The following is a 57,671-nucleotide window of genomic DNA, read 5'->3' on the forward strand; positions in this document are numbered from 1 at the left end:
GACTGTTCCACGGCCACCACCGGCGGCCGCCACACCAGGCCCCGTTGCTTTTCCCGAACCGTCGGTGGCTCGACCGGCAGACGCGGCGGGGGCTGGACCGGGATCACTTCCGGCCGCTCCGGCCGCTCCGGCCCGATGATCGGAGACGGCGGGGGATCCCAGTTGAGCTCCACCGGTTGGTGGGGAGGCCCGGACTGTTCCACGGCCACCACCGGCGGCCGCCACACCAGGCCCCGTTGCTTTTCCCGAACCGTCGGTGGCTCGACCGGCAGACGCGGCGGGGGCTGGGTCGGGATCACTTCCGGTTGCAGGGTGAGGACCGGCTGCAACTGTCCGGCCAGAGCCTCGCGGCCACCGGGACGGAACCGGACGTCCGCCGCCCGGATGGCCGAGACGTACCGGCCGGAACGCTCGACGGTGAACGAGCCGGGCTCGAGGTGGTTCGCCTCCAGGACCGCCAGTACATCGGTCTCGACGACCCGGTGCACCGGTGCCACCACCCGGTACCGGACGTCCGGCTGGTGGCGCTGGGCCCGATAGATCGTGGGCAGGGCCGAGTCGATGGTCGCGGTGTCCAGTTCCGGCGGCGGACCCTGCGGGTCGAACGACCACGCCGACAGCTCTCGCTGCCACGCCTCGTACTTCGCCGCCCGTCGCACGGTCTTCTGGGGGTGGTGGGTGCCGTTGGAGTCCAGGGCGAACGTGTAAGGCATGAGCTGGTTGGCCCGCTCGACCACGCGCAGATCATCCTCGAGCAGCGTCTTGGCCGTCTTCCGGCCGCCGCCGTAGCCCATCAGGGCCTGGACCACGAACCGCAGCGTCAGCCGCGGCTCCGGACCCACTTGACCGCCGGCCCGCCACGCCGCATGCAGGACCTGCCACTGCTGGTAGGACGTGGGGAGCACACCCGCGGCCAACGCGGCCGCCGGATCCGGCAGGCCGGGATCCTGGATCGTCTCCGGCGCCGGACCGCCCACCCCCGCCGGGCGAAACCGGACGTCACCCGCCTCGACGACGTAGCGGTTCTCCGACCGCCGGCCCCGATAGGAATCCGGTTCGAGGTTGTTCGCGACCAAGAGCGCTCGCAGATCCGATCCCGACACGGAGTTCAACGCCTTGTCCGGCCGAGCGACCCAGAACTCGGCCGCTCCCATCCGCTCCTGAAGCCGGTGCAGAACCGGCAGAGCCGACCTGATGACAGCGGAGTCCAGCACCGGCGGCGGACCCTGACCAGTACGCGCCCACTCCCCCAGCTCCCGCTGCCACTCCTCGTACCGCGCGGTCCACCGCACCACGTCGGTCGGAGATTTTCCCGGTTCGCGCAGCAGATCATAGGTGTACGACCCGATCCCCAGGTCGAGCTCGAGCTCGCGAAGGTCGTCGTCGCTGAGATCGGTTCGCTGCGGCGCCGTCAGGCCCCGCGCCGCGGCCAGCCTGCTTCTCAGATCGATCACGATGTCGGGTGTCGGCCGCGGCTCCGGCAGCATGTCGGGCGACCGGCGCCATGCCGCGTACCGGGTCTTGAACTCGTCGTACGGCCCCGGCTCAGGAGGGCGGCGATCCAACACGCGGAGGGCGAGTTCGACCGGCGCCTTACGCTTCGTCCCCCGTGCCGGTGGCTGCTCGCCGGACCGGGCCGCGTCCGTGACCCGACGCTCGGGTCGCAGCTGCGCCGCCAGCGCCTCACGCCCGTCCGGCCGGAACCGAACATCACCGGTCCGGATCACCGGCAGATTCAGCCCCTGCGAATCAGCCACATACGACCCCGGCTCGAGATGATTCGCCTCGACCACAGCCAGCACATCACTCACGCTCACCCGATGATCCGGAGCCAGAACCCGGTACACCGCCGACGACCCATGACGCTGAGCCTCATAAACAGTCGGCAGAGCCGACCTCACGATCGCCACGTCCAACTCCGGCGCAGCCCCCCGCGGATCCAACGACCACGCCGACAACGCCCGCTGCCACGCCTCATACCTCGCCGCCCACCGCACCACCGTCCGCTGAGAAGTCCCGCCGGCCGATTCGAACGTGAACGTGAACGGCATGAGCCGGTTGGCCCGCTCGATGACCCGCAGGTCGTGGTCGGAGAGCACCGCACCCATGCCGTAGGCCGACCGTGCCTGGCTCACCATGTGAAGAGTCAGCCGCGGCTCCGGATGTACCTCTCCGCCGGCCCGCCAGGCCGCATGCAGAACCTGCCACTGCCGGTACGACTTCGGCACCACGCCGGCGGCCACCGCGGCCGGCGGATCGGGCAGGCCGGAATCCTCGATCACCTCCTGTGCCGGGCCACCCACCCCGGCCGGGCGGAAGCGAACGTCATCCGCCTCGATCACAAGCTGGTTCACCGGTCGCCGGCCCCGATAGGAATCCGGCTCGAGGTCGTTCGCCACCAGGAACGCCCGCAGATCCAGCTCCGACACGGCATGCAGGGCCTTGTCCGGCCGGGCGACCCAGAACTCGGCCGCCCCGGTCTGTCCCTGAAGCCGGTACAGAGCCGGTAGGGCCGACCTGACCACGGCGGCGTCCAGCATCGGCGGCGGACCCTGACGAGTACGCGCCCACTCCCTCAGTTCCCGCTGCCAGATCAGGTACCTCTCGTCCCACTTCACCACGCCGGTCGGACGGGACCCGGGCCTCCGCCGGAAGTCGTAGGTGAACGGATCGACGCCCAGGTCGAGCTCGAGTTCACGCAGGTCGTCCTCGGTGGGCTCGGCGCGCTGCGGCAACGTCACGCCGCGCGCCCGGGCGAGCCCGCGTTTCAGGTCCATCAAGGCATCGAGCGCCGGCCACGGCTCTGGCACCGTGCCGGGAGACCGCTCCCAGGCCACGTACCGGGTTTTGAACTCGTCGTACCACTTCGGCTCGGCCGGGCGGGCGGGCCGATCGACCGGCGCCTTGTCCGTCGCCCGGCGCCGCGGTGGCTGCTCGCCGGACCGGGCCGCGTCCGTGACCCGACGCTCGGGTCGCAGCTGCGCCGCCAGCGCCTCACGCCCGTCCGGCCGGAACCGAACATCACCGGTCCGGATCACCGGCAGATTCAGCCCCTGCGAATCAGCCACATACGACCCCGGCTCGAGATGATTCGCCTCGACCACAGCCAGCACATCACTCACGCTCACCCGATGATCCGGAGCCAGAACCCGGTACACCGCCGACGACCCATGACGCTGAGCCTCATAAACAGTCGGCAGAGCCGACCTCACGATCGCCACGTCCAACTCCGGCGCAGCCCCCCGCGGATCCAACGACCACGCCGACAACGCCCGCTGCCACGCCTCGTACCTCGCCGTCCACCGCACCACCGTCCGCGGCGAATCCTTGTCCCCTGGCTCGAAGGCGAAGGTGAACGGCGTGAGCCGGTTGACGCGTTCGACGATGCGCAGGTCGTGGTCGGTCAGCAAGGAATCGCTGGTCGGCGTACCGCCGTGGGCCGTCCGCGCCTGAACCACCAGATGCGAAGTGAGACGCGGCTCCGGATGAGCCTCGCCACTCGCGCGCCACGCGGCATGCAACACCCGCCACTGCTGGTACGAACTGGGGGGCACCGCGGCGGCCACGGCGGCCATCGGATCCGGCAACGCGGGATCCTCGACGGGCTCCCGCGCCGGACCGCCCACCCCCGCCGGGCGGAACCGGACGTCACCCGCCTCGACGATAAGCTGGTTGCTCGGTCGCCGGCCCCGATAGGAATCCGGCTCGAGGCCGTTCGCCACCAGCAACGCCCGCAGATCCCCCTCCAACACGGTGTGCAGGGCCTTGTCCGGCCGGGCGACCCAGAACTCGGCCGCACCCACCGACTCCTGAATCCGGTACAGGGCAGGCAGAGCCGACCTGAGGACAGCGACATCGATCACCGGCGGCGGACCCTGCCGGGTGCGCGCCCAATCGGCCAGATCGCGCTGCCACGCCTCGTACCGCGCGGTCCACTTCACCACGTTCGTCGGGTGGTATCCGACGCCGCGCTGGAAGTCGTACGTGAACGGCTCGGCACCGATGTCGAGCTCGATCTCTCGCAGAACGTCGTCGGTGGTGCGTTTCGGGCTGGACCGCGCACTGGGATCCTTCGGGCGCTCGAACAGCCACTTCGCCTGGTTGACGAGCGCAAGGGTGAGCCGCGGTTCGGACGCCTGTCCGGGGTCCTCCCGCCACGCGGCATGCTCTCTCCTGAACGCCCCGTACGTCACGGGTTCCGTCCGCTCCGCCGGCTCGGGCGACGGTTCCCTCCGGTGGTCCGGCCGGCGGCGCGGCGGGGCGGGGGCGGCCGGGCGAGCGGGGGCGGCGGGCGCGGCAGAGGCGGCGGGCGCAGCAGAGGCGTCCGGCGCAGCAGAGGCGGCGGGCCGGCCGGTCCGGTGGACACGGACGTTCGCGCGCTCGATGGTGATCCACGTGCCGGGTCGGCCTCGGATCATCGCGTACGAGTCGAGCTCGAGACCGTTGGCTTCCAGCAGAGCACGCACATCGTTCTCGGAGACGTTGTGCGGCGCCAGCTTCACCGGTTGCTTGATCGGAAAACGGGTGGGACGCCCCCTGTGCTCCGCGGCGATCACCGTCAGCCCGGATCGGACGATGGCCGCGTCCAGGTCCGGAGCGGTCGCCCGGAGCCCGAGCTTCCAGTCGATCAGCTCCTCCCGGAAGGCGAGGTACTTGGCTTCCCGCCTGACGACATCCCTGATCTGCTTCCCGCTCCGGTCGAACTCGAAGGTGAACGCGGCGAACCCGCTGTGTTTCTCGATGGCCCGGAGGACCCGGTCGGGCAGATAGGACGGCGCCTCGCTGATGCCGTCGAGTTCTTCCCTCAACGTCGCTTTCGCCTGAACGACGTGGGCCAGGGTGAGCCGGGGTTCCGGCCCGGCGGCGGGGTCGCGTCGCCAGGCGGCGTGCAGGACCCGCCAATCCTCGTAATGCTCCGGGACGACGCCGTTACGTACCTCCCGGAACGGATCCCGCGTCGGGTCGCTCAGAGCCGACTCGTGCAGTGGATCGATCGCGGGCTCGGTGTTGCCCAGGCGATAGGGGGCCGGCGCCATGCCCGAGATCTGGGCCACCAGTTGCCGTTCGTACTCGTGCGAGTCGTTCATCGCTTCGGTGAGCGACACCAGCCGAGCGTGCAGCCCGGCGACGGTCCGGGCCCGCTCCGCCCACGCGTCGGTGTCGTCGTGGCTCAGGGTCCGAGCCGCGCGTTCCAGGCGTTCCAGGTGCGACAACACCTGGGTCTGGGTGTCTGGCTCAGTGATCTCCTTGTCGGCGAGCGGCCGGCCGTCCTCGTCGCGCCCGCTGATCCATTCGGGGTACCAGTGCCGCGTCCGGATGTCGTCGAGGTCCTGCAGGGATGAGACGGCCCGCTGGAACGCGACCTCGTCGAGCGGCCAGGTCGGGTCGAGGGCGGCCTTGTTCCGCTGCAGTTCCCGGGTGAACCTCAACGGCTCCGACGGGTCGTCGGTGAGGTCGAAGAGGTCATCGAGCTCGCTCAGGATCTCTTCCCGCTGCTCGGACAGCGTCCGCCGGTCCAGATAAAGGTCGCGTACCGTGCCCGAGCCTCGCGCCCATTCATCGGACGGCCGCGCCGGGACCGTGGGCGATGCTTCGGTGGGCTCCGACTCCGACTCCGACTCCGGTCCCGGCTCGGGCTCGGGCTCGGGCTCGGGCTCGGGTTCGGGCTCGGGTTCGGCGAGGACGTCCGTCATGGTCACGTCGCCCGGCTCGTCGACCGATTCCACGACCGGCTCGGGGACCGGTTCGTGGTCGCTCAGGCCGAGGTCCTGATCCGGCATCTCGAAGGACGGGCCGGTGGGCGAGTCCGCGACCTCCGAGTCCTCATCCGTTCCGGGGTCCGGCACCGGGTCCCGGGGCGGTTCCTCCTCGTGGGGCGGACTCGGCATGGCCTGCCGCAGCAACTCGTCGAAATCGAACTCCGGTTCGCTGACCTGCGGCCACAGCTCGTCGTCGAATTGCGGCGCCTGTTCCAGCTGCCGCATCCATGCGATCTCCTCCGGCGACGGGGTGTCCGCCATCAGGTAGTCCGGCAGCTGCGAGAACTCGTTCGAGAAGAAATCCATCGGGTCGGGGGCCCCGGCCTCGTTCGTCGCATCGAGTTCGTCCGCCATGCCGGGGTCGCCGAACCGCATCGACGCGACGATGATCTCGTTGTGGATCGGCACCGGTGGCAGCATGGTGTGGTCCGGCCGGTCGAACCGGCTCGTGATGTCGGCTGTCGACATCGGAAGGCCCGGGTCCGTCCGGCCGATCAGCCCGGCCAGCGTCGTCGGCGTACCGTCCGCGTCCACCGCGGTGACCCGGGTCGACGGCTCGGCCAGCACGCCGGACAGCCAGGTCCGGGGTTCGGATCCGGGGGCCAGGTCCTCGATCGCCGGCACCGGCGTGGTGCCGCCCTGGTCGGGTGCGCGGTACATCCAGACGGAGCCCGCGGCATGCTCGCGGGTCCGGGCGAACACCACCAGCACCCCCGAGCCCGGGGCGGCCGCCAACGCCTGATCGACCTGGTCCGGGGACGCGGGTTCGAGGGTGGCACCCGCGACCTCGAGCAGTTCGTCCATCGTGGCCGGGGTCGTGGCCGGCAGCGGGTCTCCGGGCCGGCCGTAACGAGCCAGATAGGCACCGTAGGCATAGGCCACCGTGCCGCCCGTGCGCCCACCCGATCCGACCGGCACCACCCGGTGTTCGTCCCTGATCGCGACTTCCCGGGCCGCCCAGTCGTCGAGACGGCGCATCGAGGGCGGCTCGCCCGAGGTCACCGCCCGCCACGCCTCGACGACCGCCTCGCGGGCCGCGGCCTGCGCCCGGGTCAGCAGCCGCACCGACGTGGCGTCGGCCCACCCGGTCTCCCGGCCCAGCTTGTCGATCGGCATCGCCCGCCCCGACGTCGACAGTTCCGGCCGCACCGGCAGCAGCAACGACACGTCGTAGAGGTCGCCGAGATCCTCCAGCGCCGCCGGGTCCGAGGGTCCGTCCAGCACGTTCGGCGGAGGTTTCACCGCGACGTGCGCGCCCACCCGGGCCGGGAGACCGCCCAGGAAGCGCAGCACGATCGACGCACGTTCCGCGCCCGGTGCCGGGTGCACCACCACGACACCGGGAACCGGCTCCGTCACCAGCGCCGCCGCCAGCGGCATCAACTCGATCGGCTCGGTCACCGGCCGGTTGTGCACGTACACGCCGCTGGGCACCGGGATGATCCGGCCGTCGTGACAGATGACGAATTCACGGGCGGAACTCACAGCGCGACTCCCCTGTTCGGACAGGGCTTCACGTGATCCCCGCCATACGAACGGACTAGTCCGCCACGCGGTTCATGGCGTGAGACCGGGGAGTCGCACCCCGCCTCAGCGGTAGCCGTACAGGCTGATCAGGCCGTTGAAGTCACCCAGAGCCAGGGTGCGGAAGTTGGTGCTGCAGTTGTAGACGGCCGCCGCCATGGTTTCCTCGTCGTGCCCCGACGGCGGGTGGTTCAGCCCGAAGGTGTGCCCGCGCTCATGGGTGGTGACCGACTCCAGGTCGAACGACCAGCCGTTGTTCGGGCACGCGCCCCGGCCGTTCCACCAGACATAGTTGTAGTTGGCCAGCATGTCCGAGGTCTGGACGATGCCGCGCGATCCGTTGGGCTGATACCAGGTGCAGGTGACGGCCAGCACCCCGTCGCCGTAGCTGCCCCACCCGGTGATGCTCCAGGCGTCCGACTGCCCGCACCCGCTGCCGGTGATGTTCGGCCCGACACCGACCCGCCCGCCGTAGGTCTGGTTGACGTTGGGCTGCCCACCCAGACCACAGTCGTTGTACCCGGCGACGATGGCCCGCGTGGCGTTCACGACCGCGGCCTCGGCGTCGGCCGACGACAGCCCGCTGCGCGAGTCGTCAGCCGGCGCGTAATACCAGTAGTAGCTCCCGCCGACCCCGTAATACCAGGGGAACAGGACGTAGGTGTTGTCACTGCACGCCGCCGGCGCGGCCGCCGCTGTGGCCCGTCCACCGGCGTCCTTCGAGGTCCGAATCGTGACCGTGCCGTCCGCGGCGGTGCTGACGTCGAGCGTCTCCTCACCGCCGACCAGCAACGCGGTGGCGACAACCCCGTGCCCCGGGGCAGGCACGGTCGCCGCGGCCTTCACCCCTCGGACGGTACGGCCCGGAGCGACGCAGCCGCCCGGAGCGTTGCGTTGCGGCAAGGCGGAGGCGCTGAGTTCGCCGCTGGGACAGGCGGCGGCCTGAGCAGGCGAAACAGCGGGCAGGGAGACGGCGGATCCGGCGATGAGCGTGAGGACGGCGAGCAACGCCCGCCTGACGGGGATTCTCATACATTCAAGATTGCCAATGTCTCAGGCAAAGTCCAGACATTGACCACCATCTCTACATCCGCAACCTTTGGCCCGCCCGTAAAACCTGACCCTCTCACTATTTGGCCTCAAGCCTCTTGAGAGTCGGAGCATGGTCGAGGAGCGCCCGGCTCCTCGGCGGGGCGGCCACCGCGGGCGATCAGATACGGAACCGGCTTGCTCATCCCGAGATCTTGACCTCGCACCGCGGGAGGGACCGGCGGCCGCCCGGGCCACATGGCTCCGGGCGGCCGCCGGCCGGTTACGCCGGGACGGGCTGGCGGCGGCTGCGACGCGACCGGCGCTGGTTCACCTCGTCCTCCAGACGCTCCACCTCGAGCTGGATCTCGGGCGGCGTGGGCGGCGTGGGAGTGCCGGGCGCGGGCGGTTCGGGATCGTCGTCCCCGCCGCCGTCGGGCTCGCTCGGCTTCGACTCCCCGGTCTCGGAGACCGCCCCCGCCTCCGAGACCGCCCCGGCCTCGTTGACCTCCTTGGCTTCGCTGACCTCCTTGTCGAAAGGCTCGGGGCCACCGCCGGCCAGGAGCGCGGCCGCCACCACGGGGTCGAGGGCCAACGGCTGCTCGACGAAGCGTGGCTCCTCGGTGTCGATGGGCAGCCCGTCGCCGTAGGTCACCGGACGGCCGTTGACCGCCTCGGCCGCCTCGCCGCGGACCACGCCGTCGGACTCGGGGCTGTCGGCGGTGGTCACGCCGGCCGGGCGGGTGCGGAACAGCTTGGTGCGTCCGCGGGACAGGTCGTGGCCAATCGCCATGGCCTCCATCTCGTACGAGGTCCGCGGGTTGTTCTCCGAGTCGACCCAATCGCGGGTGTAGAACCGGCCGAACACCATGATCGGATCGCCGACGGCCACCGAGGCACCGACGTTCTCGGCCAGGCGGCGCCAGCAGTTGACGCGTACTCGCAGGCTGTCGCCGTCGACCCAGCGGTTGTTGTCCTTGTCGAAGCGACGGGAGGTGGAGGCCACCCGGAAGTTGGCGACCAGCGTGTTGCTCTTGGCCGTGCGCCGCCACTCGGGTGCGGTCAGCACGTTGCCGACGATCGAGATCGGGGTGTCGTACATGATGAGTTGTCCTTTTCTCTCGAACTGCTGTGGCGGCAACTGAACCGGAGGCGTCCAAGATCAGGTTCGAGCCTGTGGACAACCGGGGACTGTGGATAACCTGGTGCCGTGGAGACCGACGTCCTGGGGCCGCCGTACGAGCGGCACACCATCGATCTGGGCACCGACGACGAGGGCAAGGTCGTGGCGACGCTGGTCCGCCGCCGCGGTGACCAGCCCAGCCGCCGCGCGGTGCTGTACGTCCACGGCTTCGTGGACTATTTCTTCCAGACCCATCTGGCTGACTTCTTCGTCGAGCGGGGCTGGGACTTCTACGCCCTCGACCTGCGCAAATACGGCCGCAGCCTGCTCTCGCACCAGACCCCGAACTTCTGCCGCAGCCTCACCGACTACTTCCCCGAGCTGGACGAGTCGGCACGCATCATCCGATCGGTCGACGGCCACGACCAGCTGCTCGTGGTGGCGCACTCCACCGGCGGGCTGACCACGTCACTGTGGGCCCACGCGCGGCAGGGTCAGGGCCTGATCGACGGCCTGTTCCTGAACAGCCCGTTCTTCGAGTTCAACAACCCGTGGCTGGTCCGCGGCCCGCTGATGTCCCTGATCACGGCGACCAGCGCGAAGCGCACCCCGTACCGGATCATTCCGGTCAAAGCGCTCGGCCTCTACGGCCAGAGCCTGCACGCGACCGAGCGCGGCGAGTGGACCTACGACCTGAACTGGAAACCGGTCCTCGGCTTCCCGATCACGGCGGGCTGGCTGCAGGCCATCCGGCGCGGTCAGTCGCGGCTGCGCCGCGGACTGCAGATCGACGCGCCGGTCCTGGTGGCGTGCTCGACGCGGACCTTCCGGGGCAAGGACTGGGATGACGATGTACGCCTGACCGACGCGGTTCTCGATGTCGAACACATCGCCCGCTGGGCGCCGCGCCTCGGCCCGCACGTGACACTGACTCGCTTCGACGGCGGCATGCACGACCTCACGCTCTCCGGCAAGCAGGTCCGGGCCGAGGTGTTCCGCGAGCTGGCCCGCTGGACCGACGCGTTCCTGCCCGCGCCCGGCACACCGGAGGTCGAGGTCCCGCCCGCCCCTGAGGATGTCACCACCTGACGGGTAGTGCCTGCCATACCAAAGTTGTGCAGTGCGCTTCATGGTCGTCCAGCCGCGCCGAAAATAGCGTTTCACCCATGCCAAACGACGACGCAGTACGGGTGGAACAACTAGTACGCACCTACCGCTCCGGACCCGACACCGTCACCGCCCTCGCCGGCGTCGACGCGGCCTTCGTCCGTGGCACCTTCACCGCTGTCATGGGCCCGTCCGGCTCCGGCAAGAGCACGCTGCTGCAGACCGCCGCCGGGCTCGACCGCCCGACCTCGGGCCGGGTCTGGATCGGTGACACCGAGCTGTCGCGGCTCTCCGAGACCAAGCTGACCATGCTGCGCCGCAACCGGATCGGGTTCGTCTTCCAGAGCTACAACCTGATCGGCGCGCTGACCGTGCGCGAGAACATCGAGCTGCCGCTGCGCCTGGCCGGCACCCGGCCCGACCGCGGCTGGCTCGACGAGGTGGTCGCCCGGGTCGGGCTCGGCCCGCGGCTGCGGCACCGGCCGGCCGAGCTGTCCGGCGGCCAGCAACAGCGGGTCGCGATCGCCCGGGCGCTGGCCACCCGGCCCGACGTGATCTTCTCGGACGAGCCGACCGGCGCGCTCGACTCGCAGACCGCGGCCGAGGTGCTCGGCCTGCTGCGGTCGGTCGTCGACGGGTACGGGCAGACGGTCATCATGGTCACCCACGATCGCGGGGCCGCTTCGTACGCGGACCGGGTCCTGCACATGAGTGACGGCAGCATCGTCCGCGCCGAGGCCATGCACAGCGTGCTGGCGCAGGTGGGCTGACCCATGACCAAGCTCGCCGTACGCCTGCTGCGCCACCGCCCCGGCAGCGCCACCGCCACCCTCATCGCCCTGACCTTCGGCGTCATGATCCTGATGGCGATGGGCTCGCTGGTCGACGCCGGCCTCCGCCACACCCCCACACCGCAGCGTTACGCCGCCGCCGACATCGTCGTCGCCCGCACCGAGATGACGTTCACGACCAAGGAGTTCGGAGACACCACGACCACACGAGTACGTCTGCCCGAGGCCGGCACCGTGCCCGCGGCGCTCGCCGACCAGGTCCGTGCCGTGCGCGGCGTGACGTCGGCGACCACTGTCCCGTCCACCCGCCCGGGCCAGGTCACGGCCATCCTCATCAAGGCCGGCCCCGACGCCGACCGCGCCGCTCTGTCCCGGCTCGCCGCCACCGCCGGCGCCGCCACCTTCACCGGCTCCGACCGCGGCACCGCCGAGGGCACCGCCGAGACCGCCGCCACGGACCTCCTCGTGCAGGTCGGCGCCTCGTTCGGCGGCTACGTGGTAATGCTGGTCATCTTCGTCGTCGCCGGCCTGGTCGGCCTGTCCGTCCGCCACCGGCGGCGCGACCTGGCCCTGCTGCGGGCCATCGCCGCCACCCCCGGCCAGGTCCGCCGCATGCTGGTCGCCGAGGCCGCCCTGCTCAGCGGGGTCGGCGCCGTGCTCGGCCTGCCCCTGGGCGTGCTCGCCACCTCGTGGGTGAGCGGCGAACTGGTCCACCGCGGCTTCGTCCCCGCGTCCGTGCCGCTCGGTCCCAGCCCGCTCGCCGCCGTGGCCGCCGCCGCCGTCATCGCCCTGGTGGCCATGCTCGCCGCCGTGGTCGCGGCCCGGCGCGCCACCGCGATCCGCCCGACCGAGGCCCTCGGCGAGTCGGCCGTCGAACCGTCCGGCCCCGGCCCCGTCCGTGCCGTCTTCGGCGTGCTCACGCTGAGCGGCGCCTTCTCCGCGGGCGGTTTCGCCGCCGGCACCGGTGGCATCACGGCCATCTCCGGCGCGGTCGGCATGCTCTACCTCTTCGTCACCGCGGTCGCCCTGCTCGCACCGTGGATCAACCGGGGCGCGGCGCGGTTGCTCGAGCCGGTGCTGCGGCTGTTCGCGGGTACGAGCGGCTACCTGGCCGCGGCCAACCTGCGGGCCAACGCCCGGGGTACGGCCACGGTGCTCACCGCGCTGGTGCTGTCGGTCGGGTTCGGTGGCTCGGTGTGGTTCCTGCAGGACAACATGCAGCGGGCGACGGTCACGCAGACCCACGACGGCATGCTGGCCCAGCAGGCGGTGGTCGACCCGGCGCGGTTCGACCAGGCCGGCCGGCTGCCCGGGGTCACGGCTGTGACGCCCGTGCGCCACACCTCGGTCCTGGTCAAGATGTTCGACAGCGCCGAACCGGTCTCCGCCCAGGCCGTCGACCCCGCCACCGCCCCGGCGACCATCGACCCCGGCGTGACCGAGGGCAGTCTGGCCGCGGTCGGCCCCGACAGCATGGCGGTCTCCGCGATGCAGGCGTCGTCCAACAGCTGGAAGATCGGCGACCGCCCCCAGATCTGGCTGGCCGACGGCACCCCCGTCAAGCTCCGCGTGGCCGCCATCTACACCCGTGGCCTGGCCTTCGGCGACGTCATCCTCGACACCCGCACCCTGGCCCCCGGTCCGCCGGACCAGCTCCTCGTCCGCTCGGACAAGCCCATCACCGCCCCCGGCGTGGTCCCCACCACAGATTTGACCAGCCAGCTGGCAACCGACATGGAGACCAGCGCCTGGCTGAACAAACTCCTGGTCGGCGTGATGGTCGGCTACGCCGCCCTGGCCGCCGCCAACGCCATGGTCCTAGCCGCCCTGGCCCGGGGCCGCGAACTGGCCGCCCTCCGCATGGCCGGCACCACCCGCCGCCAGGTCGGCCGCATGGTCAACGCCGAACAGGCCGGCCTCCTGGGCATGGCCGTCGTCATCGGCGGCGTGATCGCCGCGGTCACCCTGGTCGCTGTCGTACACGCCCTGACCGGCAGCTTCCTCCCCTACATCCCACCGTTGGGCTGGGCCGCCGTCCTCGGCGGAGCCACTCTCCTGGCCATGACCACGACAATCCTCCCGATCCGCCGCCTCCTCCGCACCCCGCCGGTCCAGGCCCTGGGCACCCGCGAGTGACCCCCGCTCCACCCGCCCGGCGGCCTCCGCTCCAGCCCTTGGACTCGCGGCGGCCGCCGGCCGTCTTACCTGGCCCGAGTCTTCAGCCCAGGCCCTGGCCACACGATCGCCGCCGACCAGACTTCCTGGCCGGCGGCTTCGTCCTGCCCCTGGCCCACGCGCGTGATTCCTCGCCCAGCCGGGCCGACGTCAACATTCCCTGGTGACATCGGTCGGGTGGCTGAGCCACACTGGGATGCCGCCGGCCCCCGCGGCCGGCCGTCGATAGGTAAGCTAGGCCGTCGTCAGGCGCTCGTAGCTCAGCGGATAGAGCAACGGACTTCTAATCCGTCGGTCGCAGGTTCGAATCCTGCCGGGCGCGCATCCCCTGAGCAGCAAAAACGCCCTCCCGGATCACGCCCGGGAGGGCGTTACCTCGCGTATGGGGAAGCTCTTTCCGGAGTTTCGCGGGCTGAGTGACGGCACGGCCGGGCAGGTTCCCGCCTGCGTCGGCGATGGCGCTCACGCTCGCCTGGGTCAGGTCGGGGGAATCGCAGGTTCCGCCCGCCCCGCACAGGACACAGTGGCAGCCCAGACCACACGCCGATCTGGCCGACCACCGCACTTCACGGTGGTGGCCCCGAGCGGAGTCCAACCCGCGGACAGCGCGCTCGTCTACGACAGTCCAAGGCAGTGGTTGGCGAGCGCGGTAGCCGAGGCCAGGACACCGCCCGGGGCTACCACTGAGGTTTGGACCGGGCCGCGAGTCGGGTCGAGTTCAGGGCGCGGCGATCGTGAGCAGCGATCTCTTCGGTCGGCGACCCGCGCCCATGGCGCCGGAACGGCCGGGAGCAGGGGTGGCGGCGGTGCGCAAGGATGTGTGGGCGTGGGCGAAACGGCTGAGATACCAGCTCTGCCGAGGCCGGTAGGCGCGGTGCGCGCGGTCTGGGCGCGGCATCCGCGTGTCGTCGACGTGCTGGTGGTCCTCGTCTGCGCCCTATGGAGCTTCGACAGCGGCAACGGCATAGTCATCCCGCAGGCGGTCGACGGCGTCTGGCTGGCGGCCAACCTGGTCGCGTCGGCCACGATGCTGGTGCGCCGGACGCGGCCGTGGGTGGTCGTGCTGGTGGTGGTCGCCGGCGGTGCGGTGGCGCCCGGCCACTTCATCGGCGTCGCGCTGTTCTTCGCGCTGTACGCCCTGGCGGCCTACCGGTCCACCCGGGACGCGCTGCTCGGCTCCGCGCTCGCCATGGTTGTCCTGGTGGCGGCGGCCGGAAGGACCGGCGACCAGGCGATCCTCTTCCTGGTCATCGCCGTGCTCGCGGTGCTGGCGGGGGCCAACGCCCGGATCCGGCGGAAGTACGTGCAGGCGTTGCTCGACCGTACGGATCGGCTGGTGCGAGAGAAAGAGCTGGCCGCGGCCCGGGAACGGACGCGGATCGCCCACGATCTGCACGACATTGTGGCGCACAGCCTGACCGTGATGGTGCGTCTGGCCGACGGGGCGGCCGCGGTGGCCGGCAGTGATCCGGCTCGGGCCCGGGCGGCGTCGGAGCGGGTCGCCGGCGTCGGCCGGGACGCCATGACCGACATGCGCCGGCTGCTGCTGGTGCTGCGCGACGATGGGCCGGGTACCGAGCAGTCGGCCCAGGACCTGGAGGATCTCGTCGCCACCTTCCGAGCCGCGGGGCTGCCGGTCGACATCCGCCGCCACGGGTCGGAGCCGGCCGCACTGAGCTTCCGGAACGCCATCTTTCGGACCGTGCAGGAGTCGCTGACCAATGCGCTGCGCTACGCCGAGGACGTACGGACGGTAATGGTCGATCTGGACTATCGGGGTGATCCGATCGTCATCGAGGTCACCGACGACGGGCGCGGCGGGGGGACGGCGCCGTCGGCGGGGGCGGGGCAGGGTTTGAACGCGTTGCGGGAGAGGCTTTCGCTGTACGGGGGCACGGTTCAGGCCGGGCCGCGTTCGCCGCACGGGTGGACAGTCCGGGTCGAACTGCCGCGGCCGGGTGAGGACGCCCGTGGCTGAGACGTCGGTGCTGCTGGTGGACGATCAGGCGCTGGTGCGCGAGGGGATCGCCATGGTGCTCGGCCAGGATCCGGGACTGCGGGTGGTGGGCGAGGCCGGCGACGGGCAGGCGGGGGTACGGCTGGCCCGGCTGCACCGGCCGGATGTGGTGCTGATGGACGTGCGCATGCCGGTCATGGACGGGATCGAGGCGACCGGCGAGATCGTGGCGCACTGCCCGGAGACCCGCGTTCTCGTTCTCACCACCTTCAACCTCGATGAGTACGCCCTCCGCGCGCTCCGGGCCGGCGCCAGCGGGTTCCTGCTCAAGGACGTCCCCTCGACCGAACTGGTGGCCGCGATCCGCACGGTCGGCGCCGGTGACGCGGTCGTCTCGCCGCGGATCACCCGTACCCTGCTGGACCACTACCGGAGCGGCCCCGCCGTCCCGCCGCCGGACGTGCGCCGGCTGGCCGAGCTGACCGACCGTGAACGCGAGGTTCTCGTCGCGATCGGTCGTGGACTGTCGAACGCCGAGATCGCCGGCGAGCTGTTCCTCTCCGAGTCGACGGTGAAGACCCATGTCGGCCGGGTTCTGGCCAAGCTCGATGCCCGCGATCGCGTACACGCCGTCATCTGGGCCCACCGGCACGGACTCGCCTGACCGGCACCGTGGTACCACGGCGCGACGGCACCGTGGGTGGATGGCGTGACCGATTCGCCGCCATAGCGTCGATGCCATGATCCGCGTATTCGTCGCGGTCGCCGCCGTCCTGCTGGCGGTACCGCTGTTCTTCCTCACCCTTCTGGTTTCCGCGCAGACAACCGGGAACGCCTTTCTGTCGTACGCTGCCGCGACCCTGGTCGCCGTCCTGGTCGCGGCCGGCCTGGCGCGGTTCGGCCGAGGTCGCCGGCCTCTGGTCGCCGGCCTGTCCCTGGTGTTGCCGGCCGCGCTGTCCTGGGCCTGGTTCGGCGCGCCGGTGGCGTACACGCCGGTGCCGGACTCCCCGGCCGTGAGTTTCTGGGATCTGCCGACCGGCTCGCGGATCGCCTACGAGCGCATCGCCGGCCCGGTCACCCACCCCGAACCGGTGCTGCTGGTCCACGGCGGCCCAGGCACGCCCTCGACCGGCCGGGACGTCTTCGCCGAGCGCCTGGCCGCGGCCGGGTTCGCTGTCTACAACTACCAGCAGGCCGGGGCGGGACAGTCGAGCCGCCTCGATCCGGACGAGTACACCGTCGCCCGGCATGTGGCCGATCTCGACGCCATTCGGCAGCGGTTGGGCGTACCGAAAATGGTGTTGATCGGATCGTCCTGGGGTGGTGAGCTCATCTCCGCCTATCTCGCCGCGCATCCGGCCAACGCCGCGAAGGTGATCGTGGCCAGCCCGGGCGCCATGGACGGCAATTCCTTCCCCGAGGGGAGCCTCACGCCGGGCGGTCAGAGCGACCAGAGCGATCAGATCTCGGCGCACCGGCGTTTCGCCGCGACCTTCTTCCTGGGCCAGGTGGGCGGTCTGCGCGCGGCGCGGACCCTGATGCCCGAACGCACCGCCGATGGGCTCTACCAGCAGTTCGTACGCAGCTTGAAAATGGGCGCCGGCTGTGGGGCCGAGGGCTCCATCGATCAGGCGGCGGGTTACGGCCTCTGGGTCAACATCGCCACCAACGCCTCGGCCAAGCGATCGCCCGACCCACGGCCGGCGCTGCGCCACAACGACACCCCGCTGCTGGTTCTGCGGGCCCAGTGCGACTACCTCCGGTGGGAGGTGACGCGCGAGTACCGCGACACTTTCCCCCACGCCACGATGCTGACCGTCGCCGGCGCCGGACACACTGTCCTCTCCGACCGGCCGGCTGAGACCAGCGCGGCCGCGATCGCTTTCCTCACCGGAAAACCCCTGCCGGCCAAGCCCTACACCGCGGCCGAGGCACCCTGGTCGTAGGCCGGGGCTCAGAAGCGGAAACGGCCGACCAGCGTACGCAGATCACCCGACACCTGGTTCAGTTCGCCGGCGGCCCCACGGATCGCCGAGGCCCCGGCCGTGGTGGCGCCCGCGGTCGTGGCCACGGCGGTCACGTCGGAGCTGATGCCGGCCGAGCCGGTGGCCACGTCGCCGATGCTGCGGGTCATCTCCTCGGTGGTGGCGGTCTGCTCCTCGATGGCCGAGGCGATCGTGGTCTGCAGCGCGTTGATGCGGTCGATGACGTCGGTGATCTGGGCGATCGCGTTCACCGCGTCGGCCGTGTCGGTCTGGATGGCGGCGATGCGGGTGTCGATGTCGGCGGTGGCGCGGGCCGTCTCCGAGGCGAGTTCCTTGACCTCGCCGGCGACCACGGCGAAGCCCTTGCCCTGTTCGCCGGCGCGGGCCGCCTCGATCGTGGCGTTGAGGGCGAGGAGGTTGGTCTGCTCGGCGATGGCGCTGATCACCTTGGCGATCTCGCCGATCTGCCGGCTGGAGTCGCCCAGCTTGCCGACCGTGCCGGTGACGGTGGCCGAGACGGTGGCGGCGTCCGAGGCGACCCGGGCGGCCTCGCCGGCGCTGCGTGCGATCTCGCCGATCGACGCGCCCATCTCCTCGGCGCCGGCGGCGACGGTCTGCACGCTCGCGGTGATCTGTTCCGACGCGCTGCTGGCCGCGTCGGCCCGCCGGCTGGTCTCCTCGGCCGAGGCCGAGAGGTCGCCGGACACCGTGGTCAGCTGCTGCGAGTTGCCGGCCAACAGCTGGGACCGCTCGTGTACGGCCCGCATGGCGTCGGCGATGGTGGCCACGAACTGGTTGAAGGAGCGCGCCACGCTGGTCAGTTCGTCGTTGCCGGCCTCGGGCACCCGTGCCCGCAGGTCACCCTCGCCCTCGGCGATGTCGGCCAGTCGCAGCCGCAGCGCCCGCATCGGCCCGTTGATGCTGCGGATCACGACCAGTGAGACGAGTACGGACAGCAGCAGGCCGGCAATCCCGGTGATGATCATGGTGCGGCGGCCTTCGCGGGCGGCATTGGCGGCCTCCAGTGCCGTCCGGGTGCCCTCGGCGCTGACGTTGTCGGCGAGCTTGCTGGTGGCGGTGGACGCCTGGCCGAAGGCGTCCAGCGATTCCCCCGAGGCCAGGTCGTTGGCCGCCTGGATGGACGCCTTGGTGCCGGTGCGGTAGCCCTGCACGATGCGCTGGTCGATCTCCAGGAACGAGGTGAAGGACTGGCGGGCCTGGTCCAGCAGCGGACGTTCGTCGCTGTCCAGTTCGCCGTCGGCCAGGGTCGCGTACAGCTGGTTGAGGGCGGCGGCCGAGGCCAGGAACTCCTTACGCTGCCCGGCGTTGTCGGACAGCGCGTCGGGCACGCCGCGGGTGAAGTCGAAGGCGTAGCCGGTCTGCCAGCCGGCGACGTCGGCGGTGCGGAACTTGGCCTCCAGGGCCTGACGGGTCAGCTCCATGACCTTCCGCGTCTGTTCGCCCGCCTGCAGCTGGGTACGGAATCCGGACACCGCGGTGAGAAGCAGGACAGCCGAAACGAGTATGCCCAGCACCGCGATCAGCATGACCCGCGTGGCGATCCGCCAGCGGCGCATAATTCCCGTCATAGTCCGGACGATAATGTCTGACCTGCGGCATCCGAGGTGTTTCAGCGATATTGTGACACTCGCTCACGTCGGCGTCTTAATCTTGCTTCAGGCTTCAACTAATCCGCCGATATCGATGACTCCAGCACGGTCGACCTCAACCACTCGACCGTCCACATCAGGGAGTCCATCGATGTACCGCCTCCTCGCCGCCGCCGGCGTCCTGCTCACCACCACCCTGCTGCCGCTCAGCCCGGCCCAGGCCGCGGTGACCTGCGCCCCCCGACGCCGCGTGGTGGAAGCCACGCGGCGCCCGGGCTCACTGATAGGGCAGGGTCAGCGTGGAGAGCGCGCCCAGCGACACCGTGCTCGGCGCCGAGCCGATGGCACTCCAGATCTCGACCTTGACCGTGCCGCCGGTCAGGTTGCCCAACGTTCCGGTGGTGGTGACCGAGCCGACGGCCTGCGTGTACCGCTCCCACCCGGTGACCGGGTCGGTGGCGAAGTAGCGGTACGTCTCGACCCGGTCGAAGCTGCCGTTGCCGGTCAGGTCGTACGAGACGCGGACCTGGGTGGCGTTGCCGACCGAGGTGCCCGAGTCGACCGAGAAGTCGAAGGCGGTCGCCGCGCCGGACCGGTAGGCCAGGTTCAGCCCGGTCGCGGTGAAGGTGGTCGGTGAGTGTGGCTGGTTGTCGTTGGCGCCCGACGCCTGGGCCACTGTCACGGTGCCGGCGCTTCCCGGGGCAGCGGGCAGCGCGCCCCCGCTCTGCGGGTACCGCACCGCTCCCCCGGAGGACGGCGGGTCGGAAGGCGGATCCGACGGCGGGCCAGAAGGCGGGTCGGAGGGTGGGTCGGAGGGTGGGTTGATCCCGCCACCGGTGGCGTTGCCGCCGGAGAAGTTGGAAGCGCCGCTGGCGACGGTCCGGCCGGCCGGCACCTCGAGCACCCGGCCGTCCGAGAAGGTCACCGTGAGCGCCGCGTTGGTGATGTTGGACGCGACGTACGTCTTGGCGCCGTTCTTGCTGAACACCCGGGCCAGCGGATGGTTGGCCGTGACGGTGACGTCGGTGGTGCCGAGGGCGGCGAGGTTGCGGATCCAGTGGAACGTGTGCGCCTTGGTCTCGCCCTCCTCGGGCGTGTAGCCGCTGCCGGCTCGGAACTTGGCCAGCGCCGCGTCGCCGTCGCCGAGGGCCAGGTACTGCCAGGCGATGTCCTGCCACAGCGCCGGTTCGTGCCCGGCGTTGCGTACCATCTCGGCGTAGTTGCTCCGGACGTAGGCCGGGTCGTTGCCCAGGTAGAAGTGCCCGCCGGTGACCGGCAGCATGTTGATGCCCTGGATCTGTTCCGGCGCGGAGGCGAACCAGGTGGCGTACGCCCCGCCGTCACCCCAGACCATGCCGACCGTGCCGTGGCCGAACGCCGCCGGGAAGTTCTCGTTGCGGGTGTCGAACCAGTACTCGTTGATGGCGGCCGACTGTGTCGTCCAGATGAAGATGCCGGCGTCGCGGATCGCGTTGTTGCCGGTCGCCTGTCCCCATTGGATGAGCCCGTTGGCGAAGTTCATCCCCTCCGACGAGGACTCCTGGTTGTTGCCGGCGAAGAACGCGCCGTGCCCGGCCGCCCAGTCGTGCCCGGCGTAGATGTCGAAGTCGCGCAGGTACGGGAACCGGTTGTCGCCGCGGTCGTAGTTGTTGGCGTCGCGGATCAACAGATCGACCATTCCGCCGTACGCCGAATTGGCCGCCCAGGAGGGATCGAACTTGGCCAGCGTCGCGGCGGCGGAGATGTAGTAGCCGTAGTGGAAGTGGTGGTCGTTGAGTTCCGCGTCGGATCCGTAGGACGCGGGGTAGCCGATCAGCGTGCCCCAGTTCCGGTCGTAGTAGAACAGCCTCTGCGCCTCGCCGGGGGTGGCGGTGAACCAGTCGGTCAGTTTGGCGCGGATGGCGGCGAGCGCGGTGTCGCGTACGTCGGTGCGGCCGAGCTGGTCGGCGATCTCGGCGATCCGCGCGCCGACGCCGAGCGCCTTGCCGGTCCAGTAGGTGTCGTTGTTGGCCACGTTGACCGGGTTGTCCTTGACCTGGTCGAGGTAGCCGTTGAGGGTCGTCCGGTCGGTTCCGGTGCTGTCGGCCACCGCGGGCACCTCGGGCAGCACCCCGTTGAACACCGCCGAGGTGGTGTACGACGACGCGCCCACCAGCACCTTCATGGCTCCGCGGGCGGTCACGTAGGACGGTGTGATCGGGGTGGCCCCGGTCAGCGCCCGCCACTGGTGCGGGTAGAGGCCGATGACGGTCCCGGTGCCGGAACCCTCGCGTGCCGTGGTGGTGTAGGCGTAGGTCGTGGTGACCCGGCTGGTGGCCTGGTTGTAGGCGTACGACACCCGGGTGCCGGTCACGTGGTTGTGCGCGTACGCGCCGTAACTGGTGGCCAGCGCGACCTTGTCAGCGACGCCGCTGGGCAGCACGGCGATGGAGAAGTAGCCCTTGCCGGCCAGGGTCGAGGTGATGACGTTGCCGCTGACCGACCAGGTGGCTCCGGTCGGCGCGTACGCGACGTAGTCCTTGCCGGCCACCGAGTAGCCGATCCGCGATCCGCTGTTGGACCAGACGGTCGGGGTGCTCTTGGCGGTGATCTGTGCGTTTCCACCGGTGATCTGGAAGTACGCGAAGGGCAGACCGTGACCGATGGTGGCCTTCATCGTCCGGGTGCCGTCGCTCCAGTACGGCGTGACGGTCCAGTCGGTCCAGCCGTCGACCAGGGTCCGGGGCGCGTTCAGCCCGGCCACGCCGGCGGTGAAGTCTTCCTGGTAGATGTAGTGGTATTCGCCGACGCCGGTGGACGAGCCACTGATCTGGGGCGTGGTGTTGTAGGAGAAGCCGAGCCCGGCCGAGGTGGTGTCGTAGCTGGTCGGGTGCGCGTGCAGGTTCTCACTGTAGGCGCAGTCGAACTTCTTGTAGACCAGCGACGACCACCAGTCGTTGGTCGGCACCGGGCCGGCCGGCGCGTTGGCGGTCATGAACTGGCGCGGGTTGGTGGCCAGGTCTCCACAGCCGGCGGGCAGTGCGGCCCCGGCGGGCAGGGTTTCGGTGTAGCTGCCGGCGCCCACGGTGGCCGCGTCGGCGGTGCCGCTGACGGCGACCGCGCCGAGCCCGGCGATGACGGCGGCGGCCACCGTCAGCGCGAGGACCCGGCCGGAGAAGGCCGGTGTGATCCGCCGGCCGGGGGGAACACCTGATTCCATCACGCCTCCACTGTTCAGCTGTCGGGAGACGCCTGTGAGAGCGCTCTCTCGTGGTGGGAAGCGTAGGTGTGAACGCTGAGTTTCGTCAATGTTTCACGCGTTGGCCAATGCCTCCGTCGGTGCGAGCCGGGACGCCCGGACGGCCGGGTAGAGACCGGCGAGAGCCCCGATCAGGACGGTCGCAGCCACCCCACCGGCCAACACCCAGAGGGGTACGACCGCAGGCCAGCCCTGCACCGTCGCGTACCCGGCGGTGACCATCGCACCCAGAAGCGCACCCCCGGCCCCGCCGAGCAGGGACAACAGCAGCGACTCGGCGACGAACTGGCCGCGGATCTGACTTCGGGTCGCGCCCAGCGAACGCCGCAGGCCGATCTCCGAACGGCGTTCCAGCACCGAGATGACCATGGTGTTGGCTACCCCGATGCCGCCGACCAGCAGGGCCACCGCGCCCAGCCCGAGCAGCAGGGCGGTGAACGTACGGTCGGTGGCCTCCCGGGCGGTGAGCACGTCGGACGGCCGGGACACCCGCACCTCGTTCGGCGCCGACGGGTTGGCGGTGGCCGCCAGCACCGCCTGCACCGCGGTGACCTGGGAGTCGGCGGTTCGCGTGTAGACGGTCGTGGGATGGCCGTCGAAGCCCAGGCGCTGCTTCGCGTCGGCCCAGCTGACCAGGGCCGCGCCGTCGAGTTCGGGGGCCAGCGGCACCGGACGGAGCACCCCGACGACGGTGAACCAGCGGTCGCCGAGCAGCACGTTCACCCCGGCCCGGCCGATGCCCAGGCGGGCGGCGGCGTCGGCGCCGAGAACGGTGGCCGTGGGGGCGTTCAGCCAGACGCCCGAACGCAGCGTGCCACCGACCGTCGGCAGCAGGGTCGCGCCGGCCGCGCGTACCGAAAGACCGCCCGTCTCGGCCACCGGAATCCGGTCGTTGCGGTAGACACGGGTGCCCGGCACCGTGCCCGTCGCCGCCACCCGCTGGACCGGGCCGATCCGGCCGATCATCGCGACCGACTCGTCCGGCAGATAGGCGTCCTCGCCGAACATCGTCTTGCCGGGGGCCACGGTGAGCAGGTTGGTGCCGAGCGCGGCCAGACGGCGGTCGAGGTCGGCGGCGCTGGAGGCGGAGATGCCGACCACCGCGACCATGGCGGCGATGCCGATCGCGATGCCCAGCGCGGACAACACGGCCCGAGCGGGCCGGGCCCGCAACCCGGTCAGGCCGACGAGCACGACGTCCCTCAGCCGCATCCTGGTCGGCGTGATCATGCGACCACCCGCCCGTCCCGCATCGGCACCTGCCGGGGCAGCGCCGCCGCGATCGACCGGTCGTGGGTGATCAGCAGGACCGTCGTCCCGGCCGCGTGCAGGTCGGCGAGCAGGTCGATCACCGCCGCGCCAGAGGCCGAGTCGAGGTTGCCGGTGGGCTCGTCGGCAAGCAGCAGCGTCGGCTCGCCGACCACCGCCCGGGCCACGGCGACACGTTGCCGTTCGCCGCCGGAGAGCTGATGCGGGCGGTGGGTGAGCCGGTCACCCAGGCCGACCCGGACCAGCGCGGCCTCGGCGGCTCTCCGGCGCCGCTTCTCCGGTACGCCCGCATAGAGCAGCCCGTCGGCCACGTTGGCGACGATGTCCCGCCCGGGCGCCAGGTGGAAGTGCTGGAAGACGAAGCCGATCCGCTGGGCGCGCAGAGCCGACAACTGACTGTCGGACAGGACGCTCACGTCGTACCCGTCGATGCTGACCCACCCCGACGACGGCCGGTCGAGCGTGCCGATCAGGTGCAGCATGGTCGACTTGCCCGAGCCGGACGGGCCGACGATCGCGACGAACTCGCCGCGCTCGACCCGGAGGCTGACGTCGTCCAGCGCGGTCACGCCGCCGCCGTAGGTCTTGGTCACCCGCTCCAGTTCCACCACCGCGGTCATGCGGGCACCCCGACGACCGTGCCCTCGGCGATGCCGGAGCCGCTGATCTCGACCTTGCCGTCGGCGAACAGCCCGGTCCGCACCGCGACGATCCTCGTGGTGGCGCCGTCGACCACCTCGACGCCGTAGCCGCCCTCGGCCAGCGCCAGCAGCGCGCCCACCGGCACCGTGAGCACGCCCCGGGCCTGCGACGCGGTGAACGCCACGGTCACCGACGCCTCGTCCAGGCCGGCCGGTTCCTTGCCCTTGCCGAAGGCGACGGTCACGTCGATCGCGGTGGTGTCCGGCTCCTGGCCCTCCCCGGGAACGACGACACTCTTCGTCCTGATGATCTTCCCCGGCACCGTCTTGTCGTCCGGCAACGTGATCTCGACGGCCCGGCCGGTCTTGGCCAGCCGCTGGTCGTCGATCTCCAGCCGCACGTCGACGAGCCGGGTGGTGGCGGTCAGGTTGAGCAGGGCGGCGCCCGGCTGCACGACGTCGCCGGCGGCGGCCGCGAGGCTGTCCACCCTCACCGGCCCCGGTGCGACAACGACGTCCGCCGGGTCGACCGTGCCGGTCTCGGGCCGGCCCAGGTCGTCCTGCCACTCCTCGACGGCGGCGGCGGTGGCCGAGGTGTAGTCACGGTCCACAGTGAAGCCGCGATAACCCAGGGCCCAGAGGTTCTTCTCCAGCTGCTTCACATCCGCGCCGTCGAGGCCGGGCCGCAGGGCACGGTACGCGGGCAGCGTCCCATAAAGCAGCACGACCGGCCGGTTGTCGAGACGGTATACCGGTTTGCCCCGGGCCAGAGTGGCGCCGGTGTCCGGCATCGAGGTCACGGTCCCGGCCGTCCGGGTGGCGATCGCGGTCGTGTCCCCGTACCCCAGATCGCCGGTCTTGTCCTCCCGGTCGACCAGCGTGCCGCGCGTGACGGTGGCCGTGGCCGGTGGCATCGCGCCGCTCGCGCCGTCGTCCTCCCCCGAGGCGGACGGCAGCCCGGCGGCCACCCCGGCGGCGGTGGCCGCGCCGACCGCGACGACCGCGGCCACCACCATTCCGGCGCGGTTCACGACCCGGCCTTCCCCGTGACGCTCGACTTCTCGTCCTTCGAACCGGCCGGCGGCTCCGGCCGGAACTGCTTGCACGCCTCCTCGGCCTTCTTGAACGACGGGCTCTCCGGGTCGATGCCGCCACCGTTCTTGTCGTGGCGCAGTTCGATGCCGCCGTCGGCGCCGGGGTCCGGGAAGTCCGGTACGCCGTTCTCGCGCATGCACTTGGCCAGCAGACGCAGCTGCGCGGTGATCGCCGGGTCGACCTTGCCGGGCTGCCCGCCGTTCGGCTGGTACTGCTTGCAGGCCTCCATGGCCTTGTCGGCGGCTTCCTTCCGGACACCATCCGGCATCCGGATCGAGATGCGACCCTCGTCCACCTCGGGGTCGGGGAAGTTCGGGATGCCGTTCTCGCGTACGCATTTCGCGAGCTTCGTCGGATCGAAGCCGCCGCCCGCGGTGGCACTGGGCGCCGGGGCGACCGCGCCGTCGGTGGCCGTCGCGACGCCGGGTTCCTGGCCCGGCGAACCGCAGGCGGCCAGCAGCGGCACCAGCAATGGGATGAGAAGCAGGGTTCTACGCATGCCGCCCAGTGAAGGAGGTGTCGCATTTCCCGGGCGTCAGCGAAAACGGTGACACCCACGTGACGTCACCGTGGGTGAACATAGGGGCATGCGGATCCTGGTGGTCGAGGACGAGCCGTTGCTGGCCGACGCGGTGGCGGCCGGACTGCGGCAGCACGCGCACGCGGTGGACGTGGTCTACGACGGCGGCGCCGCGCTGGAACGCACCGACGTGCACGACTACGACGTGGTGGTCCTCGACCGCGACCTGCCGGTGGTGCACGGCGACGAGGTGTGCCGCCGGATCGCCGACGCCGGCGGCCCGATGCGGGTGATCATGCTGACCGCGGCCGGCAGCGTCGACGACCGGGTCGACGGCCTGGCCCTGGGCGCCGACGACTACCTGCCCAAGCCGTTCGAGCTGCGCGAGCTGATCGCCCGGGTGGCCGCGCTGGGCCGCCGGTCCCGGGCCGCCGCTCCCCCGGTGCTGCGCCGGGCCGGGATCAGCCTCGACCCGCACCGGCGCGAGGTGTTCCGCGACGGCCGCTACGTCCCGCTGTCCCGCAAGGAGTTCGCCGTGCTGACCGAGCTGCTGCGCGCCGACGGGACCGCCGTGTCGGCCGAGCTGCTGCTGGAGAAGGCGTGGGACGAGAACGCCGACCCGTTCACCCACGCCGTCCGGATGACGATCCTGAAGCTGCGCCGCAAACTCGGCGAACCGCCGGTCCTGCTGACCGAACCGGGAGTGGGGTACCGCATCCGATGAGACTCCGGCTGACCCTCGTCTACGGCGGCCTGTTCCTGGGCGCCGGGCTCCTGCTGCTCGTCCTCACCTACCTGCTGGTCTCGCAGCAGCTGCCCGGCGTGATCAAGGTCCGGGCCGAGATCCCGCCACCCGGCGTGGGCAACGCGACCTTCACCCAGCAGTTCGAGCAGAGCGCCCGCGACGACATGCTGCGGACGCTGCTCACCCAGGGGCTGCTGGCTCTGGTCATGGCCACGGCGGCGGCGGTCGGGCTGGGCTATCTGATCGCCGGTGTGCTGCTGCAACCGCTCAACCGGATCACCGCGACCGCCCGCCGCATCGCCGAGGCTCCGGCGGCCGACGGCCGGTTGCACGAGCGAATCGCCATGGAGGGTCCGGAGGACGAGGTGAAGCGCCTGGCCGACACCTTCGACCGGATGCTGACCCGGCTCGACCACGCCTTCGACGGGCAGCGCCGCTTCATCGCGAACGCGTCACACGAGCTGCGTACCCCCCTGACCTTGAACCGCACCCTGCTCGAGGTGGCGCTGGCGCCGCGGCAGGTGACGCCCGAGCTACGCCACCTCGGCGACACGCTGCTGGCCATCAACGACCGGCACGGCCGGCTCATCGACGGCCTGCTCATGCTGGCGCGCTCGGAACGCGAACCGGCCGAGCTGTCCTACGTGGACCTGGCCGACGTCGCCGACCACGTCGCCGAGACCGCGGACACGAGGCTGGCCGAGGCGCCCGTGCTCGGTGACCCGATCCTGCTCGAACGCATGGTGCAGAATCTCATCGAGAACGGCCTGCGGCACAACGTTCCCGGCGGCTGGGTGTGCGTGGTCACCGGCGCGCACGGCCCGAGCGCGTTCGTCGAGGTCAGCAACAGCGGCCCGGTCGTGCCGCCGTACGAGGTGGAGGGCCTGTTCGAGCCGTTCCGCCGGCTGACCGGCACCGAGCGCCTGGCCGCGTCGCCCGGCGCCGGCCTCGGCCTGTCGATCGTCCGGGCCGTGGCGCGGGCGCACGGCGGCGAGGCCCGGGCGGTCGCGCGTCCCGAGGGCGGCCTGATCGTCACGGTGACGCTTCCGCGGGTGGCCGACCCTATGTAGGGTCGGTACATGCCTCCTCGGATGACGGCGTCGGTGCTCAAGGTCGTGGCTGCGCTGCTGGCCGCCCGGGCCGACGAACGGTATGGGCTGCAGCTGATGCAGGCGACCGGGCTGCCCAGCGGCACGCTGTACCCGATCCTGGTGCGCCTGGAGCGAGCCGGCTGGGTCGAGTCACGCTGGGAAGAGGCCGATCCGGCCGCCGAGGGCCGTCCCGCACGACGGTATTACCTGCTCACGGCCGAGGGCGCGGCGTCGGCCCGGCGCGAGGTCACACACATGACGCGCTCCCTGCTGGGCGAGGCCCCCGCATGAGCCCCACCTGGCGGCCGAGCCGGTGGCTGCTGAGCGAGGCACCCGCATGAGCCCCACCTGGCGGCTGAGCCGGTGGCTGCTGACCGTCGCGGCCGGCCGCTGGCCCGCCGACATTTCCGCGGACCTGCTGCGTGAGTGGCAGGCCGAGTTGGCCGTCTTGCGCGATTCGCGCTTCAAAATGCTGATGTACGCGGGCAGTTTGGTCGTGGCACCGACGGTCGACGGCCCGTCCTGGGCCCAGCGCACGACAACCGCGGCGACGGCCGCCGGAGCCACTCTGCTGGCCGCGGCCCTGAGCAACGCCGTCCACGCCACCGCGCCGCTGCTCCTCGTCCCGGCCGGTTTCCTCATGGCCCTGGCGGCCCGGCGCGCCCGCATGTCCCCCACCACCGCGGTGTCAGTGATGGCGCCGACGTTGTTCACGTTCCTGTTCCTGGGCAACCCCGTCTCGGTGATGCCTTTCATGGGCCTCCGCGACGTAGCCCCCGCCGCCATCGCCTGGCTGCTCACCATGCTCCTGGCCCTCCGCGCACCCCGCCCCTTCATTCCCGTCGCCGCCGCCCTTTCCCTGCTGACCGCGACCACCGCGGGCGCCCTGCACGCCGCCCACGCCCTCAACGTCTCCCCCTGGTCAGCCCCCCTGTGGTTCCCTCTCTCCCTGCTACCGCCCAGTCCCCACCTACCGCCCCTCTTCCTCGGCAACGCCACCGCCATGACAACCCCCCTCCTCCTCTCCACGATCTTCGTTCTCTCCCTCTCCCGTCCCGCCCCCTCAGCCCCCGTGGCCACCCCCGCCTTCCGCACCAACCCCGCCGGCACCCCCACCTTCCCCACCACCCCCGTGGCCACCCCCACCTTCCGCACCAACCCCGCGGGCACCCCCGCCGCCTTCCGCACCAACCCCGCCGGCACCCCCACCTTCCGCACCAACCCCGCCCGCACCAACCCCGCGGGCACCACCCTCGCCACCGCCCGCACCACCCTCGCCACCGCCCGCACCGTCCTCACCGCCGCCCGCACCGTCCTCACCGCCGCCCTCGCCACCGCCCGCACCACCCTCGCCACCGCGCGGACCACCCACTCCCCCGCCGCGCGACTGATCATCAACCTCGCCCGGTCCTTCTCCCACCGCGTTCGCATCCACACGACCGCCATAACCGGCGCCCCCGGCTCCCCTCGCCGCCAAGCCACCCTCGGCGCCGCCGCCGCGATCCTCGCGGTCGTCACCTGCGAACTCACCACCTTGGCCACCGCCGACACCACCGCCATGGCCCACCGCATCCTCAACCATTCCGCCGTCTTCGGCTTCGGTTTCGCCACCCACCCCGCCGGCCAGGCCGCGGTAGCCCTCCTGGCCGCCACCCTGACCCTCCGCCTGACCGAGCCCGCCCCCGAGTAACGCTCCCGCCACACCGCTGGCCCGCACCCCACCCCCTATGTAGAGTTCCTACCATGGTACGTACCCGCCTGATCTGGGCCGCCGCCTTTTCCGCAGCCACGGCCACGGCGTGGTCTTCCCTGTCCCGCCCGGTCGAGGACCGCCTGTCCGACCTGCACGTCTACCTGGGCGCAGCAGCCGCCCCCAGCCTCTACGACTTCATCCGCGGCGACGCGCCTTTCACCTACCCCCCTTTCGCCGCCATGCTGTTCCGCCCCCTGACCGCGATGCCGGTCCCCGCACTGCAATTCCTCTGGACCGCAACCACAGTCATAACCGTCGCGTACCTGGCACTACTCACAACCAAAGCGCTCGATCACCTCGGCCCACTTCCGGTCCGGGTCACCCGCGCTCTCGCCCCACACCCCAAGCCACTGCCGCCGCCGCCCCCGCCACCCCCCAGACCAAGACCTTCCTGGGGCCAATTCCGCCCCCGAGCCCCCGCCCTGTCCCCGTGGATCGCGCTCGCCTTGACCCTCTCCGCCCCTTTCAGCTCAAACATCCACTTCGGCCAGATAAGCCTGTTCCTGGCCGCCCTGATAGCCACCGACCTGCTACTCCTGACCAACACCCGCTATGCCGGAATCCTCATCGGAGTCGCATCGGCCCTCAAACTGACCCCTCTGCTCTTCATCCCGCTCCTGTTCCTGGCCGCCCTCTCCCCCCGCCAAGCCGCGAAGCCAACAGCCACCCCACCCCGCCGCCGGCCCGCCCTGCCCGCAACCGGCGCCCCCCGCACCCAACCGACCCCGCCGGCCACCAACCCACCCCACCACTGGTTCGCCCCACCAACACCCGGCGCACCCCGCCGCCAACTCACCCCGCCGGCCACCAACCCACCCCGTCGCTGGTTCGCCCCGCCGACCACCAGCGCACACCGCACCCAACCCACCCCGCCGGCCACCAACCCACCCCGTCGCTGGTTCGCCCCGCCGACTACCAGCGCACTCCATCGCCAAGCCGCCGCCCTGCGGGCCATCGCCACCTTCGCCGCGTGCACCGCCCTGGGCGCGATCGCCGCCCCCGCCGACTCTCTCCGCTTCTGGACCTCGGAAATCTTCCACGTGAGCCGCCTGGGCCACATCACGTCAATCGGCAACCAGTCCCTGAACGGCCTGCTCCTCCGCCTGACCGTCCCCGACGATCCACGCACCCTGATCACCGTGACAATCGGCGGCATCGTGGCGGTGACGGCCCTCTGGCGCGCCACCCGCCACGCCCGAGCCGGCGACTGGCTGACCGCCACCATCCTCACCGGCGCCGGCAGCATCGTCCTCTCGCCGGTCTCCTGGACCCACCACCAGATCTGGCTGGTGCTGGCCGTGCTGCTCCCGCTGCGCACCCCCCGCGCTCAAGCAGCCTGGACCACCATCGTCCTGGCCATAATGCTCCTACCCACAGCGACCTTCGACATTCCCCTGTGGACAAACGCCCGCCTGTTCCTGGCCATAACGATCGCCGCCCTCCTACCCCTCCGCACCCCCAGAGCGAAAGGTCCCCGCCTCCCCCTCGAGGCAATCAAAGCGACCCATGCCACCGAGGTCAGCGAGGTAGCCAGGGTCGAGGGCGGCCCCGCCCATGCCAACGGAAATGAGACAGCAGCAAAGCACCACCCCGCCTTCCCGCCCGAATCACAAGCCGCCACCCCACCAAAGTGGTAGCCCTGCCCGCCATCCCCACCCCAACCATCACCCGGACCCACCACCCCACCCACAGCGGTAACCAAGCGCGCAAACACCACCCGGACCCACCACCGCCAACCACGGTGGTAGCCGAGCGCGCCAAACACCGCCCGCGCCCACCACCGCCAAACGGGTCAGGCCGCGTAAGCCCAGGCGTCGATCTCCACGCGCAGTTCCGGTGTCGCCAGCCCACTCACGTAAAGCACCGTGCTCCCGGGCCGATGCCCGCCCAGCCACGACCCGACGACTTGACGCCGAGCCGCCGGGTCGAGGTCCCCGACCAGGTAGTAGGTGAGTTTCACCAGGTCGGACACGGCCATCCCGGCGGCGGCCAGGTTGGCGGCCACGTTGTCGAGGGCCTGACGCAGTTGGTCGACGGGATCGGCCGGCACCGCGCGGTCGGCCGCCATGCCGATCTGGCCGGACAGCACGAGCCAGCGCCCGCCACTGGGCACCTCGACCTGGTGGCTGTAGTCGGCCAGCGGCGCGTGCACCGTCTCAGGATTGCGAACGATCATGCCCCATCATGACCGTCAGCCGGGGCGCCGGTGCTCGGCCTCGGCCGCCCGGGCGTCGAGGTGGAGCTGTCGCCAGGTGTGGCGGGCGGTCATCCCCGCCTTCCGTCGCGCCGCTTTCGCCCGGCGCTCCGCCGCCCGCGCCTCTCGCACCCGGTTGGCCTCCTCGGCCCGGGCCGGCAACTGAGCCTCCCAGTCGGCGAGGTCGGAGACCGGCAGCGCCACCGCGCCCCTACGAACGGCGCGATGGGAGGTGGCCACCCGCCGGCCAGGAGCGCCGGCGCGAGCATGGGGCAAGGCGGGGCGTCGGGGCGGCGTACTGGTCATTTGCGGTTGTAGAAATACATGGTCAGGGTGCCGAAGATCGCCACGAACACCGCGCTCGCCACCAGGGTCCAGGTGATCTCGCCCAGGTGCCAGTCGCCCTCCATCGTGGAGCGGACGGCGCCGACCAGGTGGGTGATGGGGTTGACGCTGACGAAGGCCTGTAGCCAGCCGGGCATCGTGCGCGGCTCGACGAAGACGTTGCTCAGGAAGGTCAAGGGGAACAGCACCATCATGCTGACGCCCATCACCGATTTCTCCGAGCGCAGGATCAGCCCGAACATCGTCCACACCCAGGAGAAGGCGAACGAGAAGACGATCAGCAGCGCCATCCCGCCGAGGACGCCGGGCACCCCGCCGCCGGGGCGGAAGCCGAGGACCAGGCCGACGGCGAGGATGACCGAGGCGGCGAGGAAGTAGCGCAGCACGTCGCCGAAGATCATGCCGATCAGGGCGGACGGCCGCCAGACCGGCAGCGTACGGAAGCGGTCGAAGACGCCCTTCTCGATGTCGGTGTTGAGGCCGACGCCGGTGTACATGGTGATCATGACGACGCTGGTGACCATGATGCCGGGCAGGAAGAACTGCAGGTATTCACTCGGGGAGCCGGCCAGCGCACCGCCGAAGAGGTAGGTGAACATCAGCGTCATGATGATCGGGAACGCGGTCACGTCGAAAAGTTGCTCGGGGACATGCTTGATCTTCAGCATGGCCCGCCAGCCGTAGGTGACCGACGCCGACCAGGCACTCGGGCGGCGGGGCCGGTCGCCGCGGGTGAGCACGGCCGCCAGCGTCTCGGACGACGGCGTGTAGGGAACGGCCTCGGTGGTGATCGTCATGATTTCACCTCGGTCAGTGCCAGGAAGACCTCGTCCAGACTGGGCTGGCCGAGGGAGAAATGGTCGACGACGATGCCGGCCGCGGCCAGCGCACCCAGCGCCGCGGCGGCCGGCTCGGCCGCCTCGACCCGGGCGGTGAGCGCGACCGGGTCGGGCTCGAGGGTCACGGTGGTGGCCAGCACCCGGGTGAGCACCCGCGCGGCCTCGGGCCGCTGGGCCTCGTCACGCAGGCGTACGTGCACCGTGCCCGCCCCGACCGAGGACTTGAGCTGCCCGGGCGTGCCCTCGGCGATCACCCGCCCGTGGTCGACGACCGCGATCCGGCCGGCGAGCTGATCGGCCTCGTCGAGGTATTGGGTGGTGAGCAGCACGGTGGTGCCGTTGGCCACGACGACCCGGACGATGTCCCACACCTGGTTGCGGCTGCGCGGGTCGAGCCCGGTGGTCGGCTCGTCGAGGAAGAGCAGGTCGGGTGTGTTGAGGATGCTGGCGCCGATGTCGAGGCGCCGGCGCATGCCGCCGCTGTATTTCTTGACCTGCCGGTCGGCCGCGTCGGTGAGCCCGAACGCCTCGAGCAGCCGGGCCGCGCGGTCGCGGGCGGCGGGCTTGCGGTAGCCGAGCAGCCGGGCCAGCAGCACCAGGTTTTCGTGGCCGGTGAGGTCTTCGTCAACCGACGCGTATTGCCCGGTCAGGCTCACCCGGGCGCGCACCGCGTCGGCGTCGCGCACCACGTCGTGGCCGAAGACAGCGGCCGTGCCGCCGTCGGGCCGCAGCAGCGTGGCGAGCATGCGCACGACTGTCGTCTTGCCCGCGCCGTTGGGGCCGAGCAGCCCGTAGACCGTGCCGGCGGGCACGTTGAGATCGACCCCGTCGACCGCGCGGTTGTCGCCGAAGGTCTTGACCAGTCCACTGGTCTGGATGGCCGGTGCGCTCATGGCCCACACGATGCCACCGGGCTGTGACACTTTCCGGTCCGAACGGGCGACCGGGAAAATCCCGTTTCGTAATCGAGACCGGGCTGTCAGGGTTCTCCCAAACGGGGAGGTCAGACCAGATCATGAGGAGAACCATGATCCCGGCCGTCGGCGGATCACGCATCACTTGGCACGATCTGCCGGCGACGGCCCAGGAGGCCGTCGCCGAGATTCTGGGCGCGCCGGTCACGCGGGCCGCGTCCCAGGCTGGGGGATTTTCGCCGGGTACGGCCGACCGGGTGCTCACCGCGGCCGGCACGAGAGCGTTCGTGAAGGCGGTCAGTCCCGACCAGAACCACATGTCGCCCGAGATGGCGCGGCGGGAGGCGGTGATCTGCGCGGCCCTGCCCGCGGCCACGAGGGCGCCACGGTTGAAAGGCACCTTCGACGACGGCCACTGGGTCGTGCTGGTCTTCGACGACATCGACGGCCGGCACCCGCGTACCCCCTGGGTCAAGGACGAGCTCGACGCGGCCGTGAGCGCGGTCCGCGAGCTGGCCCGATCCCTCACACCGTCGCCCTTCCCCGGGGGCCGGACGGCCGCGGAGACCCTGGCCGGCGACTTCGGCGGGTGGAACCGCATCGCGGCCGACCCGCCCGCCGACCTCGAGCCCTGGCTGTTCCCCCGGCTGGACGAGCTGCGGGCCAGAGCCGCCGCCGGTCTCGCCTCGCTGGTCGGTGACACCCTGGTGCACCTGGACGTACGCCCGGACAACATGCTGATCACGCCGGCCGGCGAGGTGTTCTTCGTCGACTGGCCGTGGGGCTGCAACGGCCCCGACTGGCTCGACCTGGCCCTGCTGGCGCTGAACGTCGAGGTGCACGGCGGCGACGGCGACGCGCTGCTGCCGGCGGCGGGCGTGGACGCCGTGATCGGTTTCACCGGTTTCTTCCTGGACCAGTCACGGCAACCGCCACCGCCGGGTCTGCCCACGGTACGGGCGTTCCAGCGCGCCCAGGGTGACGCGCTTCTCCCCTGGATGCGGCGGCGTCTCAAGGGTTGACACGACTACCCTGGAAGTTCCCTGTTTCGAGATCGGAGCCATGGTGCGAGTCCTGCTGCTCGAGAACATCCACGCCGACGCGGTCGCGCGGCTCGAGGCGGAGGGATACCAGGTCGAGTCGGTCAGTTCCGCCCTCGACGAGGCCGAGCTGATCGAGCGCGTCCAAGGCGTGGCCCTGCTCGGCATCCGGTCCAAGACCAAGGTCACCGCGGCCGTGCTGGACGCGGCCGACAGCCTGGTCGCAATCGGCGCCTTCTGCATCGGCACCGATCAGATCGACCTGGTCGCCGCGGCCGCGAAAGGCGTCGCGGTGTTCAACGCGCCGTTCTCCAACACCCGGTCGGTGGTCGAGCTGGCCGTCTCCGAGATCATCGCGCTGACCCGCCGGCTGACCGAGAAGAACGCGGGCATGCACGCCGGCGTCTGGGACAAATCGGCCGACGGCGCCCATGAGATCCGCGGGCGCCGGCTGGGCATCGTCGGTTACGGCAATATCGGTACGCAGCTGAGCGTGCTGGCCGAAAACCTGGGCATGCACGTCTCCTTCTACGACACCGCCGACAAGCTCGCCCTGAGCAACGCGCACCGGTGCGCCAGCCTCGAGGAACTCCTCGAGACGTCGGACGTGGTCACCCTGCACGTCGACGGCCGCCCGGGCAACGCCGGTTTCTTCGGCGCCGACCAGTTCGCCCGGATGCGCCGGGGTTCGATCTTCCTCAACCTCTCGCGCGGCATCGTCGTCGACCACGTCGCCCTGCGCGACGCCCTGGCCGGCGGCCGGCTCGCGGGCGCGGCGGTCGATGTCTTCCCGCACGAGCCCAAGGGTCGCGGCGACGAGTTCGTGTCCGAGCTACGCGGCCTGCCCAACGTCATCCTCACCCCGCACATCGGCGGGTCCACCGAGGAGGCGCAGTCCGACATCGGCGACTTCGTGGCCAACAAGCTGGTGCATTTCGTGCACGAGGGCAACACCACGCTGAGCGTCAACCTGCCCGGCGTCGCGCTGCCGCAACAGGACGGCATGAGCCGCATCGTCCACGTGCACGTCAACACGCCGGGCGTGCTGGCCCAGGTCAACAGCATCCTGGCCGAGCACAAGGTGAACGTCGAGGGTCAGCTGCTGAGCACCCGCGGCGAATACGGATACCTGATCACCGACATCAGCGGTGGTTACTCCGACGAGGTCCTCGACCGGCTGCGTGCGATGGATCAGACGGTACGCCTGCGCGTCCTGTCGTGAGACGCCCGATCAGGCGGGGTCCCGCACGGCGTCTGATCAGGCGGGGTCCCCGCACGGTCGCCGATCAGGCGGGGTCCCGCACGGTCAGCTGGGTGAGCCGGGACTCCGCCGAGACGTCGTAGCGGTCGGCCGCCTTCCAGTCCTTGGGCGTCAGCGTGGAGCCGGGCTTCAGGTCCTTCAACGTACGCGTACCGGCCGAAACCGTCTTCACCCCGCCGTCCACCCGGACCCGCACCGGGCTCCCGGTCAGCATGGACAGGTCGTCGATGGCGCCGGTGATCCGCACCGGCACCGTCCCGTCCGGCTTCGGCAGCGTCATCCGCACCCGCCGGCTCGCCCCGTTCACGTCGATCGCCGACAGCTTGGCCCCGGTCAGGTCGACGACCTGCTCGTCGGCGCCGCCGGTGAACAGCAGCGCCCAGGTGACCTTGTCCGACAGCAGGATCTGGACGTCGCCGCGGGCCGCCGCGTCCGGGCCGTCGGTCTCCAGCAGCAGCTGCACCTTGTCGCCGGTCAGCGCGGGCCGGGGCGAGGCGCCGGAGTCGCCGGCCGCGGTGATCCGATAGAGATCGTCGCCCAGGTCCTGGGTCCGCACGGTGGCCTTGCGGGTGGCCGCCACCAGCTCGAAGGTGGCACTGGTGCGATTGCCCAGCGGCGCCTTGGCCGCGGTGTCGGCCGGCACCTCGTTGCCGAGTTGCAGCACCGAGCCGATGCCCTTGTCGTCGCCGGAGAAGTAGCGGACGCCCGCCGCCACGCCGCCGAGCAGCACCACCGCGCTCAACGTGACGGTGGCGACGGCCAGCGCCTTGGACCGGCGCGGCGGGATCTGCTGGTGGTGCCCGGGTCCGTGGCCGTGTCCGGCGGCTGCGGCCCGGTGCGCGCGGATCTCGTGCGCGTGCGACTCGTCGAAGAAGCCGGCTCCGGCCTCGGCCGGCGCGGCGGCGTAGTCGGGCACGCCGTAGCCGGCGGCGGCGTAGTCACCCGCGGCATGGTCGGCGGCGTAGTCACCCGCGGGGTGATCGGCCGCGGCGTACTCCGGGGCAGGATAGCCGGGCTGGTACGACTGCTGCGGCTCCCGGCTGAGCGGCATCTGCGTCTGCCATTGACCGGTGGCGTATCCGTCCGGCTCGGCCGCCATCCGCACCGGCAGCTCGACCGCGATCGGCTCGGGCTGGACCGGCGCCTGCACCGCCGCCATCGGCGCCGTCGGCGCGGCCGGGGAGACCGGCGACGGGTCCCGCCCGGCCCAGTTGCCGCTGATCGGTTCGTCGGTCATCCCGAAGGACGCCCGGCTCCGGGTCCCGGTGTCGGACAGCCGCGGCTCGTCGGTAACGGCCGGCTGCTCCCCGGTGAAAGCCGGGCGACCAGAGTAAGCGGGCTGTTCCCCGGTGAAGGCCGGGCGACCAGAGTGGGCGGCCTGCTCCCCAGTGAAAGCCGGGCGACCAGAGTGGGCGGCCTGCTCGCCGGAGCCGGCGGCGAAGGCGTCCCACGGCTTGGTCTCGTCCTCGTCGAACGAGCTGGCGGCGGCCGGCGGGCGACGGAACATGGCTTGCTCCCCGGTGTGGCGCGTGGAATCGCGGTTGGCCCAGTGCGCGCCCGAGCTGAACGGCAGTTCGGCCACGGCCACATCGGACGCCATGGCCTCATCGGCTGGTGAACGTTCCACGCGATGTCCTCCCGATCGCGTCGGCGCCGTCGACCCTTCGCCGATGCGCTTCCGGGTGGTGGTACGGATGCCGGACCGCTGCGGATGAGTGTTGAGGTGAATTACTCTGCGTAACTCACCCCAGGTCAGCGGACATCCAAACCTGCACGGACAACGCAGAATCCACTACTGGATCAGACCCCGCTGCCGGGCCACCGCGACCGCCTCGAGCTGGCTGTGCGCGCCGAGCTTGCCCAGCAGCGCCTTCACGTGCCCCCGGCAGGTGTGCACGCTGATCCCGAGCCGCCGCGCGATCGCCCGCGGGTCGAGGCCGGCTGCCATCAGCTCGAGCACCTCGTGCTCGCGGGCGGTCAGGCCACCGGGCCGGGGACCGGCCACCGGCGCGGTGCTGCGCAGCAGGCGGGCGAGGATGTCGGTGGACACGGTCATGCCGCCGCCGTGCGCGGTGTGCACCGCATTGAGCACGTCGCCGAGCGGGCCGTTCTTGGTCAGGAAGCCGGCCGCGCCCGCGGCGGTCGCCCGCCCGACCAGTGCGGCCTCATTGCTGGCTGTGAGGATCACCACTCTGGTGTCCGGAAAGCGGTGGCGCATCAGCTCCGCGATGGCAATTCCGTCTGAATCGGACAGTTCAGGATCGAGCAGTACGACGTCCGGACGCAATTCGCCCACCAGACTCAGCGCCTCCTGCCCGGTCCGCGCATGGCCGACCCAACGCAGGTCAGGCTGGCCGTTGAGGGCCACGCCGAGCAGGTCGGCGAAGGTCTGGTGGCCGTCCACGACGAGTACCGTGATCGCTCCGTCACTCATCACGTCCACCTCCTTCCACCCCGATCCTTCAGTGATTGAGCCCCCGCGCAAACACAGTCGCCGCAGTCTATGTTCGCGCATCAAGATTGCCCGCCGTATGAACAGGTCGATCCGGTCCACGAACCGGGATCGACCTGGCTGCCCGGCCGCCGAACGGATGAGGCCGACCGGGCGGCATAACAGGTCTTTCGGTCGAGGGAACCCCCTCACGTCACAGGAGAATCAACAGCGTGTTCACCTCCGTACCCCTTGTGCCGGAGATCTCCCTGCACCTGGCCGGACCGGACCGCGGGTTGTTCGACGGCGGTGCCTTCCACAGCGACCGCCCGCCGCCGTTCTGGGAATTCGCCTGGGCCGGCGGTCAGGGTCTGGCCCGTTACGTCCTGGATCATCCCGAGGTGGTACGCGGCCGCCGGGTGCTCGACCTGGCCACCGGCTCGGGCCTGGTGGCGATCGCCGCCGCGCGGGCCGGTGCGGCCGAGGTGGCGGCGTCCGACTCCGATCCCGACGCGGTCGTGGCGGCCCATCGCAACGCCCGGGAAAATGAGGTCGCGCTGGCGGCCGAGATGGTGCAGCCTGACGTCGTTCTGGTGGGGGACGCCTTCTACACCGCCCGGGTGGCCGAGCAGATGGCCGCGACCCTCCACCGGGCCCGGCGGGCCGGCTCGCGGGTGCTGGTCGGTGACGCCGACCGCGGCTTCCTTCCGGCCCGGTTGTTCGAGCGTGTGACGCAGTACACGGTTCCGGTGCCGCGTGCGCTGGAAGAGGTAGAAGTACTCGTCGCGGTCATCTGGGAGATGCGGAACACAATGCTTTCATCAACCAACAACTTGTAGGCTGCACGCAACTACGCCGACCTACAGGGACAGCAGCACGTGATAGAGCAGGATCAGAGCGCGGCCAACCGCCTCGCTGGAGAACTTGTGCGATTCGCCCGACTGGGTGCCCGCGTCAAGGGCATGCTCAACGTCGGGGACCTCGGCGCTGAGTTCTCCGCCCTGATGCTGCTGTTCCCGCTGTGTCACCACGGCCCGATGCGGGTCACCGACCTCGCCGAGGCCAAGCAGGCCGACCCTTCAACGGTCAGCCGGCAGGCGGCACAGCTGGTCAAGGCCGGGCTCGCCCGACGCGAGGCCGACCCCTCCGACGGCCGGGCCTCCCGGCTGGCGGTCACCGAGGCCGGCCTGGCCGCGTGCACGCGACTGAGCGAGGCCCGCAAGGCGCTCGTCGGACGTGTCCTGCAGGACTGGCCGCCCGAGCAGGCCGACCTGTTCACCGGCCTGTTCGCCGAATTCAACAACTCAGTCGAGACGCTCCTGCGCAGTGACTCGGCCGCGACATCACGGGAGATCGCGTGAGTAACACCAGCACCGCGCCGGCGAGCGGACCCGCCGCCCGGTCGGCCGAATTCACCCACCGCCAGATCCTGACCATCCTGGCCGGGCTGATGATGGGCATGTTCCTGGCCGCCCTGGATCAGACGATCATGGCCACCGCCACGCGGACCATCGCCGACGACCTCAACGGCTTCGACCTGCAAGCTTGGGCCACCACGGCGTTCCTGATCACCTCGACGATCTCGACCCCGCTGTACGGCAAGCTCTCCGACATCTACGGGCGGCGGCCGTTCTTCCTCTTCGCGATCGGCATCTTCATCGTCGGTTCGATGCTCTGCGGCCTGTCCGAGAGCATGTACTGGCTGGCCGGCTCGCGCGCCGTGCAGGGCATCGGCGCCGGTGGCCTGATGTCCCTCGCGCTGGCGATCATCGGCGACATCGTCCCGCCCCGCGAACGCGCCAAATACCAGGGCCTCTTCCTGGCCGTCTTCGGCACCGCCAGCGTCATCGGCCCGATCCTGGGCGGCTTCTTCGCCGGCGCCGACAAGCTGCTCTGGATCGACGGCTGGCGCTGGGTGTTCTACCTGAACGTCCCGATCGGCATCGCCGCCATGATCGTCGTGGCCCGGGTCCTGCACCTGCCACACACCCGGGTCAGCCACCGCATCGACTGGCCCGGCGCGCTCGCCCTGATCGTCGGCCTGGTGCCGCTGCTGACCGTGGCCGAGCAGGGCCGCACCTGGGGCTGGGACTCCGGCCGGGCGATCCTCTGCTACGTGATCGGCGCGGTCGGCCTGGTCGCGTTCGTGCTGGCCGAACGGGCCTACAAGGAGGAGGCGCTGCTGCCGCTGCGGATGTTCGGCAACCGTACGGTCGCGGTCTCCTCGATCTCCAGCACCATCCTCGGCATGGCCATGTTCGGCGGCCTGATGACCGTCCCGCTGTACCTGCAGATCGTCAAGGGCTCGACCGCCACCGCGGCCGGCCTGCAGATGATCCCGTTCGTGGTCGGCATCATGTCCGGCTCGATCCTGTCCGGCCAGCTCATCGCCCGAACCGGCCGGTATCGGATCTTCCCGATCGTCGGCAGCATCCTGATGGCCGCGTCGCTGGCCCTGTTCGCCACGATCGGCGCCGACACCCCGCTCTGGAAGACCATGCTGATCATGGTGCTGATGGGCCTCGGCCTGGGCGGCAACATGCAGCCGATGATCACCGCCGTGCAGAACGCGGTGAGCCCGCGCGAGATCGGCGTCGCGACCAGCTCGGTGGCGTTCTTCCGCTCGATGGGTGGCACGCTGGGCACCGCGGTCTTCCTGTCGGTGCTGTTCAACGTGCTGCCAGGCAAGATCAGCGACGCTTTCCGTACGGCTCAGAGCACGCCCGAGTTCCAGCAGACACTCGCCTCCAACCCGCAGGCGGCACAGACCCTGCAGCAGGCGCAGGGCGGCGGCGCGCTCGAGGACACCTCGTTCCTCAGCCGGCTGCCGGAGGTCATCGCCCACCCCTTCAAGGTCGGCTTCTCCGACGGCATCCAGATCGTGTTCCTGATGGCCCTGGCCGTCATGATCATCGGCTTGGTCGTGGTGTTCTTCCTGCCGGAGATCCCGCTCGCCCAGCGCTCGGCCCAGCAGCAACGGGCCGACGCCGAGGCAGCCGAAGCCGCGGCGGCGACTAGCACGGCCGACGGCGGCCCAGCCATCAGCACGGCCAACGGCGGCCCAGCCACCGGCGCGGTCGTCGGCAGCGCCACCAGCACCGCCGATAGCGGCTCAGCCACCGGCGCGGTCGTTGGCGGCCCGGCCACCAGCACGGCGGAAGGTGGCCCGGCGTCGAGTGGCGGCGCCCACGAGTCCGCCGATCGCGCGCCGGACACGCATCACGTGCCCACGCACGCCGCCCAGAACGGCAACGGCGCCGCGCCCTCGACCGGCGGCGAAGGTGAGCCGGTCAGCGCCGAAAAGCACTGACGGCCGCCCTCAGCGAAACGAAACAGTTTCGTTCAGAGGCCGCACGCACCGCCCGACGACGAAGGGCGCGGAGTCTTCTCCGCGCCCTTCGCGCTACCCAAGCCGCACGGCCGTCTCCGCTATCCTCCGCGAGACCCAAGCCGCACGCGTTTCCGCGTCCTTCGCGCGACCCAAGCCGCACGCGTTTCCGCGTCCCGAGCCGCACGGCCGTCTCCGCTATCCTTCGCGCGACCCAAGCGGCACGCCGCCTCCGCGCCCTCGCACGAAAAAAGCGACGCCTTCGAGGTCGGCCCCCGAGGCGATCAGCGCGGGTCGCGAGCGCGGGCGGCCGCGGCGATCAGGCGCTCGGCCACCGCCTGCCGATCCATCCCTAGGCGCTGGGCCGTCTCCTGAAGAACGTCGTACGCCTCACGGACACCGCACCCCCGCTGCGCGATGATCACGCCGATGGCCCGGTCGACCGTCGCGCCCTCGCTCAGGGCGTCGCGGCGGGCGATCTCGCCCAGCAGGAGTTCGGCCTGGTTGACGATGGCCATGGCGGTGAGCAGCATGTCCGGCACGATGCCCTGCGGCCGCCGGATGTAGAGGCTCAGCGCCCCGACCGACGTCCGCTGCACGTCCAGCGGGATGGCCGCCACCGCGTGCACGTCCTCGTCGCGGGCGCAGTCGGCCAGGGCCGGCCAGCGCGGGTCGTTGGGCAGATCCTGGGTCAAGACCAAGGCTCGGGTACGCGCGGCCTCCAGCCCGGGCCCCTCGCCGGTCTCGAACTGGCAGTCGTCGACCCCGCGGCCGTCACTGCCCGAGGCGGTGAGGCTTGTCCCCTGCCCCTCGGTGATCAGCGCGACCGAGCAGCGGACCGCTCCGGGCACCGCCCCGGCGGTGAACACGGCCAGCCGGTCCAGTGCCTCGGCCACGTTGTCGGCCGACAGCAGCCGCGCCGACAGCTCGTGCAGCAGCCCGGCCACCTCGACCGCACCGGTGTCGGGCACGGCCAGCGCCCCGGGTCCGCCCGGCCGGACCACCTCGGAGGGGATGACGACGTCGGGCGCGGCCGGGAGCAGGAGCTCGGGGGCCGGTACGACTTCGGGTGCGGACGGAAGGACGATTTCCTGTGCGGGTACGACCACGGTCAGGTCGGCCGCGTCCCGGGGAGCGGGCAGCGCGGCGCCGACGGCTGGGGCGTTCGGATGGGCTGGGATGACGTGATCCGTCTCGGTGTGGTGGACCGGGCCCGCGTTCGGGGCACCGGCGCCCTGTCCCGGGTGGCGGGGACGGGCCGTGCGACGTGTCTGGTTAGGGGCGGAGGCAGCGGCCGCCGGCGGCGTGGACCGCTGACCGGCGCGCTCAGCGCTCCGTCGGGGTGCGGGCACGCGTCGGATCCTCCCACGTTCGGAGGCGGACACGAAAGTTTTGTGCCTCTACCGGGTGCCTTCGGGCCTTTCGGATGGTCCGACCGTCTCTCCCGAGGTGCGGTTTTCGATGGGTTCCGGGGCGTACTCGCGCTCGTCGGAGTCGGCCAGGATGGCCTCGGCCTGGGCCTGGGGGTCGGCGCTGCCCGCGGCGCGCTCTTCCGGCAGCAGGTCGGCGGCGCGTTCTTCGGTACGAGGATCGTTCATGAAGGTCCAAATACCCACAGGCCGGATACGTAATGCGCCGCCCCCGGGAACCCCAGGGGCGGCGCATGGGTGTCGGTGTGCATGTCGCCTCGCGGCGAGTGGCTCAACACGGCTCCAGCCGAACGGTATTCCGTGCAGGCAATGGGTGAGGCCCGGGGACACTGAACACACCGACATCCGTACACAACCGTCGGCCGCCTACCGGGATTCCAGCAGGCAATGTGACCCAGACCACAACCTCAGGGCTTCTGGGTCAGCCGGCTCGGGTCGACCTCGCGGCCGGGGTGCCGGGCCATGTACTCGGTCTCCAGTTCGGCCGTCCGTCGCAGGTGGTTGTCCAGGGCCGCGTCGGGTCCGTATCGCAGGGTGTCCAGCCGGGTCCGATGCAGGCTGGCCAGTTCCCGGATCAGGTCGTCGTCAGCGAGCCCGGCCGGGTCGATGCCGACCTCCGAAATCTCCACGCTCCGATCGCTCATAGCACTCAGCGTTGCCCGCGCGGCCAGACCTGAAACCCGCGCGTCTACCCTGGCGGGTATGAAAGGGCTGCTGACCCCGGCGTGGATTCTCCGCCACGTGGTCGCGCTCGTTCTCGTGGTGGCGTTCCTTGTGCTGGGCTGGTGGCAATACACCCGCGCCGCCGACGGCAACGCCTTGAGCTGGGGCTACATGTTCCAGTGGCCGGTCTTCGCCGGCTTCGTCGTCTTCCTGTGGTGGCGCGAGGTGAAGCTGGCCACGAAACCGGAGCGGAAGCCGGAAAAGCTCCCAGATTCGCCTGTTACCGTCGGCCGCCCGATCCGGGTGCCGTCCCGCCCGGCCGCCGAGCCCGGCGACGACGACCCCGAGCTGGTGGCGTACAACGACTATCTGGCGTGGCTGAATGCCCATCCCGGCGCTCGCCCCGGCGACTACCCCGGACCACAGAGGTAAGGACAGCATCGTGCAGGGAGCACTCACCCGTTACCGGATCATCGCCTACATCGTCGGCGTGGTCCTGATCGTCCTGGTCCTGGTGGGCATGCCACTGAAATATCTGGGCGACAACGACACCGTGGTCGCCACGGTCGGCCCGGCCCACGGCTTCCTCTTCATCCTCTACGTGCTGGCCACCTTCGACCTGGGCCGGCGCGTGCGCTGGCCGCTGACCCGGATGCTGCTGGTGATGCTGGCCGGGACGATCCCGTTCCTGTCCTTCTGGGCGGAGCGAAAGGTCAGCCGCAATTGGATCGGCACTCATTCCGAAAAGTCCGATTCCGCCACCGAGGGTCACGCATTGAATTCATAGAAATACGCGGCGAAGTCAGTTGCTTAAGTAACTCTTACAGAACTTGCTTTCCTGCGATCCATCGATAAGTTAATGCGGTTGGTTCGGTCCGCAGCCACACCCTCCGGTGGCGCCGAGCCGGCGCTGCCGAGTCTGATCGGCGGCCAAGCCGTGGTCACCCCCAGTCCGGCCCGGCGTGGACGCCACTCGTGAGCCGGGGAACCGAGCACCCGGGGTGAATCCGCGAACCAGCGGTAGGGCCTTCTTCCCGCCCGAACCCGTCAGCTAACCCGGTAGGCGGCAAAAGCGGAAGAAAGGCCTCTCAGCGTTGTCACACGCCCGCACGAGGTTCCGGGTCGTCGCCGTCGCCCTCATGGCGCTGGCGCTGACCGGTACCGCCGCGACGGCCGCGCACGCGGAACCGTCCAAGACGGAGATCAACAAGAAGATCGCCAAGGCGTCGGACGATCTCGAGGACGTTGTCGAGTCGTACAACGCCATGAAGATCGATCTCACCAAGACCGAGAACGACCAGGTCACCCTGACCAAGTCGCTGGGGCCGGCCAAGGCCGCGCTCGAGGTGGCCAAGGTCGAGATGGGCAAGATCGCCAACACGTCGTACAAGCAGGGTGACGTCGGCACGATGAACATCGTGCTCGAGGGCCCCGGCGACCTGCTCGACCGCGTGAGCGTGCTCGACCAGATGACGCGTGACCGTCAGCGCAAGATCGACAACTACACGGCGACCACCCAGAACTACGACAGCCGCCAGGCCGCTCTCAAGGGCGCGCAGACCAAGCAGAGCGCGCAGCTGAACGAGCTGACCAAGCGGAAGAAGAAGATCGAGACCGATCTCAAGAAGCTGTACGCGATGCGGACCGCCGCCAACGGCACCCCGACGTCGCCGGGCAGCAAGTACACCGGCACGATCCCGCAGATCGCCGGCTCCGCGGGCAAGGCGGTGGCCTTCGCGTACAACGCCATCGGCGTGATGTACGTGTACGGCGCCGACGGGCCGAACGGCTACGACTGCTCCGGCCTGACCTCGGCGGCCTGGCGCGCGGCGGGCAAGTCGCTGCCGCACAACGCGGCCGCCCAGATCGGTGCCACCGCGCGGATCAGCAAGGGCGAGCTGAAAGCCGGCGACCTCGTGTTCTATCGCAATGGTGGACACGTCGGCCTCTATGTCGGCGGCGGAATGATCATTGACGCCTCGCATGCCGGTGAACCGGTGAAGAAACGCTCGATGAACATCATGACCCCGACCGGCTACGGCCGGGTCCGCTAACCAGCAGCACCGACGAGAAGCCCGGCCCCGCACAGGGTGCCGGGCTTCTTCGTTCCCAAATTCCAGTGGCAGCCCTGAGCGGCATGCCAGGCCCGAACACCGCACCGCTCAGAGCTACCACTGAATTTGCCCGGCACACAGAACAGCCCCAAACACCCGGTGGTAGCCCTACCACCGGGTGTTTGGGGCGCAACCAGATCTCGCACGTGGAGCGAAGCGACCCTCGGCGGGAGCAGCGGTCCGCACCACCCACTCAGCTACGACATGGGTCTTGATCTGAAGGGGTTGAGAAAGGCCCGGCTCCCTCGACGGGAACCGGGCCGGTGGGTGAACGATCAGGCGGCCTGCAGGCCCTCGGCCCGGGCCAGCTCGCGCAGCCGGCCGAGCGCCTGGATCTCGAGCTGACGGATCCGCTCGCGGGAGAGCGAGAACCGGGAGGCGACCTCGGTCAGCGAGTGCTCACGGCCGTCCTCCAGGCCGTACCGGGCCCGCATGATGCCGGCCGACCGGTCGTCGAGGTGGTTGAGCAGGCCCTCGATCCGCGACCGCTCCAGCGCGGTCAGCACGATCTCCTCGGGCGAGGGGGCGTCGCTGTCGGCCACCAGGTCGCCGAGGTTGGTGTCACCGTCGTCGCCGACCGGGGTGTCGAGCGAGACCGTGTCCTGGGCCCAGCGGGTGAGCTCGCCGACCCGCTCGACGGTCACGCCGAGGGCCTTGGCGATCTGCTCGGGCTCGGGGTCGGCGCCGAGCTCGCGGACGAGCTGGCGGGTGACGTTACGCATCCGGTTGACGTCCTCGACCAGGTGCACGGGCAGGCGCACGGTGCGCTCCTGCTGGGCGATGGCCCGGCTGATGGCCTGGCGGATCCACCACGTCGCGTACGTCGAGAACTTGTAGCCGCGCTCGTAGTCGAACTTCTCGACCGCGCGGACGAGGCCCGTGTTGCCCTCCTGGATCAGGTCGAGCATCGGCATGCCCGAGCGGACGTACCGCCGGGCGATCGACACAACCAGTCGCAGGTTGGCCCGGATGAACAGATCCTTGGCCCGAGAGCCCTCGGTCACCAGACGCTCGAGCTCCTCGCGGCTGATGCCACGGCGGATCTCGTTGACGTCGAGGAGGTGTTCGGCGTACAGGCCCGCCTCGATCGACTTGGACAGCTCGACCTCTCGTGCGGCGTCGAGCAGCGGCGTCCTGGAGATCTCGTGCAGATAGACTCCAACGAGGTCGCGCTCCTCGGCGACCTCATCGGTGCGCATCACGGTGTTCTTCTCCACGTTGCCCACGGTCCCCTCATTGCCTTCGCTAACCCTGTTACGGGCGTTACCTGCGTCCATCTGGTCCCTCCCCGTAACGTCCGCAGTAAGGTGCCTTGCCGAACTGCCACTGATGTAACAGGTGGCGTCCCGCAGTCATTCCGGTGCTTGCTGTGAAAATCGGATTGCCGGCGGCTGGTGAGTCGAAAGTGTCATGGCAGTCTGTGCGGCGGCTGGGAGCCCGTTGCGTACTTACTGAAGAACGCCCTCGGGGAGTCATTCGCCAGGCGCACCCGGCGTTGGATGCGTGGCTTCTCGCATACCCTTCGCCCGCTTCATCACACCATCGGCCCCTCTCCTGCCACAGCGACGGGCATCACGACCAGCGCTGCGATGCTCGTCACTACCCTGTACGTCTTCGTTGCCAGCAGGGTTCAGACGCAGGATCGGCTGGTTGCCGCGCGGCTTGACGCAAACGCCGGCCGGAAAGCCGTGACGGAACGGGACCACCGTCACAATGCGCCACGCTGCGCCGCAGTTCACTAGCCCGGAAGGGTGACTTCCGTACGGGTGACCATCCTTTCGGTAAACCACTGCCCCGTCGAACCAATTCGATCTCGGTACGTGACGGAAAACACATGAGACTCAGCCTTCAGTCGGGTCAACGGTGGCGGTGACGGTGCGGACGGCTGGTTGAGTTCCCTCATGAGTCGCACAGCGGTGATCACCGGGGGTACGGGCGGGCTCGGCGCCGCCGTGGTTTCGACGTTCGTGGAGGCGGGCTGGCGGGTGGTCGCGCCGGTGCGGGACGGCTCGCAGCGGCGGCTGCCCGCCGGGGCCGAGCCGGTGGTGGCCGATCTCACGTCGCCCGAGCAGGTCGAGGCCGCGATCGCCGTCGCGGCCGGTCAGGGTGAGGCTCCTCTCCGGGCGGTGGTCAACCTCGTCGGTGGGTACGCCGGAGGTGGCCGGATCCACGAGACAGCGGTCGAGGACTTCGAGGCCATGCTCCGGGTCAACCTGCGTCCGGCCTATCTGGTCACTCAGGCCGCGCTCCCGGTGCTCGTGGCCGGTGGTGGCGGCTCGGTGGTCTGTGTGTCCTCGCGGGCCGCGGTGGCGCCGTTCCCGGGCGCGGCCGGTTACGTGACGGCCAAGGCGGCGGTGCTGGCCTTCGCCAACGCGGTGGCGGTCGAATACAAGGGCCAGGGCGTGCGCTGCAACACCGTCCTGCCCAGCGTCATCGACACCCCGGCCAACCGTGACGGCATGCCCGGCGACCGGGCCAAGTGGGTCGACCCGGCCGACATCGCCAAGGTGATCCTGTTTCTGGCCGGCGACGACTCCAAGCCGACCAGCGGCGCCGCCGTCCCCGTCTACGGCCAGGCCTAGGTGGAAGCCAGGAGCGGCATTCGCGGGGCGGATGCCGCTCTGGCCGGCCACTGGCCTCAGAACCCCTCCAGGAGCTGGTAGCCGAGGGCGGCCAGGCCGGCCAGCAGGGAACCGAAGGCCAGGACGGCGGTGCGGGAGGTGACCAGCAGGGCCGTCGCCCGAGGGTGGCGGTACGAGACCGGGACATCGGCCGGGAGGTGGGCGCGGAGGGCGGCGGCCACCTCGTCGGCGGTGCCGTCGGCGTCGATCACCACGAAGGTGGGAAATTCCGGCAGGGAACGGTACGCCGCGTCCGCGTCCTCGAGGAACGACAGCTCTTCCCGGTCGTACCCCCGCCGATCGATTCTCTCCTGCGCGACCTGGGGGCTGACGGCCAGCAGGAACGTCACGTCCGGCGGTGGGAACAGGCGGTAGGCGAGGCGGGCGCGCCGCTCGGCCCGCGGCTTGGCGTGATGCGACCGCATGCTCGCGTACTGGCAGAACGCGTACCGGTCCATCACCACCGTCGAGCCGGTGAACGCCTGGTAGAGCAGGGTGCGGACGATCGCACCCCAGCGCAGCACGGCCTCGATCACCAGCATCGCCCGGCGGCCGACCAGCGCCTCGGCGTCCGGCCGCCCGAACCACGCGGCGAACCGCCCGACGAAGTGCCGGCCACCGGCGTTCTGCCGGTACGACGCTCGTATCCCCTCGGCCGCCAGCGTCTCGGCCAGCCGGTGGGCCTGCGTCGTCTTGCCGGACCCGTCGATCCCGATGAGCGCGACGGTGCGCGGGAACGGTGAGTTCGATGGCATAGCCGTCAACGGTAGCCAGGGGTGTCACGCGATCCGTTCCACCCGAGGCTCGGCTGGGTACGAGAATCAGACCGAGTGGTGTCTCACGGGTCGGCCAAGTGCGAGGCGCGGTCCAGGGGCACAGGTCACAAGACGATGACGATGAGGAGATGCCAATGCCGCACCGGGTGGACGAAGGGCTCGCCACCACGCTGAAACGGGTCGCGTCCGTGCTGAAACAGGCGGAGATCCCGTTCGCGCTGGGCGGGAGCTTCGCGGTGTACGCCCACGGCGGCCACTCCAGCGACCACGACGTCGACTTCCTCATCCGCGAGCAGGACAAGGAACGGGCGCTGGAGGAGCTGGCGGCGGTCGGCTTCGAGACCGAGCAGCCGCCGGAGGACTGGCTGGTCAAGGTGTACGAGGAGGGCCGGATGGTGGATCTGATCTACCGCCCGGTGGAGTCGCCGGTGACCGACGCCACGCTGGCCGACTCGGTGGTCCGCCCGGTCGAGGCGATCGCCATGCCGGTGATCTCGGCGACCCAGCTGATGGTGCACAAGCTGCTCAGCTACAGCCAGCACCACTGTGACTTCGCCACCGGGCTGCCGGTGGCGCGCTCGCTGCGGGAACAGATCGACTGGGAGCGGGTACGCAAGGAGACCGCCCAGTCGCCGTACGCGGAGGCCTTCCTCGTCCTGCTCGACCGGCTGGACGTGGTCGCCGCCAGTGCACACGGGGGTGGGAACCAATGACCGAGGACTATCTGGAGGCGGAGATCCAGCGGCTGCTGACCGAGGATCACCGGGTGGCCGAGCAGGGCATCACCGTGCGGCGCCGGGAGCAGTCGGTGGTGCTGGGCGGCGAGGTCGAGAGCGCCGAGCGGCGGGACGAGATCCGCCGGCGGGTCACCTCCCGCTTCCCCGACGTGGAGATCACCTGCGACATCGGTATCACCCGGACCACAGTGCCCGCCGACGTCGAGGAGATCTCATGATCCGGGTCGCCGCGGTGGGTGACGTGCACGTGGACGCCGACGTGGTCGGCCGGTACCGGCCCGCCCTGGACCGCCTGCCCGAGGTGGCCGACGTGCTGCTGGTGGCCGGCGACCTGACCCGGCACGGCACGGTCGACGAGGCCCGCAGTTTCGTGACCGAGTTCGGTGCTCTGTCCGTACCCGTGATCGCGGTCCTGGGAAATCACGACCACCAGAGCGATCGGGCCGAGGCGGTGGCGGCCGTGCTCACCGACGCCGGGATCACCGTGCTGGAGGGCGCGTCGACGGTGCTGGAGCTGAACGGGCACCGGCTCGGGGTGGCCGGGGTGAAGGGCTTCGGCGGCGGTTTCGGCGGGACCTGCGCCAGCAACTTCGGCGAACGCGAGATGAAGGACTTCGTCAAGGTCGGCGAGGACGCCGCGAACCGGCTGGAGGCGGCCCTGACCGGGGTGGAGTGCGACGCCCTGGTGGCGCTCACCCATTACGCCCCGGTGCCCGAGACGCTGGCCGGTGAGCCACCGGAGATCCACGCGTTCCTGGGCTCGTACCAGCTGGGCCGGGCCATCGACGCCGCCGGCACCGCGCTGGCCCTGCACGGGCACGCCCACCACGGCTCGGAGCGGGGCCGTACGCCCGGCGGGGTGCCCGTCCGCAACGTGGCGCACCCGGTCATCAAGCAGGCCTACAACGTCTACCAGCTGCTGTCCGATGAGATCGACGCGACACTTGTGCACGCATGAGGTTTCCAGTTTTTCCAGGTCGGGTATCAGCTGGACATGGACCTGTTGCTCTGGATTCTCGCAGTCATTCTCGTGGTCGCCGGCATCCTCGCGCTGTTCCGGCGGCAGATCCTCTGGGGTGTCGTGCTGATCATCGTCGGCCTGCTCGTGGGCCCCGGTGGCGTCAGCATCTTCACCTGATCCCTACCCCCTTCCCCTGACGGCTGGTTCCCGAACCGGGACTGCCGTATGGCCATCTCCTTCCCCCGAGGTGGCCATACGGTGGCCCCGGTTCCTGCTGTGCGGGGTCTTGTCACCCGCACACGATGTGCGATGGATCCGTACCGATAAGTGACTGAATACCTCGCGAACGATTCCGCCCGAATTCATTCGCGAGGTGCACCCACCGTGGCCGAGGTCCATCACTTCACGTACGGACCCTTCAACCCGATCGCCGCGTTCCTGCTGGCGTTCCTGGGTTCCTTCCTCGGCCTGCTGTGCACCGGGCGCGCCCGGTCCGCCCGCACCCGCAGCCGCCGCAACCGATGGCTGATGATCGCGGCGTTCTCGATCGGCGGCGCCGCCATCTGGCTCATGCACTTCACCGCCATGCTCGGCTTCGACGTGCCGGCCAGCCCGGTGCGCTTCGACATGGTGCTGACCATGGTCAGCCTGGCCCTGTGCGTGTTCACCGTCGGCGTCGGACTGCTGGTGGTCGGGCACGGGCGGCGCAGCTTCGGCAAGACCGTGGTGGCCGGCGTGCTCACCGGCGGCGGAGTGGTCGCCATGCACTACACCGGGATGGCCGGCATGCACGTCTCGGGCCGGCTGATCTTCGACAAGCCCCTCGTGGCCGCGTCGGCGATGATCGCGGTGGTGGCGGCGACGACCGCGCTGTGGTTCACCCAGTCGGTCAAGGGCTGGGTCCCGATCACCGGCGCGGCCGTGGTGATGGCGATCGCGGTGTGCGGCATGCACTACACGGCCATGGCGGCGATGAGCGTGGAGCTGGCGCCGGTCGGCGCCGAGGGGGTCAAGGGCATCCGGCCGCTGCTGATGATCGTGCCGATCACCGTCGTCACCGCGGCGACCATTCTGGCCATGGCCCTGAGCGCGCTGCAGGCGATGACCGAGGAGGTCTTCACCGACGGCGCCGGCATGCCCAAGCGCGGCGTGCACGCCGAGAACGCGTGGTCGCTCAAGCAGGCCTCGGCCATGCAGATGCGCCGCTCACGCCCCTCCCCCCGGCCCGTTCCCACCCGCCCATCGCCGCAGAAGACGCCGGAAACAGAGCTGGCCGGCTCCGCTTCGCTCCGCGGGCAATCGACCCCATGATGCCGTTGGATGACTCGCGATTTTTACGCCCGCAAACAGCGACGGGCGTAAAAATCGCGGGCCATCCCAACGACGGGCCGATTGCCACGAAGGGGTCCCGTGGCTCCATCAAGTCGGGTATATCTACTCGGCATGGCCGGAAGCCGATTGCTGATGTCGATGCCGTTGCATGCGATCACCGAGGTGTACGGCGAGGCCGGGCTGCGGGACCGGTTCCTGCTCGAGGTCGAGGGCTTCCCGCCGGCCGACCGGGAATGCCTGGTCGAGGCGCTGGAACTGGCGACCCGGCTGCACGCCGGGGACCGGCGGGTCCGGGAGCCGTACCTCAACCATCTGCTGCGGGTGGCGATCCGGATCATCCGCTACTACGGGATCCGGGACGTGGACGTGATCGCGGCGGCGCTGCTGCACGACGCGGTCGAGGACCATCCGGCCGAGTTGTCCGGGCTGGCCGCCGACCTCGGTCATGCGGCCCTGACCGAGGCGGCGGTGGCCGAGCTGGCGCGGCGGTTCAACCCGCGGGTGGCCGAGCTGGTCCGGTCGGTGACCAACCCGGAATACGACCCGGACCGTGACAAGAACGAGCAGTACCGGATGCACGTGGCCGAGAGCCTGGACCGCGATCCATGGGCGCGGGTGATCAAGGTGTCCGACTTCACCGACAACGGCGTGGGCGTGGTGCACACCACGGCGGACAAGGCGGTGCGATCGGCCCGCAAGTACCGGCCCCTCGTACCCAAGCTGCGTGAGCTCGTCGGACGGCCCGACACCCCACTCTCCCGGGCCGCGCGCGACCACATCCTGGACCAATTGGATCTGGCCGAGGAACGCTTCGCCGCCCTGCTTGATTAGCTCCACTTCGCTCCGCCGGGCGATCGGCCCCGCGATGCCGTTCGCCGGGACCTGGTCCCGTGAGCTGGATACGTTGGGAGCATGTCTCAGACGTCCCTGTGGTGGCACGACGCCGTCATCTACCAGGTTTATCCGCGCTCGTTCGCCGACTCCGACGGTGATGGCATGGGCGATCTGCCCGGCATCACGTCCCACCTCGCCGACCTGCGAGAACTCGGCGTGGACGCGGTCTGGCTGTCGCCGTTCTATCCGAGCCCGCAGCACGACGCCGGCTACGACGTGGCCGACTACCGGAACGTCGACCCTCGGTTCGGCACACTGGCCGACGCCGACCGGATGATCGCCGAGGCTCACGCGCTCGGGCTCAAGGTCGTCGTCGACCTGGTGCCCAACCACACCTCCAGCGACCACGTGTGGTTCCAGGCGGCGTTGGGCGCGGCGCCGGGCAGCCCGGAACGCGAACGCTACATCTTCCGCGACGGCAAGGGACCGGACGGCGAGCAGCCACCCAACGGCTGGCGCAGCACGTTCGGCGGGCCGGCCTGGACCCGGGTGCCCGACGGGCAGTGGTACCTGCACCTCTTCGACGTCACCCAGCCCGACCTGGACTGGGACAACGCCGAGGTACGCGCGGAATTCCTCGACATTCTGCGGTTCTGGCTCGACCGGGGCGTGCACGGCTTCCGCGTCGACGTGGCCCACGGGCTGGTCAAGGACCGCGACCTGGCCGACTGGGACTACCCCGACCAGGGGCCGTGGGTGGTGCCGCCGGAGGACAACCGGCCGCCGATGTGGGACCAGGAAGGCGTGCACGACATCTACCGGGCCTGGCGGGAGGTGCTGGACTCGTACGGACCGGACCGGATGCTGGTGGCCGAGGCCTGGGTGCAGCCGGTCGAACGGATCACCCGGTACGTCCGCCCGGACGAGATGCACCAGGCCTTCAACTTCCCGTACCTGTTCGCCCACTGGACCGCGGCCGACCAGCGGGCGGTGATCGAGCAGTCGCTGGCCACCAACGCCACCGTCGGCGCGATCACCACCTGGGTGCTCTCCAACCACGACGTGCTGCGGCACACCACCCGGCTGGGCTACCGGGAACCGCTGAAGCAGCTCAGCGGCATCGGCCCCGGCGACCCGCAGCCGGACGCCGCCCTCGGCCTGCGCCGGGCCCGCGCGGCCACCCTGCTGATGCTGGCGCTGCCCGGGTCGGCCTACCTCTACCAGGGCGAGGAACTGGGCCTGCCCGACCACACCGAGATCCCGGACGAGCTGCGGCAGGACCCGACGTGGGAACGCTCGGGCCACACCGAACGCGGCCGGGACGGCTGCCGGGTCCCGATCCCGTGGGAGGCCGACGCCCCCTCGTACGGGTTCGGGCCGTCGGACCACAGCTGGCTCCCGCAGCCGGCGTCCTGGGCCGAGTACGCCCGGGACCGGCAGGCCGGCGTACCCGGATCGACCCTGGAGCTCTACCGCGACGCCCTGCGCCTGCGCCGCTCGCATTCACTCGGCACCGGCACGTTGACCTGGGACTCCACCGGGTTCGCGTTCCGCAACGGCGACGTACGGGTGCTGACCAACTTCGACGGCGAACCGGTCGCGCTACCGGTCGGCGCGGGTGTCCTGCTGAGCAGCGAGCCCCTCGACGGCGACGGGCGGGTCCCCACTGACGTCACCGTCTGGTTCACCGTCTGAACTCAGGGCGGACGCGCGCGCGGCCAGCAGGGTCTCGTGCGTGTCCGCCATGTCCTTGGCCACAGTGCGGCTGGCCAGCCAATACATGACCCCGGTGGGGATGAAGAAGAACTGGAACGCGGCCAGCCCGACGGCGTAGTTCAGCGGTGGCGGGAAGGCGCCGGAGAGGCCGCGGAAGGCGACACCGACCAGCGCGTTGCCGCCGGCCCGGCCGAAACCGTTGACCAGGTTGCCCAGGCTGTAGACGGTGCCGCGGTGCTCGGGCGGGTTCACGTCGCCGATCATGGCGAACCAGTTGGGCGAGTTGGCCGAGGTCAGGGCCAGGGCGAAGATCGCGGTGGCGAGACAGGCGGCCACCGTGGGCTCGGTGAAGACGTTCCTCAGCACGGCCGGGATGATCTCGGCCGAGCCGGCGTTGTCGGGCACCTTGATCTTCATGGGTACGAAGAACAGCACCACGTAGAACGGCACGGCGGCGAGCACACCCACCGCCGACACCAGCGCCCGCCCCCGCGGGGTACGCCGCTGCAACCGGTCGCCGGCCAGCCCGCCCAGGATGGACAACGCCCCGCCGGCCTGGAAGATCGTCGCGAAGATGCTGCCGATCAGCACAGCCGTGCTGAGCGAGTAGCCCTGATGTTCGGCCCGGGCCCGGAACAGCACCGGCAGCCAGACCAGCGACCCGAACGCCACCTGGGCCGAGAACCCCTGCAGGATCAACCACACGTTGGTCCGCCGGCGCAGGATCACCGGCAGATGGTCGTGGTGGATCCGCTCGTCGTAGTCGATGCCGGCCAGCTCGGGCTGGCTCTCACCGCGCGGCACGTTGTAGGTGAACAGGTAGGCCAGGCCGGCGATCACCCCGGCGGCCGCGGTGACCAGGAACGGCCGCCGCCAGTCGTCGTGCCCGAGCAGCCCGCCGACCATCGTCCCGGCGATCGTGCCGACGCCCTGCGACAGGCCCCAGAAGCTCATCACCAGGCCGCGGCGCCGGGGCGAGATGAGGTCGCTGACCACGGCGAAGCTCACCGAGGCGACCGCGCCCAGCCCGAACGCGGCCAGCACCTGCGAGCCCAGGAACGACAGGTAGCCGCCGGACAGCCCCGACCAGACGGTGCCGGCGACCCAGAGGACGGTGCCGATGAGCAGCACCGGCTTGCGGTCGGTGCGGTCCCCGGCGTACGCGAAACCGATCGCCGCCACCGCGCTGACCAGGAACATCACCGTGGTGGCGAGCGCGATGTAGCCCTCGCCGACCCCGAAGTCGGCGCCGATGAAGCCGTAGAGCGGCGGAACCAGCCCGATGGCCACGTTGTCGAGCGACGCGAGGATGACAAAGACGATCACGCTGTACGCGCGGTGCGCGGTGCCGCCTCGCCAAGTCACGGGAAGAGGTTAACCGTCTCTCCGGTCGATCACCGCGTCCCGGGCGGCCGCATACTGCTCGCGGATCAGCGGGACGCTCGTGTCTTCGTACACCTCGGGGGTCTCGGCCGACCACGAAGGCGGAGTCGCCCCACCCGCGACGACCCACGCGGCCTGGCGGGCGGCACCGTCGGCGACGTACTCACCGGGCGGCGGCACCAGCACCGGCAGACCGAACAGGGCCGGGGCGATCCGGCGGACCGCGTCACTGCGCGCACCGCCGCCGACCAGCACGATCCGGTTGGCCGTGGAGCCGTTGCGCTCGAGCGCGTCGAGGCCGTCGGCGAGCGCGCAGAGCATGCCCTCGACGGCGGCCCGGGCCAGGTGCGCCGGATCGGAGGTACGCAGGGTGAGCCCGTGGATCGCGCCGGTGGCCAGCGGCCGGTTGGGCGTGCGCTCGCCCTCCAGGTAGGGGATCAGGACCAGCCCGTCGGCGCCGGCCGGTGCGGACAGCGCCAGGCGGGACAGCTCGTCGTGGCCGACACCGAGCAGCTTGGCCGCGGCGTCCAGCACCCGGGCGGCGTTGAGGGTGACGACGATCGGCAGGAAGCGCCCGGTGCAGTCGGCGAACCCGGCGACCGTACCGCTCGGGTCGTCCGGGGCGACGTCGCTGGAGACGAAGACGGTGCCGGACGTGCCTATCGAGATGACCACGTCGCCGGGCTGGGCGCCGGCCCCAAGACCGGCGGCCGCGTTGTCGCCGGCACCCGGGCCGAGCGGGGCGCCGTTGGGCAGGTGCCCGGCGATGCCGGTCGGGCCGAGCACCTCCGGGGTCCTGATCTGGCGCCCGAAGCCCAGCTCGAGCAGGTCGGGCCGGTACGCGTTGTGCTTGGCCGACCAGTACATGGTGCCGCTGGCGTCACTGCGGTCGGTGCGCAGCGTGTCCAGCCCCCGCGCGCCGCTGAGCTTCCAGGTCAGCCAGTCGTGCGGCAAGCAGACGGCTGCTGTCCGGCCGGCGGCCTCCGGCTCGTTCCGGGCCAGCCAGCGCAGCTTGGTCAGGGTGAAGCTGGCCACCGGCACGATGCCGACGGCTTCCACCCACCTCTCCGGGCCGCCCAGCTCGGCGGTCAGGTCGGCGGCCGCGCCGGCGCTGCGGGTGTCGTTCCACAGCAGCGCCGGGCGGACCACGTCGCCGTTCTCGTCCAGCACCACCATGCCGTGCTGCTGCCCGGCGACCGAGGCGGCGGCGACGTCGTCGAGCCCGCCGGCCTCGTCGATGGCCTGCTGCAGCGCGGCCCACCAGGCGTCCGGATGCACCTCGGTGCCGTCCGGGTGACTCGCGCGCCCCTGCCGGACCAGCTTCCCGGTCTCAGCGTCAC

General features: G+C 70.7%; 48 protein-coding genes, 1 tRNA gene, 1 pseudogene and 1 riboswitch (1 of these 51 only partly in view). Of the genes and pseudogenes, 28 read left to right on the plus strand and 22 right to left on the minus strand.

From position 1 onward, the window contains the following. From ACGFIO_RS32750 to ACGFIO_RS32760, 3 genes and pseudogenes are all read right to left on the minus strand, one after another. Positions 1–7,244, minus strand: a pseudogene (locus ACGFIO_RS32750) (hypothetical protein); the annotation flags it as partial. Positions 7,245–7,349: 105 nt separating this feature from the next. Continuing rightward, a complete protein-coding gene (locus ACGFIO_RS32755) occupies positions 7,350–8,315 on the minus strand; it encodes a matrixin family metalloprotease (RefSeq protein WP_392832186.1) in 966 nt (321 codons plus the stop codon). A gap of 280 nt (positions 8,316–8,595) precedes the next feature. Continuing rightward, entirely contained in the window at positions 8,596–9,414 is an 819-nt protein-coding gene (locus ACGFIO_RS32760) for a single-stranded DNA-binding protein (protein WP_392832189.1), read from the minus strand. Between the two features lie 108 nt (positions 9,415–9,522). Between ACGFIO_RS32760 and ACGFIO_RS32765 the strand changes: the two genes are divergently transcribed. From ACGFIO_RS32765 to ACGFIO_RS32795, 7 genes are all read left to right on the plus strand, one after another. Continuing rightward, positions 9,523–10,524 (plus strand): alpha/beta hydrolase, encoded by a 1,002-nt coding sequence (locus tag ACGFIO_RS32765; RefSeq protein ID WP_392832191.1) that lies wholly within the window; start codon positions 9,523–9,525, stop codon positions 10,522–10,524. A gap of 77 nt (positions 10,525–10,601) precedes the next feature. Then, positions 10,602–11,312 (plus strand): ABC transporter ATP-binding protein, encoded by a 711-nt coding sequence (locus tag ACGFIO_RS32770; RefSeq protein WP_392832193.1) that lies wholly within the window; start codon positions 10,602–10,604, stop codon positions 11,310–11,312. 3 nt (positions 11,313–11,315) lie between these two features. Continuing rightward, a complete protein-coding gene (locus ACGFIO_RS32775) occupies positions 11,316–13,469 on the plus strand; it encodes an FtsX-like permease family protein (RefSeq protein WP_392832196.1) in 2,154 nt (717 codons plus the stop codon). A gap of 288 nt (positions 13,470–13,757) precedes the next feature. Continuing rightward, positions 13,758–13,830: transfer RNA gene (locus ACGFIO_RS32780), tRNA-Arg, on the plus strand. A gap of 552 nt (positions 13,831–14,382) precedes the next feature. Continuing rightward, positions 14,383–15,486: a sensor histidine kinase gene (locus ACGFIO_RS32785; protein WP_392832199.1), complete on the plus strand. Its 1,104-nt coding sequence runs from the start codon at positions 14,383–14,385 to the stop codon at positions 15,484–15,486. Beyond that, on the plus strand, positions 15,479–16,129 hold the full coding sequence (locus tag ACGFIO_RS32790) for a response regulator (protein WP_392832202.1): 651 nt from the start codon (positions 15,479–15,481) through the stop codon (positions 16,127–16,129). The genes ACGFIO_RS32785 and ACGFIO_RS32790 overlap by 8 nt, the downstream gene beginning before the upstream one ends. A gap of 76 nt (positions 16,130–16,205) precedes the next feature. Further along, positions 16,206–17,411, plus strand: coding sequence for an alpha/beta fold hydrolase (locus ACGFIO_RS32795; RefSeq protein ID WP_392832205.1), 1,206 nt, complete (start codon positions 16,206–16,208; stop codon positions 17,409–17,411). 8 nt (positions 17,412–17,419) lie between these two features. On the opposite strand, the gene ACGFIO_RS32800 is transcribed toward ACGFIO_RS32795, so the two are convergent. The 6 genes from ACGFIO_RS32800 to ACGFIO_RS32825 all read right to left on the minus strand — a co-directional run bounded on the left by ACGFIO_RS32800 (position 17,420) and on the right by ACGFIO_RS32825 (position 25,802). After that, the gene (locus ACGFIO_RS32800) at positions 17,420–19,039 is read right to left on the minus strand and encodes a methyl-accepting chemotaxis protein (RefSeq protein ID WP_392832208.1); all 1,620 of its coding nucleotides are present in this window, start codon (positions 19,037–19,039) and stop codon (positions 17,420–17,422) included. Between the two features lie 298 nt (positions 19,040–19,337). Beyond that, positions 19,338–22,259 carry a glycosyl hydrolase gene (locus tag ACGFIO_RS32805; RefSeq protein ID WP_392832211.1) on the minus strand — a complete coding sequence of 974 codons (2,922 nt, stop codon included), beginning with the start codon at positions 22,257–22,259 and terminating at the stop codon, positions 19,338–19,340. A 93-nt stretch (positions 22,260–22,352) separates the two neighbouring features. Then, positions 22,353–23,528: an ABC transporter permease gene (locus ACGFIO_RS32810; protein WP_392832214.1), complete on the minus strand. Its 1,176-nt coding sequence runs from the start codon at positions 23,526–23,528 to the stop codon at positions 22,353–22,355. Further along, positions 23,525–24,178, minus strand: a complete 654-nt coding sequence (locus tag ACGFIO_RS32815) for an ABC transporter ATP-binding protein (protein WP_392832487.1) — start codon at positions 24,176–24,178, stop codon at positions 23,525–23,527. Before ACGFIO_RS32815 ends, ACGFIO_RS32810 begins: the two co-directional genes overlap by 4 nt. Before the next feature lie 5 nt (positions 24,179–24,183). Then, positions 24,184–25,239 (minus strand): efflux RND transporter periplasmic adaptor subunit, encoded by a 1,056-nt coding sequence (locus ACGFIO_RS32820; RefSeq protein ID WP_392832217.1) that lies wholly within the window; start codon positions 25,237–25,239, stop codon positions 24,184–24,186. Beyond that, complete coding sequence (locus ACGFIO_RS32825) at positions 25,236–25,802, minus strand: hypothetical protein (protein ID WP_392832219.1); 567 nt, start codon at positions 25,800–25,802, stop codon at positions 25,236–25,238. The genes ACGFIO_RS32820 and ACGFIO_RS32825 overlap by 4 nt, the downstream gene beginning before the upstream one ends. An 88-nt stretch (positions 25,803–25,890) precedes the next feature. On the opposite strand from ACGFIO_RS32825, the gene ACGFIO_RS32830 reads away from it, so the two are divergent. From ACGFIO_RS32830 to ACGFIO_RS32850, 5 genes are read left to right on the plus strand one after another with little or no spacing between them, the layout of a single operon-like run. Beyond that, positions 25,891–26,547 carry a response regulator transcription factor gene (locus ACGFIO_RS32830; protein WP_392832221.1) on the plus strand — a complete coding sequence of 219 codons (657 nt, stop codon included), beginning with the start codon at positions 25,891–25,893 and terminating at the stop codon, positions 26,545–26,547. Then, on the plus strand, positions 26,544–27,638 hold the full coding sequence (locus tag ACGFIO_RS32835) for a sensor histidine kinase (RefSeq protein ID WP_392832224.1): 1,095 nt from the start codon (positions 26,544–26,546) through the stop codon (positions 27,636–27,638). Before ACGFIO_RS32830 ends, ACGFIO_RS32835 begins: the two co-directional genes overlap by 4 nt. A 9-nt stretch (positions 27,639–27,647) precedes the next feature. After that, positions 27,648–27,950: a PadR family transcriptional regulator gene (locus ACGFIO_RS32840; RefSeq protein WP_392832227.1), complete on the plus strand. Its 303-nt coding sequence runs from the start codon at positions 27,648–27,650 to the stop codon at positions 27,948–27,950. Between the two features lie 46 nt (positions 27,951–27,996). After that, positions 27,997–29,349: a hypothetical protein gene (locus ACGFIO_RS32845; RefSeq protein ID WP_392832230.1), complete on the plus strand. Its 1,353-nt coding sequence runs from the start codon at positions 27,997–27,999 to the stop codon at positions 29,347–29,349. A gap of 53 nt (positions 29,350–29,402) precedes the next feature. Then, the gene (locus tag ACGFIO_RS32850; RefSeq protein ID WP_392832233.1) at positions 29,403–31,049 is read left to right on the plus strand and encodes a glycosyltransferase 87 family protein; all 1,647 of its coding nucleotides are present in this window, start codon (positions 29,403–29,405) and stop codon (positions 31,047–31,049) included. Positions 31,050–31,204: 155 nt separating this feature from the next. Here ACGFIO_RS32850 and ACGFIO_RS32855 read toward each other — a convergent pair whose 3' ends face one another. The 4 genes from ACGFIO_RS32855 to ACGFIO_RS32870 form a co-directional block, all read right to left on the minus strand. Beyond that, the gene (locus ACGFIO_RS32855) at positions 31,205–31,588 is read right to left on the minus strand and encodes a RidA family protein (protein WP_392832236.1); all 384 of its coding nucleotides are present in this window, start codon (positions 31,586–31,588) and stop codon (positions 31,205–31,207) included. 15 nt (positions 31,589–31,603) lie between these two features. Continuing rightward, positions 31,604–31,810, minus strand: coding sequence for a hypothetical protein (locus ACGFIO_RS32860; RefSeq protein ID WP_392832238.1), 207 nt, complete (start codon positions 31,808–31,810; stop codon positions 31,604–31,606). Between the two features lie 98 nt (positions 31,811–31,908). Further along, complete coding sequence (locus ACGFIO_RS32865; RefSeq protein ID WP_392832241.1) at positions 31,909–32,748, minus strand: ABC transporter permease; 840 nt, start codon at positions 32,746–32,748, stop codon at positions 31,909–31,911. Continuing rightward, on the minus strand, positions 32,745–33,683 hold the full coding sequence (locus tag ACGFIO_RS32870; RefSeq protein WP_392832243.1) for an ATP-binding cassette domain-containing protein: 939 nt from the start codon (positions 33,681–33,683) through the stop codon (positions 32,745–32,747). Before ACGFIO_RS32870 ends, ACGFIO_RS32865 begins: the two co-directional genes overlap by 4 nt. A 122-nt stretch (positions 33,684–33,805) precedes the next feature. Between ACGFIO_RS32870 and ACGFIO_RS32875 the strand changes: the two genes are divergently transcribed. Next, positions 33,806–34,726 carry a phosphotransferase gene (locus ACGFIO_RS32875; protein ID WP_392832246.1) on the plus strand — a complete coding sequence of 307 codons (921 nt, stop codon included), beginning with the start codon at positions 33,806–33,808 and terminating at the stop codon, positions 34,724–34,726. Positions 34,727–34,766: 40 nt separating this feature from the next. Further along, positions 34,767–35,966 (plus strand): phosphoglycerate dehydrogenase, encoded by a 1,200-nt coding sequence (serA, locus tag ACGFIO_RS32880; RefSeq protein WP_392832249.1) that lies wholly within the window; start codon positions 34,767–34,769, stop codon positions 35,964–35,966. 64 nt (positions 35,967–36,030) lie between these two features. On the opposite strand, the gene ACGFIO_RS32885 is transcribed toward serA, so the two are convergent. Continuing rightward, a complete protein-coding gene (locus tag ACGFIO_RS32885) occupies positions 36,031–37,632 on the minus strand; it encodes a hypothetical protein (protein WP_392832252.1) in 1,602 nt (533 codons plus the stop codon). A gap of 165 nt (positions 37,633–37,797) precedes the next feature. Next, complete coding sequence (locus ACGFIO_RS32890; protein WP_392832254.1) at positions 37,798–38,439, minus strand: response regulator; 642 nt, start codon at positions 38,437–38,439, stop codon at positions 37,798–37,800. Between the two features lie 221 nt (positions 38,440–38,660). On the opposite strand from ACGFIO_RS32890, the gene ACGFIO_RS32895 reads away from it, so the two are divergent. The 3 genes from ACGFIO_RS32895 (at position 38,661) to ACGFIO_RS32905 (ending at position 41,746) form a co-directional block, all read left to right on the plus strand. After that, a complete protein-coding gene (locus tag ACGFIO_RS32895; RefSeq protein ID WP_392832490.1) occupies positions 38,661–39,275 on the plus strand; it encodes a class I SAM-dependent methyltransferase in 615 nt (204 codons plus the stop codon). Between the two features lie 87 nt (positions 39,276–39,362). Then, positions 39,363–39,797: a MarR family winged helix-turn-helix transcriptional regulator gene (locus ACGFIO_RS32900; protein ID WP_392832257.1), complete on the plus strand. Its 435-nt coding sequence runs from the start codon at positions 39,363–39,365 to the stop codon at positions 39,795–39,797. After that, complete coding sequence (locus tag ACGFIO_RS32905) at positions 39,794–41,746, plus strand: MDR family MFS transporter (RefSeq protein WP_392832260.1); 1,953 nt, start codon at positions 39,794–39,796, stop codon at positions 41,744–41,746. The genes ACGFIO_RS32900 and ACGFIO_RS32905 overlap by 4 nt, the downstream gene beginning before the upstream one ends. Before the next feature lie 302 nt (positions 41,747–42,048). Here ACGFIO_RS32905 and ACGFIO_RS32910 read toward each other — a convergent pair whose 3' ends face one another. The 3 genes from ACGFIO_RS32910 to ACGFIO_RS32920 form a co-directional block, all read right to left on the minus strand. Continuing rightward, complete coding sequence (locus ACGFIO_RS32910) at positions 42,049–43,116, minus strand: ANTAR domain-containing protein (RefSeq protein ID WP_392832263.1); 1,068 nt, start codon at positions 43,114–43,116, stop codon at positions 42,049–42,051. 48 nt (positions 43,117–43,164) lie between these two features. After that, positions 43,165–43,362 (minus strand): hypothetical protein, encoded by a 198-nt coding sequence (locus tag ACGFIO_RS32915; RefSeq protein ID WP_392832265.1) that lies wholly within the window; start codon positions 43,360–43,362, stop codon positions 43,165–43,167. A gap of 239 nt (positions 43,363–43,601) precedes the next feature. Then, on the minus strand, positions 43,602–43,838 hold the full coding sequence (locus ACGFIO_RS32920; protein ID WP_392832268.1) for a DUF6158 family protein: 237 nt from the start codon (positions 43,836–43,838) through the stop codon (positions 43,602–43,604). Positions 43,839–43,896: 58 nt separating this feature from the next. Between ACGFIO_RS32920 and ACGFIO_RS32925 the strand changes: the two genes are divergently transcribed. The 3 genes from ACGFIO_RS32925 (at position 43,897) to ACGFIO_RS32935 (ending at position 45,911) form a co-directional block, all read left to right on the plus strand. Further along, the gene (locus ACGFIO_RS32925; protein ID WP_392832271.1) at positions 43,897–44,289 is read left to right on the plus strand and encodes a hypothetical protein; all 393 of its coding nucleotides are present in this window, start codon (positions 43,897–43,899) and stop codon (positions 44,287–44,289) included. Between the two features lie 10 nt (positions 44,290–44,299). After that, positions 44,300–44,644, plus strand: a complete 345-nt coding sequence (locus ACGFIO_RS32930; protein ID WP_392832274.1) for a DUF3817 domain-containing protein — start codon at positions 44,300–44,302, stop codon at positions 44,642–44,644. A 170-nt stretch (positions 44,645–44,814) separates the two neighbouring features. After that, positions 44,815–44,937: riboswitch (cyclic di-AMP (ydaO/yuaA leader) on the plus strand. Between the two features lie 59 nt (positions 44,938–44,996). After that, entirely contained in the window at positions 44,997–45,911 is a 915-nt protein-coding gene (locus tag ACGFIO_RS32935) for an NlpC/P60 family protein (protein WP_392832277.1), read from the plus strand. Positions 45,912–46,246: 335 nt separating this feature from the next. Here ACGFIO_RS32935 and ACGFIO_RS32940 read toward each other — a convergent pair whose 3' ends face one another. After that, complete coding sequence (locus ACGFIO_RS32940) at positions 46,247–47,248, minus strand: RNA polymerase sigma factor RpoD/SigA (protein WP_392832280.1); 1,002 nt, start codon at positions 47,246–47,248, stop codon at positions 46,247–46,249. A 624-nt stretch (positions 47,249–47,872) separates the two neighbouring features. On the opposite strand from ACGFIO_RS32940, the gene ACGFIO_RS32945 reads away from it, so the two are divergent. Beyond that, positions 47,873–48,553, plus strand: coding sequence for an SDR family oxidoreductase (locus tag ACGFIO_RS32945; RefSeq protein WP_392832282.1), 681 nt, complete (start codon positions 47,873–47,875; stop codon positions 48,551–48,553). A gap of 56 nt (positions 48,554–48,609) precedes the next feature. Here ACGFIO_RS32945 and ACGFIO_RS32950 read toward each other — a convergent pair whose 3' ends face one another. Further along, entirely contained in the window at positions 48,610–49,347 is a 738-nt protein-coding gene (locus ACGFIO_RS32950; RefSeq protein WP_392832285.1) for a dTMP kinase, read from the minus strand. A gap of 155 nt (positions 49,348–49,502) precedes the next feature. Here ACGFIO_RS32950 and ACGFIO_RS32955 point away from each other — a divergent pair, with 155 nt between their 5' ends. The 7 genes from ACGFIO_RS32955 to ACGFIO_RS32985 all read left to right on the plus strand — a co-directional run bounded on the left by ACGFIO_RS32955 (position 49,503) and on the right by ACGFIO_RS32985 (position 54,927). Beyond that, positions 49,503–50,081 (plus strand): nucleotidyltransferase, encoded by a 579-nt coding sequence (locus ACGFIO_RS32955; RefSeq protein ID WP_392832287.1) that lies wholly within the window; start codon positions 49,503–49,505, stop codon positions 50,079–50,081. Beyond that, a complete protein-coding gene (locus tag ACGFIO_RS32960; protein ID WP_392832290.1) occupies positions 50,078–50,323 on the plus strand; it encodes a hypothetical protein in 246 nt (81 codons plus the stop codon). The genes ACGFIO_RS32955 and ACGFIO_RS32960 overlap by 4 nt, the downstream gene beginning before the upstream one ends. Then, a complete protein-coding gene (locus ACGFIO_RS32965) occupies positions 50,320–51,063 on the plus strand; it encodes a metallophosphoesterase (RefSeq protein WP_392832292.1) in 744 nt (247 codons plus the stop codon). Before ACGFIO_RS32960 ends, ACGFIO_RS32965 begins: the two co-directional genes overlap by 4 nt. 36 nt (positions 51,064–51,099) lie before the next feature. Beyond that, positions 51,100–51,243 carry a GPGG-motif small membrane protein gene (locus tag ACGFIO_RS32970; RefSeq protein WP_014688232.1) on the plus strand — a complete coding sequence of 48 codons (144 nt, stop codon included), beginning with the start codon at positions 51,100–51,102 and terminating at the stop codon, positions 51,241–51,243. 207 nt (positions 51,244–51,450) lie between these two features. After that, the gene (locus ACGFIO_RS32975; protein WP_392832295.1) at positions 51,451–52,377 is read left to right on the plus strand and encodes an MHYT domain-containing protein; all 927 of its coding nucleotides are present in this window, start codon (positions 51,451–51,453) and stop codon (positions 52,375–52,377) included. A 132-nt stretch (positions 52,378–52,509) separates the two neighbouring features. Beyond that, positions 52,510–53,229, plus strand: a complete 720-nt coding sequence (locus tag ACGFIO_RS32980; RefSeq protein WP_392832297.1) for an HD domain-containing protein — start codon at positions 52,510–52,512, stop codon at positions 53,227–53,229. 81 nt (positions 53,230–53,310) lie between these two features. Continuing rightward, positions 53,311–54,927, plus strand: a complete 1,617-nt coding sequence (locus tag ACGFIO_RS32985) for a glycoside hydrolase family 13 protein (RefSeq protein ID WP_392832300.1) — start codon at positions 53,311–53,313, stop codon at positions 54,925–54,927. Here the strand turns inward: ACGFIO_RS32985 and ACGFIO_RS32990 are convergent. Further along, positions 54,835–56,313, minus strand: coding sequence for an MFS transporter (locus tag ACGFIO_RS32990; protein WP_392832302.1), 1,479 nt, complete (start codon positions 56,311–56,313; stop codon positions 54,835–54,837). The two genes, ACGFIO_RS32985 and ACGFIO_RS32990, sit on opposite strands and share 93 nt — an antisense overlap. 9 nt (positions 56,314–56,322) lie before the next feature. Next, positions 56,323–57,671 carry the 3' portion of a xylulokinase gene (xylB, locus tag ACGFIO_RS32995; protein ID WP_392832305.1) on the minus strand. Its footprint extends 55 nt past the window's final position, so 1,349 of the gene's 1,404 nt are visible here — the last part of the coding sequence; the start codon falls outside the window, past its right edge; the stop codon is at positions 56,323–56,325.

This window comes from Actinoplanes sp. NPDC049265, assembly GCF_043197135.1.
Taxonomy (GTDB): domain Bacteria; phylum Actinomycetota; class Actinomycetes; order Mycobacteriales; family Micromonosporaceae; genus Actinoplanes.

Coding starts and splice junctions, on each gene's coding strand:
- ACGFIO_RS32755 (WP_392832186.1), bottom strand. CDS start 8,315: ATGAGAATCCCCGTCAGGCGGGCGTTGCTCGCCGTCCTCACGCTCATC.
- ACGFIO_RS32760 (WP_392832189.1), bottom strand. CDS start 9,414: ATGTACGACACCCCGATCTCGATCGTCGGCAACGTGCTGACCGCACCC.
- ACGFIO_RS32770 (WP_392832193.1), top strand. CDS start 10,602: ATGCCAAACGACGACGCAGTACGGGTGGAACAACTAGTACGCACCTAC.
- ACGFIO_RS32775 (WP_392832196.1), top strand. CDS start 11,316: ATGACCAAGCTCGCCGTACGCCTGCTGCGCCACCGCCCCGGCAGCGCC.
- ACGFIO_RS32795 (WP_392832205.1), top strand. CDS start 16,206: ATGATCCGCGTATTCGTCGCGGTCGCCGCCGTCCTGCTGGCGGTACCG.
- ACGFIO_RS32800 (WP_392832208.1), bottom strand. CDS start 19,039: ATGACGGGAATTATGCGCCGCTGGCGGATCGCCACGCGGGTCATGCTG.
- ACGFIO_RS32805 (WP_392832211.1), bottom strand. CDS start 22,259: ATGGAATCAGGTGTTCCCCCCGGCCGGCGGATCACACCGGCCTTCTCC.
- ACGFIO_RS32810 (WP_392832214.1), bottom strand. CDS start 23,528: ATGATCACGCCGACCAGGATGCGGCTGAGGGACGTCGTGCTCGTCGGC.
- ACGFIO_RS32825 (WP_392832219.1), bottom strand. CDS start 25,802: ATGCGTAGAACCCTGCTTCTCATCCCATTGCTGGTGCCGCTGCTGGCC.
- ACGFIO_RS32830 (WP_392832221.1), top strand. CDS start 25,891: ATGCGGATCCTGGTGGTCGAGGACGAGCCGTTGCTGGCCGACGCGGTG.
- ACGFIO_RS32835 (WP_392832224.1), top strand. CDS start 26,544: ATGAGACTCCGGCTGACCCTCGTCTACGGCGGCCTGTTCCTGGGCGCC.
- ACGFIO_RS32840 (WP_392832227.1), top strand. CDS start 27,648: ATGCCTCCTCGGATGACGGCGTCGGTGCTCAAGGTCGTGGCTGCGCTG.
- ACGFIO_RS32845 (WP_392832230.1), top strand. CDS start 27,997: ATGAGCCCCACCTGGCGGCTGAGCCGGTGGCTGCTGACCGTCGCGGCC.
- ACGFIO_RS32850 (WP_392832233.1), top strand. CDS start 29,403: ATGGTACGTACCCGCCTGATCTGGGCCGCCGCCTTTTCCGCAGCCACG.
- ACGFIO_RS32855 (WP_392832236.1), bottom strand. CDS start 31,588: ATGATCGTTCGCAATCCTGAGACGGTGCACGCGCCGCTGGCCGACTAC.
- ACGFIO_RS32865 (WP_392832241.1), bottom strand. CDS start 32,748: ATGACGATCACCACCGAGGCCGTTCCCTACACGCCGTCGTCCGAGACG.
- ACGFIO_RS32870 (WP_392832243.1), bottom strand. CDS start 33,683: ATGAGCGCACCGGCCATCCAGACCAGTGGACTGGTCAAGACCTTCGGC.
- ACGFIO_RS32875 (WP_392832246.1), top strand. CDS start 33,806: ATGAGGAGAACCATGATCCCGGCCGTCGGCGGATCACGCATCACTTGG.
- serA (WP_392832249.1), top strand. CDS start 34,767: ATGGTGCGAGTCCTGCTGCTCGAGAACATCCACGCCGACGCGGTCGCG.
- ACGFIO_RS32890 (WP_392832254.1), bottom strand. CDS start 38,439: ATGAGTGACGGAGCGATCACGGTACTCGTCGTGGACGGCCACCAGACC.
- ACGFIO_RS32915 (WP_392832265.1), bottom strand. CDS start 43,362: ATGAACGATCCTCGTACCGAAGAACGCGCCGCCGACCTGCTGCCGGAA.
- ACGFIO_RS32920 (WP_392832268.1), bottom strand. CDS start 43,838: ATGAGCGATCGGAGCGTGGAGATTTCGGAGGTCGGCATCGACCCGGCC.
- ACGFIO_RS32925 (WP_392832271.1), top strand. CDS start 43,897: ATGAAAGGGCTGCTGACCCCGGCGTGGATTCTCCGCCACGTGGTCGCG.
- ACGFIO_RS32935 (WP_392832277.1), top strand. CDS start 44,997: ATGGCGCTGGCGCTGACCGGTACCGCCGCGACGGCCGCGCACGCGGAA.
- ACGFIO_RS32940 (WP_392832280.1), bottom strand. CDS start 47,248: ATGGACGCAGGTAACGCCCGTAACAGGGTTAGCGAAGGCAATGAGGGG.
- ACGFIO_RS32945 (WP_392832282.1), top strand. CDS start 47,873: ATGAGTCGCACAGCGGTGATCACCGGGGGTACGGGCGGGCTCGGCGCC.
- ACGFIO_RS32950 (WP_392832285.1), bottom strand. CDS start 49,347: ATGCCATCGAACTCACCGTTCCCGCGCACCGTCGCGCTCATCGGGATC.
- ACGFIO_RS32955 (WP_392832287.1), top strand. CDS start 49,503: ATGCCGCACCGGGTGGACGAAGGGCTCGCCACCACGCTGAAACGGGTC.
- ACGFIO_RS32960 (WP_392832290.1), top strand. CDS start 50,078: ATGACCGAGGACTATCTGGAGGCGGAGATCCAGCGGCTGCTGACCGAG.
- ACGFIO_RS32965 (WP_392832292.1), top strand. CDS start 50,320: ATGATCCGGGTCGCCGCGGTGGGTGACGTGCACGTGGACGCCGACGTG.
- ACGFIO_RS32970 (WP_014688232.1), top strand. CDS start 51,100: ATGGACCTGTTGCTCTGGATTCTCGCAGTCATTCTCGTGGTCGCCGGC.
- ACGFIO_RS32980 (WP_392832297.1), top strand. CDS start 52,510: ATGGCCGGAAGCCGATTGCTGATGTCGATGCCGTTGCATGCGATCACC.
- ACGFIO_RS32985 (WP_392832300.1), top strand. CDS start 53,311: ATGTCTCAGACGTCCCTGTGGTGGCACGACGCCGTCATCTACCAGGTT.